The following is a 57,671-nucleotide window of genomic DNA, read 5'->3' as shown; positions in this document are numbered from 1 at the left end:
TCGATGGTGAACTTGGCATCGCTGTAGGTGATACCGCCGGCGTTGCCCTTGACCTCGCGCAGTGTGTAGGTGTGCTTGCCGGGCTTGTCGTACTTCACGGCGTTCATCGTGATCTTGCCTTCGGCATTGTTGGTGCCGGTGGCGACGACCTTGGCGTCCTCGCCCTCGCCCTCGACGAGCTCGAATCTGAACTCGCCAGCCTTGAGGCCGCGGCCGTCCAGAACCTTGGTCGCGGTGATCTGGTCGGTGACGCGCGTCTCGACGGGCGTCACGCTATAGGTATTGGTGAACGTAAATGCCGCATCGCCATCCGGCTTGCGGGACACCCTCAGAGTACCCTCGCCGTCATCAGTCACGGTGAAGGAAACCGTACGCGAAGTCTCGGCGTCGTTGGTCACGCCAGCGACCTCACCGGACTCGGTCACGGTGTAGGTAAAGGTGCGCTCGCGCTTCTCGGGCTTCTCGCCCAGAGCCTTGTTAAGGTCGTCGAGCGTAAAGGTGATCTTGCCAAAGTCGACCTTGCCCTTGGCATCATTGGTCACGCTCGCGTTCGCGGGCATGGGTGCGCCCTCTTCACCGGTCACGGTAAAGGTGAACTTGCCGGCAATGTCAGCCGGGGTCAAGCCATCAGGAACCTGCAGATTCTTCTTGCCCACAAGCGATGCCTCGACAGGCGCGGCAGTGTAGGTGTTCACAAACTCGTTGCCGGCATCGCCGTAGACAGCCGCCGCCGTCAGGGTACCATCGCCGTTGTCGACAACGGTTACACATGCGTCAATTGCCGACACGGTGGCGCTCACGCCCGCAGGCAGCTTTCCGGTCTGCTCGGCAGCAATGTAGCGAATGGTCCACGTGGGCTTGTCGGAGCTAGCATCAACCGACGCCTTGCCCTCCTCGACCAGCTTGGCAAGCGACTCGGTCGTGTACGTCAGCGGCCCGAACTCAACCTTGCCACCCTTGTTGGTTGCATCCAGCAGAACCTCGTCGTGCCCCGCATAGCTCAGCGCAAACTTAAATTCGTCATCGGCCATCGGGCGCCCCGTGAGCGTCTTGGTTGCCTCAAGAGTCAGCGGGGTTTCCGTCTTGGCGCTATAGGTGTTCTTGAACTCGGTCTTGCCCGAGATCTTTTCAACGTCAGCCTTAAGCCCACCCGTAGCCTTAACCGCCACGGTCACCTTGAACGTGGCAACGTTCTCGCTGTAGGTGATGCCACCGGCGCCGCCCTTGACCTCGCGGACCTCATAGGTGTACTCGCCCGGCTTGTTGCAGGTGATCTCGCCGAAGTCGATAGCTGCCTTGCCATTGTCGTCCAGGTCGTCATTGGTCACGGTCGCGGTCGCGTGTGCGGGCATCGGGGCGTCATTCTCGGACGTTGCGGAGAGTTCAAACTTAAACTCGTCCGCATCCGTCCAATCGCGGCCCTCGAGCACCTTGGTCAGGCCAAAGCTGGCCTTGGTATCCACCGTTGTCGGCGTCACGTTAAAGCTGATCTTGCCGTTGTTGCCCAGGTAGGAATTGACATGCGTCGCGGTCGCCTTGGCGGACACGTTGTTCCACTTGGGGTTAAGAACGTCGGTCGCGGTACCAGTGTTGTTGCCGCCCACACTCTCCTTGGTGGTGTGGAGCTCGTCGATAAAGGCTAGGCGCGCGGTTCCCACGCTAAACGAAAGGCTGCCGTCCTCGTCAGCAACAATAGCGCCGTCAAACTTCGCAGCGTCGCCGCCGATAAACTCGATGACGGCAGAGGCGGGCTTGGCCTCATCGTTTTCGCCCTGCTCCTCAAACTCATCCTTGTAGTAATAGGTGCCGGTATCTGCCAGCGAATTCTTTGCAGGCTGCGTGCAGTCCTTGTCCGTGTAAATTGGGGTCTGTTTCTGGAAGTAGTAGTAGCGGTTGGTGTCGGCCGGCTCAAAGGTCGCAACCGTATTACCCAACGCGCCGGTCTCCCACTTGTTCGCGTAGAAGTTCACGGTCTTGGTGCCATCGTCGGCAACGGTCGTATTCTTTTCGATGTAAGCCTTGAGCCCCGTGACCTCCTCAGGCGTAAATAGGTTGTCGAGCGCAACACTCTTCACGCTCGAAGCATACTTCACCTGGATGGGCTTAACGTTGTCGACCGAAAGCTTGCCGTCTACGGTCTTAAAGTGACTCAGCGGAATCAACGACGCAGGAATATTGACCGTTACGATATCGCCCTTCTGGGGATTGTCATCGCCGGCACGCTGCACGGTAATGAGCAGGTCTTTTGCCTTGCCGGTGAACTCGTAGGTGTCGGTATTGGTTTCTTTATTGACCGTCTTGCTCGCCTTGGTAAACGGCGTGCCGTTAATGACGACTTCGGTAAATCCATCAACCTGCATAAAGTCGCCCAGCTCGTCGGTAAACGTGATGTAGCCGGACTTGGTCTCGTCGTAGCCCTTATGGATTTCGGTCGGATAAGGCGCCTCCGATGTGATGGCCTGCGAAATGTCGTCGAAGACCTTCTTGAGCTCTTCGGCATTGGTCGCCGACTTGTAGTAGTCGGAGTTTTCCGCACGCGTTCCGTGAGTATTCCATTTCGTGGCATTGGGGTAGTTGCTCGAAACGGCCTGCATGAACTTGTTCTCTTGGCTTGTCTTCGAATCTTGGACGCTGGCTTTGGGGTCCGCGCCATCAAAGATGCCGATAGTATAAACGGTAGCCTTGCTGTCCTTCATGCTCTTGGCGGCCGTTACGGCAGCGTTGGCGACATCCGGATTGAACTCGCTGAAGCTTGTCGGCGTGCCGTCGGTAAAGAACACAACAATCTTCTTGGCGTCCACGCGACCAGAAGTGATGCCCTCTGCCAGCTGCAGGCCATTGTCGGCGCGCGTTGCACCAGCGGGTGTAATCTGGGCAATCCTATCCTTAAGAGCTTTCACGTTGCCGCCGGAGCAATCGGTCAGGCCTTTCATTACCTGCGTGTAATTGTAGGTGTGTTCTCCGTCACGATACGTCCCGTTGCCGATATTGTCGGACTTCTTGCCCGCGAACTTAACGATTGCAACCTTATGCTGCCTATCCACGCCCTCGATACCCTCGTTTTGTTTGGCAATGGTGTCGATGAAGCTGCTGGCAGCGCTCTCCAGTGCATCGATACGCTTGGTGGAATCTCCACCGCCCATCTCACCATCCATCGAGCCAGAGGCATCCAGCACCATCACGATGTCGAGCGGCGTAGTAACCGTCACGGTTGAATTGGACGTCGAGGACATGGCCGAAAGCGTAGTCAGAAAATCCGACTCCTCGTTTTTCTCGGTTGCCTTGACCGTCTTGTCGGTCCAGATTCGGCCGACGTGTTGGGTCGATACTTTATTGCCGCTATGGCCAGCCGCCCAGATTTCCCAGCGGCCGCTGGTATCGGGGTCGACGACCTTTCCGGTCATTGTCGGTCCATCCATTCCGGTGCTGGACCTGGCGTTGGCCTCGGGCGGCATGGCAAATGCCGCAGCCGGCAATACCAGCACTACGGCCAGCATCACCGCCAAGAGACCCCTCGTGTACTTACCCATCGCGTCTCCCTTCTCGCAGACTCAGGCCTTGCATCAGCCTCAAGTTACGGAATGAGACACAATTTGAGCAGGTGACACACGTTCCAGATTCGGTTTTGAGCGTGAGACAAATGTCTCACCATAGTTGAGACACGAGCGTTTTCGCAGGAAAACGGGTGCGACTCAAGATGGACGGGGCAAAAGAACCCGTTTTCCTCCGTCCCCGGGGGATCAATTGGTGGTGCTCGCCACGAAACTGGCCTATCTACTATGTTTAACCCGATGCCCCTGACCACAACCGCGTTTCATGAAAAACCGCAGGCGTTCTACCTGCGGTTTCGTTTTCGCGCTTTTTGGCATGGTTGAGGGTAGCGGCTTAAACGTAGTAGATGGGCCCATTTCGTGGCAGACGGGTCGCGCGGCAGCCCTCGCAAGGCCAAAATGATCCGTTTTCCTTCGTCCGCGGGAGATCAAGCGCTGTTACTGATATGGTGGCATTTCAAAACTATGCCAGATTACGGAGCTAAAGTCGGGGCCCTCATCCATACCCTCTATTTTTGAAAAAAGCGAGCTGTCTACCTGCGGTTTTATCTTCGTGGTTTTCGATATGGTTGGGGATTCGCAATTCAGCCCCGTAATCCGGCATAGTTTTTGTTCGCAGAGGCTTAGCCGCGCGTTCACGCGCGGGGCCGGCGGGGCATTTTTGCCCCACCGGCCCCTATTCCAGCTCTATTCCAGTGCTACTCCGGCTTGGTTTCTACCGTGGGAGTCTTGTCCGCCGCAACCGGGGTGCGGGTGGTGTCCATACTCAGACAGTGCTTAGGGCAGCTTTCGATGCACTCGCCGCACACCACACAAGCATACGGATCGATCGACCAGGTACCACCCTTGCGATCGACTGTGAGCGCGCTCGCCGGGCAGCGACGCGCGCACATGCCGCAGCAGATGCACACGTCCATATCGTTGACGATATGCCCGCGCAGGCGCTCGGGCGCCGCCAGCTCCTCCTGCGGATAGCACACCGTGACCGGCTGCTTGACCATAGAGCCCAAGGCCGTCTTGGCAAATGTCATCAAACTCATGCCGCGCCTACCTTTCCGTGCAACTAATGCAGGGGTCGATGGTCAGGATAATCATGGGCACGTTGGCAATGAGCACGCCCTGCAGTGCATGCGTCAGGCCCGCCAGGTTTTGCGACGTCGGCGTGCGCACGCGGAAACGGTCCAAATTCTTGGTGCCGTTACCGCGCACATAGTAGTACGCCTCGCCGCGCGGTTGCTCAATCACAACCTCGCCGCGTGCGCCATCGGCCGGCGTAAGCTTGGTGCGCCCGCCGATGCCGTCATGCGGAATCTTGCCCACAAGCTCCTTAATGATGTCCATGGCCTGCGTGACCTCGGCGCAACGCACCTGGCAGCGGGCATAGCAGTCGCCATCGGTAGCAACGACGGGCTCAAACGCAGCCAGGTCCGCATAGGCACCGTCGCCAAACATGCGCACGTCGTAATCCACGCCCGAGGCGCGCCCAAACGGACCGACCATCGAAAGCTCCAGCGCGTCTTTCTTGCTGATCACGCCCACGCCATGCAGGCGCTCGCCGCAGCTGTTGTCGTCCATAAACGTATGCACCAGGGCCTCGTAGTCGGGGCGCATGGCATCGAGCGTCTGGACAATGCCCGCCAGCTCGGAGTCCTCAATGTCATGCTTAAGGCCGCCGATCTCGTTAATCGACAGAATCACGCGACCGCCACACGTGCTCTCAAAGATCTTGAGAATCTGCTCGCGCAGGGTCCACGAACGATAGAACAGCGCCTCGAAGCCAAAGGCATCGGCGAGCAGGCCCAGCCACAGCAGGTGCGAGTGAATGCGCGAAAGCTCGTGCAAAATGGTACGGATATACTGCACGCGGCCAGGCACCTCGATATCGAGCATGCGCTCGCAGGCGCTGGCATAGCCGCAGCTGTGACCCACGGCGCAAATGCCGCAGATGCGCTCGGCGATGTAGCCAAACTGGTGCATGTCACGCTTTTCGGTGAGCTTCTCGAGTCCGCGGTGCACAAAGCCGATCTGAGGAATAGCCTCGATAACGCGGTCGTCCTCGAGCACCAGGTCCAGGTGAAGCGGCTCGGGCAGCACCGGGTGCTGCGGGCCAAACGGAATAACGGAGCGATGTGCCATGGACCTTACGCCTCCTTTTTTTGCTTATCGCGGGCGGCTTTGGCGGCAAGCGCCGCGCGAACCTTGGCCGCTTTCTCGGGATCCATGGCGGCGAGCTTTGCCTCCATCTCGGCAGCCTTGAGCGCGGCCTTGGCGGCAGCCTCGTCATGCTGAGCATCGGAGCCGGCAGCCGCAGCGGGCTGAGCGACGGCAGCGCCCGCAGCATCGCCAGCGCCCTCCCCCGCAGCGGCCGCGGCAGCGGCGGCCTTCTCGGCCGCGGCCTTGCGCGCCTTGGCCTCGGCAGCGGCACGGACCTTCATGGCCTTCTCGCGCGCAGCCTTAACCTCGGGCGTGATGACGCTCATGGGATCGGCAGTCGAGACCTGGTAGAAAAAGCCCTTAAAGTCAATCTGCATGTCGGTAATGGCAAGCCCAACCAGGTCGTGTGCCTCATTTTCAAACGGGAACACCGCAGGGTAGTACGAGCTGATGGATGGAATCTCCTGGTACTGGTCGATGCCCTCAACCACCAGGTTCTCAATCGCATAGCTGCCGTCCTGCGCGATCTGCTCCTGGGCAGCACGAACGTTGATGAACGTATAGACCAAGCGATACGTGCCGTCGTCCACATTGCGCTCGGCGTGCATCTGCACAAAGCGGGCACCGGAACCCTTGAGCGCCTGGACATGCGACAGCAGCGCATCGAGCTCGACGGTGGTATAGATTGCCTTTTGCATTACTCGGCCCCCCTTGCAGCGGCGGACGCGGCGGGCGTCCCAGCAGGTGCGTCGCCAGCGGCGGGCGCGTCGCCGGCCTCAGCCGCGGCCACAAATCCGTCCTCGCCCAGCTCAACGCCGCCATCCCAGGTAGCAGCACCGCCCACGGTAAGCGGGTCGCCGCCGGCGCGCATCACAGCCTCCTTCTGGTCCAGGATGCCGCACGCCTCCACGATGGCGTCGATCACCGTCTCGGGGCGAATGGCGCATCCGGGCGCGTACACGTCCACGGGAATTGCGCGGTCCACGCCACCGATCACGTTGTACGCATCGCGGAACACGCCGCCCGAGCACGCGCAGATGCCGCACGCCACCACGCACTTGGGCTCGAGCATCTGGTTGTAGATCTGGCGCACGACGGGCAAGTTCTGGGCGTTGACCGACCCCGTCACCAAAAAGATGTCCGCATGTTTGGGGTTGCCGGTGTTGACCACGCCAAAGCGCTCCGCATCGAACAGCGGCGTGAGCGAGGCCAGCACCTCGATATCGCATCCGTTGCAGCTCGAACCGTCGTAATGAATAACCCACGGCGAACGCGACATTTTATGATCCATGGATGCCGCCTCCTAAATAAACACGTCGACGAGGATGGGCATAAGGTTGAGCAGGCCAAACACCAGCGCCACACCCCAGCCGAGCTTAAAGCAGCTGCGCCAGGTGCTACGGGCGAAGGTGTTATCGATCAGTACCTCGGCAAAATACGTCATGACCATAACGACCAGGGCGACGACCCAGCTCACCGGGTTGTCCCAAACAAAGAACATGCCCACCCACATCAAAAACAGCACGGTCTCGCACCAGTGCATAAGGGTCATCTTGGCCAGCGTGCCGCCGCTCATCTCGGTGGCGACGCCCTGGACGATCTCCTGATGCGCGTGATGCGAGTACGAAAGGTCAAACGGCGACTTGCGCAGTTTGATGGTAAGCACCGCGAGCAGTGCGAGGAAGATGGGCGCGCTGTACACGATGATGGGGGCCGACTGCCCCGTCACGGCGATGGAATCGAAGCTGTCGGTGGCAAGGTACAGGCCCACACTCATCAGCAAAACGGCGGGCTCGTAACTCATGACCTGCAGCAGCTCGCGGTCGGCTCCGACCTGGGCAAACGGGCTTTGCGTCGAGGCGGACGCCAGCACCACAAAGATCGCAGCGAGGGTAACCATAAAGGCGCATAACAGTGTGTTGGAACCCGACACAAAGATGCCGCCGCCCACCACGGTAAAGATGAGCGCGCACGCCATGTAGGTATCGTCCACGGTGTTTACGCTGGCAGGGGCTTTGCGCAGGAGCTTGGCTACATCGTAGAACGGTTGCAGCAGACGCGGTCCCACGCGGCCCTGCATGCGAGCGGACAGCTTGCGGTCGATGCCGTCGATCAGGCCACCAACCAAAGGCGCCAGCAGGGCAAACGCCACGGTGCCTATAAAGATGCCCACGACGCCCGAGCCTTCGAAATACTTGCCGCGCAGCACCGAGGGCTCGCCCATGGCAAGCGTATCGGGACCAATCCATACGCAGCATAGCAGCGCGAACAGAATGATGCTGCAGCACACGATGCTGCCCGCGGGGCCAATGCGATTCTCGCCAAGGGCATCCTCCAGGTACCAATTGCGCTTTTCGGCCTTCACCTCGTGTCCCATCGAGCCGCGGAAATGACGGTAATTGTCGGTTCCCACGCCCGAAAGATATACGTTTACGTGCGGTTTGTTGCTCACGCGGAATGAAGTCAGCAGCACCACGGCGATAAAAGCCACGATAACCACCATTAGATACATGGCATCCTTGCCAATAACATACGGCACGCGGCCAAACACCATGGCCAAGTAAGGCGACACCAGACCGCTCGAGATAATCGGGAACGCTACACAGCACAGAATCAGCAGCGCGGCGATAGTGTTGAGCGCTATCCATTCGGTCTTATGGACATTGCCCTCCACGTTTTCGGCCGTAGAATCCACGCCCGAGAGCTTGGCGAGCCACTTGCCCCAGAAGAAGAACGTCGCGGCCGAGCCAAAGGCCAGCACCATGATCATGAGCACATTGCCGGTCTGCGCAAACGCCACCAGGGCGCCCCACTTAGACACGAGCATGCCAAACGGCGCCACGAACATGCCCATGATGCCCAGCATCATCAGGCGCGTCAGGTGCGGCATGCGACTGAACATGCCGTCCATGTCCTCGATATTGCGGCTGCCGATATGATGCTCGGCCGTGCCCACGCACAGGAACAGCAGCGACTTTGCCACCGTATGGAACAAGATCAAGAAGATGGCGGCCCACACGGCCTCGGGCGCGCCGACACCCAGGCAGGCACTGATGAGGCCCAGGTTGGAAATGGTGGAGTACGCGAGCACACGCTTGGCATTGCTCTGCGAGATGGCCATGAGGGCGGCGAGCAAAAACGTGATGGCGCCCACGCTCGTGACCATAAAGCCGGTCACAGGATAGGTGGCGTACAGCGGGCTCAGCTTGACCATCAAAAACACGCCGGCCTTGACCATGGTGGACGAGTGCAGCAGGGCGCTCGTGGGCGTGGGGGCGACCATGGCGCCGAGCAGCCAGGTGTGGAACGGCATCTGTGCGGCCTTGGTAAGCGCGGCGATCGACAGCAAGACGACCGGCAGCACCAGCAGCGCGGATTGCGCGGTTCCGGCGCCGGAAAGCTCGATCATGCCCGAGATGGTCAGCGGTACGCCGTTGACGTGCAGGAACATAAGGCCCGCCAAAAACGCGATGCCGCCCAGCATGTTGAGGATAATCTGGGTAAAGGCGTTTTTGATGGCCTCGGGCGTGCGCGTATAGCCAATCATAAGAAACGAGCACACGGTGGTGATTTCCCAGCCGCAGAACAGCCACTCCAGGTTGTCGCTCGTCACGATGACGAACATGGCCGAAAGGAACAGGAACATAAGCGCCAGGAACTGCGGGCGTCGGTCGGGCGCGGTCTGCCCACGCAGCGCGGCCTCGTGCTCATCGTGCGCCTGGAAGTCCTTCATGTAGCCCAGGGCATACACGCAGATCAGGCTGCCGACAATGCCAACGGCGAGCACCATGATCACGCTCATATAGTCCAGGTAGAGCGGCGTGGCGGTGACGACCTCGGCCGTGGGCAGCGTCATGGCAGCGAAGGCAACCGAACCCACCAGCTGCACCACGCCGAGCACACCGGTAAGCGCGTTCCTATATTTGAACGCGTTGTACAGGATGACGGCGCACAGAATTACGTCGATGACGGAGCTGATGATCGAGAGCACATGCGAGGTGCCGGGGGCAACCTCAAAGCCCTGCGGACCCGTGCCAAAAAATAAGACGGCAACTACAACGGTCACCGCCATAATAATGCCGGAGCCTACAAGCCCTACCGCATCGCGGGCTCGGTCACTGCGCGCGAGCAGCATGCCCATCGCCGGTACCAGCGGAAACAGGGTAAGGAAATACAGTAGCGTCATACCATCACTCCCCCATGCAAAAACGCTGCAATTATTTAACGTTATAGCTCAAATTGGGGGTTCAGGCGGCAGGTTTTCGGTCAGCTGGGGAGTTTTAGGCGTATGGGGTAAGGGCATGTCCGCTTTGGAGCAGAGAGGCGACGCTCCCCCTATCGTAGCGGCGGGCGCACGGGCCACTGCGCGCGGTTTATTGACCACTTTGAAGGATGTCCCGATAGACTCGCGGCGGTCCAAAAAGTTGGCGCGGCAAGAAAAATGCGCCCCTGCGGACGCACCATCCCGTTCGCTATTCCGCCTTTTTAACGCGCGGTTTACGACCCCGCGGCTTATCGACCAAGGCGGCCTCGCCACCGTCGCGATACTGTCGGCACCAAGCTTTAACCGAAGACTCGCTGGGGATCTTGTGCTTGACCATGACCTCACGCACCGTCAGACCATGTTCCAAGCGGTCCTTAACCACGGCAAGCTTAACGTCAAACGAATATGTGTGGTGATGAGAGCCCGCATTGAGAACGGCGTCGGCGCCGCCCACGGCATACGCACGGGCCCACTGACGGGCTGTGGCCTGGGGGATGCCAAGCTCTGCGGCGAGCGCGCGATGGCCGACCCCTTCTTGGAGGATCTCGACAGCGCGCTGCCTAATCTCGGGCGCATGCGTGCGAGTCCTTGTTGTTTCTGACATACCTGCCACTTCTACTTCTTAGCCTTAAACGTTAAATTGCTTTCTTACGTGCAAGTTAGATAGTAGCATTTTACTGTTTGCTCAAAGCAGTTAATTAAAATAGACGCGGCGCTATCTGGGAATTTGACACCAATTTACGACATTTCTTTATTGATTATTTACGCTGGTAACTAGCTCGCAGCTAATCGTCATTCGCTTGCCAGCAAAATTGGCATCTCTTTATGTCCTTTGGAATAGAGGATATGGTTATTAACCCCTCCTCCAATAATTTTGAGCAGTCTGCAAGGCAGTAGACGCCTCACTCCCCATGATTAGCGCGCATTGTCGTCCACCGGGGCAAAACAAAAAGGGCGGGACCTGCTGCGCTTGCAGGCCCCGCCCCGATTGACACCCGATGGGACGCGGCCGGGCGAGACAGATCCGTGCTACCGCCCCACCTGGCCGCGATGTTCAACTACAGCTCGTTGGCCGCGTGATATGCCGTGCGAATGGCGTTCGCAATGTCGGCGGTGCGCTCGCCCGAGCAGTCGCCCACACAGGTCACGGGCACCGTAACGCCATCCAAGTCAAACGCGTTGGCCTTGGAACCGACAGCCATCACCACGTAATCGCAGGCGATCTTCACCGGCTCCTCGGCGCCGTCATCGGCAGTGCGCACGGCCTCCACGCCCTCGTCGGTAATGGCGGTCAGACGGGTCTTAACATGCTGCTCCACGTTGTGCTCTGCAAAGTCGCTCATAATCAGCGGCAGAATGGTCTCGGACTCGCCTGCGGCAATCTTGTCGAGCATCTCCACGATCGCCACTTCGCAGCCGTGCTGCAGCAGGTACTCGGCAGTCTCGGTGCCCACCAGGCCACCGCCAATGACGGCGACGCGGCCCGTAAGCTCCACCTTGCCGGCCAGCACGTCCCAGCTCGAGACGACCTTCTTAGAATCGGCACCCGGAACGGGGATGACCACGTCGTGCGCGCCCACAGCCACAATCGCGGCGTCGGCGGCGTTGAGGTCCTCAGTGGTAGCGACGTGGTTGAGCTCAACCTTCACGCCCAGGCCGGGCAGAATCTTCTCGTAATACTCGACCGAGCGCATGATTTCGTCCTTGCGCGGAGGCGCGGCCGCCAGCACAATCTGGCCGCCCAGATGATCGCTCGCCTCGTAGACGGTCACGTCGTAGCCGCGCTTGGCCGCCACGCGTGCGGCCTCCAGACCGGCAATACCGCCGCCCACAACGGCGATCTTCTTGTCGCCCTCGCCCGGCTTAATGGCGATGGTAGCCTCGTCGCCGTTCTCGGCATTGAGCACACACGAGATGTACTTGCGGTTTTGAATCGCATCGACGCAGCCCTTGTTGCAGTTGAGGCACTCGCGGATGGGTTCGTCCGTGGCGGCCTTCAGCGCAATGTCGGGGTCGCACATGAGCGAGCGGCCATAGGCGATGATATCGGCCGCGCCGTCTTCCAGGATCTTCTCGCCGGCCTCGACCGAGACAACACGGCCCACAGTTGCCACCGGCACGGAGACCAGGGCCTTGACGCGCTCGGCCACGGGCAGCGTCCAGTTGTAGGGCATGGCGCCCATGGACGGAATGGTGTCGCCCATATTGCCGGTGTGGTTGGCTTGTGCAACCTGGATCATATCGATGCCCGCGCCCTCGAGCAGCTTGGCGAACTCGCAGGCCTCATCGGGCTGCAGGCCGCCCTTGCCACGCGGCGTGCCGTCGGGGTTCTCCATGATCACGGGGAGCTTATACTCCACCATCAGCTGCGGCGCGGCTTCCTTGATGGCAGCGACGACCTCCAGCGCGTAGCGAACGCGGTTCTCAAACGAGCCACCGTACTCGTCGGTTCGCTTGTTGAGGATCGCGGAGCACAGCGAACCCACCAGGCGGTCGCCGTGGACCTCGATGGCATCGATGCCGGCCTGCTGCGCGCGAGCGGCCGAGGCGGCGATGGCCTCCTTGATCTGGGTGAGCTGCTCTACGCTCGCCTCGTTCACAAAGTGCTGCATATCGTGGTGCAGCTTGGCATATGCCTGCTTGCGGATCTCGTTGGACTCGGCCATCTTGGCGGCAAAGGCCTCCTCGTCGCCGGCGGCCTTGGCCTCCTGCGCAGCTTTGGCCGCAGCCATGGAGCCCATGACCATGCGACCGACACCGGGCACGTCGTACTCGGGGTGGAACAGCTGCAGCGCGACCTTGGCACCGTGCTTGTGGACGGCGTCGGCCAGTGCCTTAAACGTGGGGATCTGGGCGTCGGTTGCCAGCTTGGGCGTGGGGCTTGCGGTCATGACGGGAGCGACGTCGCCGATGACGATGTAGCCCACGCCGCCACAGGCCAGGCGCTCGTAAAAAGCCAGGCTGCGCTCGCCGATGGAACCGTCGCGCTCCTCATAGCCGGTGGTCAGCGGCGGGAACATAATGCGGTTCTTGAGCTCAAGGGGGCCAACCGTAATGGGCTGGAGCAGCTTGGACGCAGGTGCGGTCATGGACATTCCTCTCTTGTAGGCGCGGCGGCGATGATGCCGCGTAGTTGTTTAGAGGATATGGCATGGGGGTACAGCGGCACAACGAAAATCGGCGAATATCAGGTGGAGGCAGGCGGATGGGGCGGGGCGGCCCGTCGGTTTGTCTCAATCTGTAACAGCTACCCAGCAAAACCGGGTCTTACTGTTACAGATCGAGATATTCCTCTCGACCCATCCTCAATAATCTAAATCTGTAACAGCTAGACCCACTTTTGACCCCTACCTGTTACAGATCAAGACAAACGGCAGCGTTCCGTCGGAAAATCTCGATTTGTAACACCTACAGGCCAAAAACGACCCCAGATGTTACAGATCGAGACGAACAAACTCGGTCCGACCAAACATCTCAATCTGTAACATCTAGACCGACTTTTGACCCCTACCTGTTACAGATCAAGACAAACCAATCTAGCCTGCCGAAAGATCTAAATCTGTAACAGTTACTCGGCAAAAACCGTCCCTCGTGTTACAGATTTAGACAAACGGGACCCAACCCACCGGCATATCTCGATCTGTAACACCTAGCCGCCCAAATCGGGTCTAGATGTTACAGATTGAGATTTTGTTTGAGAGGCCGAGAATTGGACCGAGAACACGGTCCCGGAATAACAAAAAAGCTCGCCGGCTAGGCCGACGAGCTGCAAGTTGGACGATGGGGTCGTACGCCCCGTCCTGCCTATAGAACCTCGGCACCGTCTTGGCGATTTCCTCGGTCATCAGCTGCTGCATGTCTTCCTCCGTTCCGGGCAACCTGCCCTCAACATCTCGCCCCTGTGGGCAAAGCCGAATGGCGACGCCGCGCGTCGTCGTCGGCTTTGCTCCCTGCAAAGCCGCACCGGAGCGAAGACGGGTCAAGGGAGGTCCATGACGACCTCCACCAACCGGAGCGGAGCGGAGGTTTGTGTGGGGTCTCATGGGCCCCCTTGACGCGGCGTAGCGGAGGTGCCACCCGGCCGTGAAGCCGTGGCCATACGGCGGCGTATGCCGCCTATCGGCAACAAAAAGGCCCGCCTTCGGCGGACCTAAAAGGAAATGACCGTCTTCAAGGTAAAACGAGGATCCCAACACGCGAACCGGGTGCAGGCTATCAAACCGGGTTCTTGATCTCCGCCGAATCGAAGGCCCAGACCCACCAGCGGCTCAATTCAAGGCGATCATGGCCGATCGCCCTCTCAAGGTACAGGATTGTCTCCCATCGACCGAACCTGACCGCATACTGCTGATTACTGCTTCCGTTCAACACGGGGCCAGGAGGAGAGACTTTCAGGATCTCGTCGATTGGAAACCGCCTGCCGTCGGGCCAATCGACCGCGAACGGACGAACCTCGCCCGAGCTCGTCACCATCACCATGACATCGACATACTGCTTATGGGCGCGGCGGTCATGGTCGGGACCCACCGAGCGAACGGTGCATTCACCTGTAAAAACCGCTTGCGCCGAGCTCATATATGAACCGCCGCCATGCCGGAACCCTTGGCCACGAACCATCTGCCGCCCTCCCACCAGATGGTTTTGCGCTGTTTCGCGATGCAGACGCCGACCTCGACACAAAGGTTGCCGAAGATCGCGCGACCATATTCCCGCCTGTCATAAATAGACTCGACTGTCCACGACCGGCCGTCGGGCCAGTGGATCACCCGGGGATCCGCCGGCCCATGGTTGAAATTGACGGACCCCTTGGTATCAACGTCGATATAGATACGACGCTCCTCTACCGGTATCCCACACGTCCCGGCCAGCGAATGCTTCTTGAACAATACGACCCCCATAGTACGAACATATGTTCGATACTATAGACCAATATTTCTACCGTTGAGGAGCATTTTCATGACCGAGCTCGAACAAAATCGGATCTTCGATATCAGCTACGAGATGAGGGGGCTCGCGGCAACGCTCGTCGCCGCCTCACGCGGCGATATCCAAGACCCAGAGAGAGTCATCGAATTCGCCGCAGGCCAAGTTGACCGCCTTGCCGGAAATCTTGTCGATTGCATCACGGATAACGACGCCACAGCGACCGCACAAGGATAGACCTGGCCCCGATATTCAATAGAAAACGCCCCGGCAATTTACTGCTGGGGCGTTTTTTAGAGCTCAATCTCCGCGATTATTTTTTTCATCTCGAGGGCCCATCCGAGCTGTTCCTCGATGTACCCCGGCCATGCGTCCTGGTGGCCCTTGATGGGGTGGCCCGCCTTGTAGAAGCGCAGCCCCGAGGCCTTTTTCGCATCGAAGGTCACCGCCGTCAGCCCGAGGTGATCCTCGAAGACCCCGCTGTTGGCGATGGCGCGGTGCCCGATCTCCTTGTCGTCGTCCACGTACAGCTCGATGCCCGTGCGGCCCTTGTGCGTATCGATGAGCAGGGCGAGATGGTATGCCGAGACCCCCAGGCGGAGCGTCGACCAATGGTCCTTGCTGGGCTTCTGCGGGCTGAACTCCTTGAGGAGCTCCGGATGGCCGCCCGCCACCTCGCGGTAGGCCGTCCAGTACGCCAGCTTGACCTTTTCGGTTTCGCTGAGCCCTTCGGAGAGCTTCACGGCCTTGGTCCACTCGTTCGGCTGCTCGACCACGCCGAAGCGCGGGGCGGGCAGGGAGTCCCCGATCTTCCAGAGCTCGACCTCAACCAGGAAGAACCCGAAGTCACTGTCGGTGTGCTGGTTGAGCCACTCGATGGCCTGGCGGTGCTCGTCGCGGGCGCGCGCCACGACCCAGATGACGACCTCTGCGCCCTTGCCGGCGGCGTACGTGATCACCTTGCCGAGGTGGTCGTGGTTGGTGTCCTCGAGCTGGTTCTCGATGATCACCTTGCGGCCCGTACCGGACTCCTGTGCGTAGATGTCCACGTTGAACGATCCGACCGAGGACTCAGTCTCTATGAGCTCGAGCTCGATTCCGACCGCCATCCCGAGGGTTGCGAGGTTCTGCTCCTCGGCCAGCCACTTGGTGAAGTCGTGGGCCTCATGCGGCCACACCTCGCGCAGGGGAACCTTCTGGATGGTGTCCAGGTTATAGGTCTTCATCCGCCGCCCTCTCGACCGATAATCCAGTGCCGTTGTAGAGCCTCTCGCCGTCAAACGAACGCAGCAGGAGCCCACGACGTTCGTCGACGTCCTTCAGCTCGCACGGATACACGAATAGCAAAATGTTTTGCCGGTACTTGTAGTCAGCGTAGACATCCGGATCGCCTAATCGCGTAGGTATGGACACGATATCGTCCGCCATACGCTCACTTGACCCCACGTATATTCCGAGATAGTCGCTGAAGTTCTTATCGTGGTCATGCCTGCGGTATGTCGCGATGAGATAGCAGCCGGGCATATCGTAGCCGTTGAACGCAGTCTCGGAGGCTTTGCCCTGCTGGCAGATGAACTCGTGCAGGGGCATCACCGTCGACGCGCCTTCAAATATTGATTGCCTGGCGGCATCGATCTTCTTGCGAGCCTCCGCGGCGGCCCTTGAGTCCTGGAACGCCTTCGTGGCATCACCCAACGCGCCGGCTGCCGCGCCGACGCCTTCCGCCGCCGCACCAAATCCCTTGCCGATGCCGTCGGCAACAGCACGCGCGCCGCTGGTCGCCCCGTCGGCAGCGCTTTTCACGGCTCCATCGACATCGAAACCGAGCTGCTTTGCCCCATCGACAACCCCGGCGGCGGCGGCCAAAACCCCCGCCGCAAGATTCACCGTGTCTTTTACGGTTTTCAAATTGACGGCCATATCGAGCCTTCCCTTCTATTCCACCTTGCCAAATCGGTTCATGACCTCAAGTAGCTCGCCCGTCGTGACGATTTTTGCCTGCGAGTTGCCGTTGAAAACTGCGTCGAGCTTGCTTCGACCCACGTTATCGCCTATTACGAGGTACTTCGTGCTCTGCGCGGGTTTGCCATCGGTCGCCTTCATCCCGCATTCCTTAAGTGCGGTAAGGATCTCATCGCGTTTGTAGCCCGGGGTAACGCCGGATACCTTCACCTTGAGTCCGACCGGATCAGCAATTTCGCCCGGATTGCCTCTATGGCCCGCCTCCTCGGCTTTCGCCAGAACCTCTTCGATGGTTTCTTGCGACCCGTTCACCAGTCCCAAGCCCGTGAAAACACGCTTGCAACCATGATGGGAGGAGGCATTCAGAGCCCAAACGGCGGGCTCGAGCGCGCCGAACTCGCCGACCAGTCCATTGAAAATCCCAAGGCATGCCTCGGCGTCGCTCATGGCATCGTGGTGGCTATCAAGATGCACGCCGTAATGCTCGCAGAGGTCGACAAGCGCTCCGGGCAGACCCTTCTGCTTCGCCACCAGCATCGTATCGATCACTTCGATCTCGGGCATTTCGATGTCGTAGGCAGCCAGACTCTTCTTGATGTGGTGAATGTCGGCGCCGTTAGCGTTATGCGCGACCAGGATATAGTCTCGCAGCAAATCCGCCAGACCGGCATCCTCCCAGAAGCGGACAAAGGTCGGCATGTCGTCCAGTGAGTCCCAATCGATTTCCAGATGAGACCTGCTCCACCAACCAATCTCGCTCTCAGGATTGATCAACCGGCAAACCGGGTCGCCCACGCAGTTTCCCTCAAGATCCGTGAGGATGTAGGCGACCTGGCATATCCTCTGCTGGGGATTCGCCGTCTCGCTGTCCCAGAAGATATATCCCTTTTTCGCCATACGGCTTCCTTTCCCTTAAAACGAACTGTTCGACCCGCGATGAAGCATTATCAGGAGCTGTTCGTTAACTCTGCGGCGATAATGTCGCTGTCCGTGAAGACGAAACTGATGAGCTCATCTTCCAAAGGCGCGCGCTCTTGCTCCTCCTCGGCCTCCTCGAATGTCATCGGCATCTCGCGGTCTCCCGAAAACTCATGGCAGATAGCATAGAGACGCGAGGGCCTATCGGCCCATTTATCAGCTGGTCGGCCAAAGGCGTCATACGGCCGCAGTCCGCCCCCGGCATCGCGCCAGACGATTGCCGGACCGACCGGAAAAACGGAGTCCAAGGCGGACCTGGCGGTCCATTCCGTCGAACCGCAGGGCTCGTCCCTATCGGTACAGGTGTAGACAACACCGTGGTACGCAAGCGAATACTCGTTCTCATGATCGTATCGCCGCAGCCAGTCGGATGCCCAGGGGTATTGCTTCTCATCGATCCCCGACCAATCAGAGACAATTGCCTCCCACGGAAACCTCTCCCCGTCGGGCAGCACGCACTCGGTCTCGGTGGAGGCATCGAGGTCGGACATAACGCACGCTATGCCGTCAAGCGCCGCATCGTCGACAATTGGCTCACCGTTTTGCTTGCGGTAAGTGAATCCGGGGTCCCCCTCAGCCATTACTTCACCTTCCATGCTGCAGGCCAGTCGGCAGGTTGGGCCTTCTCGTTCAAGGCGGGCAGCTCGTTAACGATAGCGATCGTCTCCATCGACACAGTCACGACGCGCTCGACAAGATCGACGATATAGCGCGGATCGTCGCTGTAGTCGTTGGGATCGTTGATGATGCCCGAGGCCTTGTCCTTGCGGACCTGATAGCGATCCATGAGCCAGCCGATGGCCGAGCGTCCATTGACGACGTACTCGTATGCCTCAAGTGGGATGCCGCGCAGCGTCATGTTCTCGGCAACCTTGAGGACGGTCATGTCCTGACCCTTGGGGTGTTCCTCATCCTTCTTGTGCGGGCCGAATTTCATTTTGACCGTTCGACCCGGGTTCACCGAATCGCCGTCCTCGACGATCGATGCCCATGGGTCAATCGTCTCGTAATCGAGATGAAGATGGGCGAGCTTTCGTCCCGCCTCCGAGAATCGAGCGAAATCTTCGGCAAGGGGGATGCGCGGCAGCTCCTTCTTGAGATTCGACTCGAAACGCTTGCGGTACTCGGGAGAGTGCAAGATGCCGTAAACGTAATAGAAGATATCCGTCTTGTTGAGCTCGATGCCGCCGTCCTTCTTGTAGCGCTTCGGGAATACGTGCGGGTAGGCTTTGCGAAAGACCTTAAGAGCCTCATCCGTGATGGCATCATGGCGTGAATAGGTCTTCTCGGTATGGCTCGCACCGCTGCCAAATAGAGATGTCTGTCCACCGGGGGCTATATAGTCGTTTTCGTCAAAGAGGGTCGTGCCCACCCGCTCCTCTTCGTACCAGTAGAGAGGAAAACACTGGGCATGGTGATTCAGCTCAAGATCTGGCAATATGTCAGAAATAAACGGTCCACGTTCACCAAACAGAATCACAAGATTGTCGAAGCAATGAGAGTGATTTTGCTGGTAGGTCATTGCGCCGCCTTTTCCAGGCATATCCCCCCTGGCAGTCTTTCGATCCACAGAGATAGATATGGGTTTGCTGGTAGGTCCTTGCGACCGCTCGCCTTCGGCGAGCGGGAAAAGGCGGGTTTGCTGGTAGGTCATTGCGGTCAGCTGCTTGCAATAGTAAACCCACTGCTTGCAGAACGGACGATACATACCGGCAACGACATGTCTGTCGTCATAAACTGCCCGCCGTCCGCGCCTCACATCTTCAAGTTGATTCCGATTCCAGCTGATAACCGTCGGTTCATAGGTTACGAAATCCTCAGGCTTTACCCCATTGCCTTCTCTGGCATACCTGTCAACCTCATAGTCAAGCCTATCTATCAAGCCTTTCATATTTGAACGAACAACCGAACCAGAATAATTCCAAGCCCATGAGTCACGACCAGTCGCAATTCCCAAGGAAAAGGTCTTGAAGAGGCCGCATGGCTCCTTCATTTTGTTGATAGCCATAGGGGCGAACAAGTCGAAGGATTTATCCCTCTTGTCGAACCAGTCACCGTGTTCGTCCGGGATAATCTCGCGCCAAGCAACGTTACCGTCAACGGCGGCGAGTTTGATTGTCTCCAGCTTCTCCTCGCGAGATTTATAATCTTCGACACCAAAGTAATGAATAGTCGCCGAATGCGTTTCAGCCTTCTTTTTCACCAACATGGTCACGGCGACAGGCGTCCTAGACCCTTGGCCGAAAACCTTGCCGCCCTCTTTTCGCGACTCCTCGCCCATGGTCCGCTGGTTACCGCGAAGATCGAAGATGAAAATATCATCGAACTCCTTAAGGAAGCAACGACGGATACCAGCCATCGCCTGCCCCCTCAACCAGCCGGCATTGGAAACAAAGCAGACTATCCCCTGTTCTCCAATACGATCAGATGCCCATCTGAACGCACGGATGTACGAGTCGTACATCTGACGTTTGTTGCTCGCATTGGAGGCTTGGACATAAGTCTGCTCAAGTCGAGAATCAAGAGTCGGATAAGACTCGTTCGCATTGTCATCGTCGGCATTTTTCTGCCCAGAAGAATAGGGTGGATTACCCACGATCACCCGGATCGGGAGTGCATTCTGGATACGCACGCGATCCGTGTTGTCGTAGAACACCTCGTCGTCGAGCGTGTTCGACTCCTCGGTCATCTGGAACGTATCGGTGAGCACCGCGCCCTCGAACGGCTGATAGTCGCCGCCCATGCGGGCATGGTAGGCATACTCGATATTCACCGTCATGATGTAGTACGCGAGCAGCAAGATCTCGTTGGAGTGGATCTCGCGGATGTACTTGCGCTTGAGTTTCTCGTCGGGGATGAGGTCGCTCTCGATGAGGTGCGCCATGAACGAGCCCGTGCCCGCGAAGGGGTCCAGGATATGCACACGATCGTCGGCGAGCGACTGGCCGAACTCGCGCTTGAGAACGCGGTCGGTCTCGCGGAGGATGAAGTCGATGATCTCGGTCGGGGTGTAGACGACGCCCATCTTGTCCGAGGTCGCCTTGAACGCGACCTTGAAGAACTTCTCGTAGAGGTCGCGGATGAGCTGCTGACGCGCCGCATCCGACTGGATGGCGGCAGCGCGGCGGCGCACGCTCGCATACACGTCATCGAGGACCTCGGAATCCGATGCCTCCTCAATCTTATGCTCTTCGAGTACGCCCAGGAAACGTTCGATGGCGACGGACACGGGGTTCGACTTCGCAAACTCGAAGTCCCCGAATAGGGCGTCGAACACCGGGACGGTGATGATGTGCTGGGCGATCATCTCGACCGCGTCCTGCTCGGTGATGCTGGGGTTTAGCGAGTCCTGAAGGCCGTGCAGGAACGTCTTGAAGCTGCCGGACACTTCGTCGTTCTCGCGAACAAGTTTGCCGATGCGTTCGATGTGGCGCTGGGCGATCTTCGCCACGTCCTCGGCCCACTCATCCCAGTAGATGCGCGTGCCGCACTTCTTGACCAGCGTGGTCTTGACGGCCTTCTCCCAGCGCTCGACCGGGAAGAAGGTGAGCCTCATCTGCACGCCCTGCGTGATCTCCGCCGCCTTCTGGCTCTCCTCCTGCTGCTTGAGCTTGAGGTCGCCGGCGTCCCACCCCTTCTGGTTGGCCGATCCGGCAACCTTGTTCTTCTCGGCCTCCTGCTGGAGGGCGAGCGCGTTGACCTTGGCCTCGATTCGCTCGTCGTGCGAGCGGAGGGCCTGGAGAATGCTCCAGACGTTCGCGAACACCTTGCTGTCGTCGAGCGCCTCCTCCGGCGTCATGCCGGCGGGAACGAAAATGGGCAGGATGATGTAGCCAAAGTCCTTGCCCTCGGCGCGCCTCATGACGCGGCCGACGGCCTGGACGACGTCCACGGTCGAGTTCTTGGCATTGAAGAAGATGACGGCGTCGAGGTTGGGCACGTCGATGCCCTCGGCGAGGCAGCGTGCATTGGTGAGAATGCGGCACTCGTCCTCGGCGACGTCCCCTCCGAGCCAGGTGATGTTTCTCGTGCGCTGGTCGGACGGCATGTTGCCGTCGACATGGCGCAGCTCGCACTTGAGCGGGAGCTCCTCGTGCTCGTCTTCGGCAAACTTCTCGACGATTTGCGAGAAGGCCTCCGTGATGGTCTTCGATGCATTGATGGTCGAACAGAAGCCGACGGCGCGGTGTAGCGGCTTGCAATCGGTCACCATGGTCTCGACGTCATCGACGACGAGCATGCCACCGAGACCGGTCGCGTCGTCGGGCGCGCCCTCGCCGTGATCGACGAGGCCCTTCCAGCAGCCGATAATCTTGCCGATGTCCGAGGGCTCCAGGCTCATTGCGTTAACGCCCTGGTCGCTCTCCAGGGAGGGCAGGCGGTCCCCGATGGCATCCTCCTGGACGGTGAGGACAACGACCTTGTAGTCGGTAAGCAGCTTCTGCTCCACGGCCTCGCCGAACTTGATCTGGTAGGCGGTGGGGCCGTAGATGGACTCGTCGTCCATGGAGGCGATGGTGTAGTCCTCCTCGGCGCCCTTGCGCTTGGCGGTCTCGCCGTAGATGCGCGGGGTCGCCGTCATGTACAGGCGCTTCTTGGCGGCAACGTTCTCGTTGAAGTGGATCTTCATGAAGGCCGAAGCCTCCGTCTTGGAGACGCCGGGGAGTGCGTTGCCGGTCGTGCGGTGGGCCTCGTCGCACACGACGATATCGAACTCGGGCATGCCGAGCGCCTGCGCGTCGTGGATGACGCCGATAGATTGGTAGGTCGAGAAGATGACGACCAGGCCGTCGGGGTTTGAGCACCTGCAACGCCTGAACGAGCGGTACAGGCTCTCAGGATTCGTCGTTGCGGGATACTCGAATGAATCGAGCGTCATCGGGATGACGTCGTCCTTGCGTGACGCCTTCGAGTCCGAGCAGACGACGAGCGAGGACATGGGCACGCGGCTCTGGCCCATCCACTCACGCATGGACTGCCCAACGAGGGAGATCGACGGCGCGCAGAAGAGGATTGTGCCGGCGGCGGGGCCGACCCAATCCTCGACGAGGCGGAGGGACATGAGGGTCTTCCCCGTGCCGCACGCCATGATCGCCTTGCAGCGGTCAAACTCAGCCCACTTCTCCTCGATTGCCGCGACCGCGCGCTCCTGATGAGGGCGGAGGTCGTAGGTTACACGCTCGCCGGCGGGAACACCTTCGATAAACGGGGTCCAGTCGAGATTGGAGGCCGCCATCTTGGCGGTATCAATGTACATGGATCCGCTGGCGTCGATTTGCTTCTGGAGGTTCTTTCCCGGACCCTTCGCCGTCGTCATGACCATCAGGGAGTCGACGCCGTCGATAAATGCCGCATGGGCGAAGAACGAGTCGCAGATGCCCTTGGGAAGGTCCTTCTCGCCGTCATAGCACTTGCATTGGATTGCCCACCATTCCCCCGCCTCGGCGGTCTGGGCCATGAGGTCGATTCCGTTGTCTTGGGTGTCGTGGACGGGGCAATCGTCCCATTCGAGTGCCTGGGCTATCGTCCCGACACGGGAGAAGAACAGCGCGTAGAAAGGGTCGTTCTTGAGATAGTAGACGCAGGCCGCCTCGTACTTGTCACCCTTCTCCTTGGTCGTTGCCGACCCGTTGACGATAGGGTCAAGGGCATCGTAGACGGTCTTCATATAGCGACTCCTTTGTTGTTATTCAGACGTCACTATTTTAGCTAAGGACCGCCAGAACTCTTTCTAATTGGAGTTTATCGGTCGACAAGTCAAGCCGACCGGCCCGCGATTATCAATGGTTTATATGCTTCACAAAATAAATTGCCACAGGATTCACCCGCAATTCACCCGCAAAGAAAACCAATAAAGAAAAAGCTCGGAAGCAATTATGCTTCCGAGCTGCAAGTTCTTGGTCGCGGGGGCAGGATTTGAACCTACGACCTCCGGGTTATGAGCCCGGCGAGCTACCAGACTGCTCCACCCCGCAATGTCTGGGCGCCTCATATGCGCAAGAAAGAATATTACTCGGGAGTTCGGTGGACGGCAAGGAAACTCTCGTAGAGCATAATTCCTTCATATTTAAAACCTCTCAGCCCATATCACCGTAAACGAATCGCAGCCGAGCGCCGTCGACAGCACGTATACAATGGTGCGCGTCCTTTTATGCCGAAACCGGGAGTAGACATGCTGCTCGCTATCGATATGGGAAACACGCAGACGGCCATGGGCCTGTTTGACGGAGACGAGCTGGTGCAGTCGTGGCGCATGCCCACTGACCGCTCCTATACCGCAGATGAGATCCATGTGCGCCTGATGGGTTTTTTTAAGATGTACGGCCTTTCGCTCGACGCGGTCGACGCTATCGCCTTTGCGGGCGTGGTGCCGCAGCTCTCGCGCGAATGGCATGCCGTGGCCGACCGCATTGCCGCAGACGCCATCGTCATTGGGCCGCAGACGGCCGCCGTGACCAAGCTGCGCGCGGCGCGTCCCCAGGCCGTAGGTGCCGATCGCGTCGCCAACGCCGTTGCGGCTGAGACTTTCTACGGCGCACCGGCGATCGTGGTGGACTTTGGCACCGCAACCAATATCGACGTCATCGATGAGGACGGTTATTACATTGGCGGAGCGATCGCGCCGGGCATCCGCATCTCCATGGATGCACTTGCCGCCCGCGCCGCCAAGCTCGCCAGCGTGCCGCTCGAGGCGCCCGAGCACGCCATCGGCCGCGATACCGAGGAGTGCATCAAGGTCGGCGCCGTGGTGGGCACCGCCGCTATGGCCGAAGGCCTGGTCGCGCGCATGAAGCGCGAGCTGGGCCGCGAGGATGCCACCGTTATCGCCACGGGAGGCCTCGCCGGCATCGTCGCCGATTCGACCGATGCCTTCGACGTGGTCGATGGACAGCTCACCATTAAGGGTATCTGCGAAATCTACCGCCGCATGCAGGAGCTGGGATAGGGCAGGAGCTTAAGTCGAGCACGAGCGCGAGCGGCGAACTAGGCAACGCATCGAGCCTATTCCTCAAAAACGAAAATTTTTCAGTTTTGAGGAACAGGCTCGATGCACGCTACGCCTCGCCGCACAGCCACCTCGCCAGGTCCACGATCTGCACTCCGTCGCGATCCGTGGCCTCGTGATGCGTGCGGGCGAGAATCATCTTGGGATACGCATCGCCAATGCTCAGCAGTGGCGAAATCTCGCGTTCAAATGTCTTATCCGAGCTGATGTCGTCGCTCACCTGAATGTAGAGCTTCTCGCTTCGCTTGATTGCTACAAAGTCTATTTCCTTTTTATAGAGCACGCCGACGTATACCTCGTATCCGCGGCGCAGCAGCTCGATTGCCACTATGTTCTCGTATACGCGCCCCCAATCCATATCACGTGTACCGAGCAGCGCGTATTTGAACGCGTGGTCCGCCAGGTAATACTTCTCGCCGCTCTTAAGGTATTTCTTGCCGCGAATGTCGTATCGGCGAACTTTATAGAAGGCAAACGCATCGCACAGGTACCCCATGTACGCACCGACCGTCTTGTTCGTAATCTTTAGCCCATCCGCATTTAATGCATCGGTAATGTTGCGTGCCGACGTAATGTTGGAAACGTTGTCCATCATGTAATCGGCAATGCGCAGCAGCGCCGATTCGTTTCTCACGTTATGCCGTTGCACGATATCTCTCACAATGAGCGTCTTAAAGACGTTGGAGAGATATTGATAGCGCTGCTCCTGCAGTGGATAAGGGTAAGAGCCAGACATACCGCCGGTTCTCGCATACTCATCGAAGCCACGGTCGACCTCGCCCTCGTCGCCATAGAGACGATACTCCTCAAACGAGAATGGGAAAACCTCGATCTCGAACGTGCGCCCCGTAAAGAGCGTCGACAGATCGCTCGACAGCAAAAAGGCATTCGATCCGGTAATGAAGATGTCATAATGCTCGGATGCGTGAAGACTGTTGATCGCACGCTCAAAACCGTCGCACATCTGAACCTCATCGATAAGCAGAACGTTTTGTTTGCCGGGCACCCGATGATCTTTTACATAAGCGAGCAACGCGTGATACTCGAGCAGGTTCTCGAACTCATCGAGGTTGTAATTTATATGGATGACATTCGAATTAGGCAGATTTGCCTCCACGTAATCGCGGAGGGCCTCGAGCAATTTTGATTTACCGCTGCGGCGGATGCCCGTGATGACCTTGATATCCGGCACGCCAATAAGACTCGTCAACGTGTCCATATATGACGCTCTATTGATGAGTTTCATCGGGGCCTCCTCGCGGTCTTTTATCTCTATTCCTCAAAAACGAGAATTTTTCAGTTTTGAGGAATAGGCTCTATAGCGAATATACCTCGCGAAAGGCCGAGCTGCCTTAATCCTATTCCTCAAAAACGAAAATTTTTCAGTTTTGAGGAATAGGGCCGCGATGCCACCCTGTAGTCGCGCAAAGACCCTCCCCGGCAGAGGCCGAGGAGGGTCTTGTTGTCATCATTATCTTTGAGCGCGGACATCTCGCGTTACAGCCCGCGAATCCGTACGGCCTCGGGCGGAAACTCCTGCTCGCCGGCATCGGTCTTGATGGTCGCGCGACCCCAGATGTCCAGGCCCGCAAACACACCGACCGCAAGCGGCAAGCCGTTGGGCGACACCGCCGCAACCTGGCGGCCCAGCAGCGGCACCATGTCGAAGTACTCGCCCAGCACGGGAGCCAGCGGGCCGGCGGCGCCCTGCGGCGTGTTGGCGACAACCGCCCAGGCGTCCACGCGGGCCAGCACGGCGGTAGTCAGCGCTTCGACCAGCGCTTCGTCAGCCACGTCCACACCGAGCTCGCTCAGCGCCGAACGCTCAATATCCACCGTCACGGCACCGAACATACCCGCGGCACCGGCGCCACCGTTGACGGCGACGCGTGCAAACGACGTCTCAAACGCGGGCGCGCCGCACACGATATCGCTCGGCCACTGGATACCCACCTTGCCGGCAAGGCCCAGCCCCGGTGCTGCAGCCGTTCCCGCGAGCGCGTCCATCATGCCCATCGCCGCCACAAACGGCAGGCCATGGAAGGCGTGCATATTCACATCCGGGCGCACGACCAGCGAAAACGTCAACGACCCCTCGTCCACGCTCCACGCGCACCAGCCCGCGGACACGCCCTCGCGGCCCGCGTCACGTGCCGCGTCAAGCTCGGCACCAGCGGCTACAGCGTTCATCTCAATCATCTACATACGCCCCAATTCGCCCACGATATGGCCCACGCGATCCTCGGGCTCCTTGACCTCGACGCCGTTGTAGCGGAAGAACCGCGCCGGGTCGTGCATCAGGTCCTCGAGCGGCACCAGCACAAAGTCGCGTTCGCCAATGAGCGGATGCGGCAGGCGCAGCTTCTTGCCGCCGTGGATCTCGCCATCCATCCACAGCAGGTCCAGATCGATGGTGCGTGGGCCGTTGACCTTGGCCTTCTTGGATCGGTCGCGCCCCAGCTCGGCCTCGATCTTCATAAGCTCGTCGAGCAGCACCAGCGGCGCCAGCTCGGTCTTGATCTCGATGACAGCGTTGGCAAACGCGTCCTGGCGCGTCTCGTAGGCCGGCTCGCTCTCGTAGATGCGCGAGCAGTTGGACACACAGGTGAGCGGAATCTCGGCGATCATGTCGCGCGCGGCGCGGATGTTGTCGCAACGGTGCCCCAGGTTGGAGCCCACGGCCACAAACGCGCGACGCGGCTGCGGCTTGGCAACAGCCCAGTAGCCGTTCAGGAACTGCGCAAAGCCGGTGACATCGTGCACGCGCACGATGTTGGCGCCGGCCTGGATAGCGCCCAGGCACACGCCAAAGGTGGCGGCATCGCGCTCGGCGGCCTCGGTCACGCCCGAGACGGCGCCCACAAAGCGCTTGCGCGACACGGCGCACATGAGCGGATAGCCCAGCGACGCCATCTTGGCGGTCTCGCGCTGGATGACGATGTCTTCGTTGGCCGTCTTGCCAAAGCCCGGGCCGGGATCGATGCAGATGCGGTCGCGCGACACGCCGGCATGAATGAGCGTGCGGGCCTGGTCGGACAGGAAGCCCATGACGCGGCGCATGATGGGCGCCGAATCGGGCAGGGTGAAGCGGCGGAGCTGCGAGGTGGGCACGTAGGCCTCCTCTCGGCGAGCACTACGGCGCATCATGGCGGCCAGGTGGTCGCTGGGCTCTGATGTGGCCTCGGTGGGTGCGGGCGTGGCCTCGGGCGCGGGCGCGACGGTCTCGGCGGCAGCAGCCTGCTTGGCAGCCGGCGTCTCCTGCCCCGGCTCGGTTGCAGACTCGGGCGCGGGCTCCGGCTCGCCAAACGGCAGCGAGGGCTGCACCACGCCGCCCGGGAGCTTGCTCTCCACCTTAAGCTCGCCCAGCAACTTGCCGCGACGGCGGCGAGCCGGCTTCTCGGCCTCGCGCGCGGCCTCGGCAGCCGCCTCGCGCGCCTTCTCGGCAACAAACGCCGCGGCAGAGGTATCGAGCTGCACCGTCGCGTGCGTGCGCGCGGGCGCGGCGACCTCGCCGGCGTGCATCACGATGACGCCGCAGGTGCTCGTCTTAACAAACTCGACCATCTTGGGGTCGGTGAAGCCGGTCACGTCGTTGACGATCGAGGCACCGCAGCGCACGGCTGCCTTGGCAACCGCCACATGACGCGTGTCGATCGAGACGATGGCGCCCTCTTTGGCAAGCGCACGCACCACGGGCAGCACGCGACGCGCTTCCTCATCGGGATTGACCGGGGTAAAGCCGGGGCGCCACGTCGACGTGGACTCGCCGCCCACGTCGATGATGTCGGCGCCGGCATCGAGCATCGCCAGGCCGTACTCGATAGCGGCATCCTGGTCAAAGTGCTCACCGCCGTCGCTAAAAGAATCGGGCGTCACGTTGAGGACGCCCATGATGCGCGGACGGTCAAAGCTGAGCTCGTACTTTCCGCACCGCCATGTCTTGCTGTCGTTCGCCATGAACATCCTCCTAAAATGCCCGCGCCGCCACGCTCGGGCGCAGGCGGCGGGGTCGCTTTGCAATTAGTCTTTCTATTGTATCCGCGCGCGCGGGCTAGAACGCAAACGCGGCAGCGATGTCGCAAGAAATCAGCAGGTCGGCATTTGCATCCTGATCGGTGGGAGCAAGATTGCATATGGCCAGCGTATCGCCGGTAAAGTATCGCGTAAGGCCCGCCGCCGGATACACCACGAGCGAGGTCCCGCCCACAATGAGGGCATCGGCCGCGGCAATGGCGGCAACGGCGTCGGTCAGCACATGCTCGTCGAGCGGCTCCTCGTAGAGCACCACATCGGGCTTAATGCGCCCGCCGCACGCGGGGCACACGGGCACACCCGCGGCGTCCTCGTGCCCGCGGGCGCAAATCCACTCGGCGCTATAGACCGCGCCGCACGACTGGCAAATGTTGCGATGGACCGATCCGTGCAGCTCGAACACGCGCTGCGAGCCTGCCATCTGATGCAGACCGTCGATATTTTGCGTCACCACGGCATTTAGTTTGCCGGCACGCTCCAGCTCGGCCAGCTTGGTGTGGCAGCGGTTGGGCTTGGCGCCAAGTGAGATCATCTTGGTGCGGTAGAAGTCGAAGAACTCGGCCGGATGCGCCTCGTAAAAGCTATGAGAGAGCATGGTCTCGGGAGGGTAGGCAAACTGTTGGTGATATAGGCCGTCCACGCTGCGGAAATCGGGAATGCCACTCGCCGTGGAAACACCGGCGCCGCCAAAGAAGACCACACGCTTGTGAGTACCAAACAGCTCCGCCAGTGCGGCGGAGGCCCGCTTGGGATCCGATATCGCCTGCGTCATATGAGTCCTCCGTCCTTGTTGGTCGGGCAGCGTCGGGCGACATCCCAGCATGCGGCCTTTGAGTCAGCACGCGCGGAGCCCACCACCGCCCCTTTTGCGCTAATCTTAAGCCTGCAAACCCCGTCGAAAGGACACCATGCCTCAGACTTACACTTTCGCCTCGTGGAACGTCAACGGTCTGCGCGCCGTGCTCAAAAAGGACCCGAGCTTTATCCAGATCGCACAGGAGCTCAATGTCGATATCCTGGCGCTGCAAGAGACCAAGCTGCAGGAGGGCCAGGCCGATATCGACCTGCCCGGTTATCACCAAACCTGGAGCTACGCCGAACGTAAAGGCTATTCGGGTACTGCGGTCTTTAGCCGCCAGGAACCGCTGCGCGTGCTGCGCGCCGATGCGCTGCTGCCTTACGCCGGCGAGGGCGCGGCAGCCGAGCTCGTGGCGCAGGCCGCGACCGAGGGCCGCGTCTGCGCGCTCGAGTTCGACAAGTTTTGGTTTGTGGACGTCTATACGCCCAACGCCCAAAATGAGCTCGCGCGCATCGATGTGCGCATGGCCTGGGACGATGCCTATCGCGGCTTTTTGAGCGCACTTGAGCGCGAGACCGGCAAGCCCGTGGTGACCTGCGGCGACTTTAACGTGGCGCACGAGGAGATCGACCTTAAGAACCCCAAGTCTAACCGTGGCAACGCCGGCTTTTCGGACGAGGAGCGCGGCAAGTTTACCGAGCTGCTCACCGCCGGCTTCACCGATACCTGGCGCGCGGCAAACCCCGACGTCGAGGGCGTCTACAGCTGGTGGAGCTACCGTTTTAATGCACGCAAGAACAACGCCGGCTGGCGCATCGACTACTTCCTGGTAAGCAATTCAATCGCCGGCAACGTGCGCGACACCGGCATCCGCGGCGACATCTTTGGCAGCGACCACTGCCCCGTCACCCTCACCCTAGAGCTCTAGCCCCAGCCGACCCCTCGGGGACGAAGCAAAACGGATCGTTTTCACCTCGCGAGGGAATCCACGCGGCACACCCGCCACGAAACTGCCCCATCTACTACGTTTAAGCCACTACCCTCAACCACGGCGAACAACGCAAAAAGAAAACCGCAGGTAGAAAGCCTGCGGTTTTTCATAAAACGCGGTCATGGTCGAGGGTATCAAGCTAAACGTAGTAGATGGGCCAGTTTCGTGGCAAGCGCCGTCAACTGATTCCCTGGGGACGTCTGGGGGCGGAAGAAAACGGATCGATTTGGCTCTCTGAGGACCACGACGCCCATCATATCAGCCGGCCATTTTAAAACTATGCCGGTTTACGGGGCTGAATCGCAAATCCCCAACCAAACGCAATTCAAGCAAAATAAAACCGCAGGTAGACGGATCGTCTATTTTCGGAAAAAGCCGGTATGGTCTACCTGTGCCAATCTAGCCCCGTAAACCGGCATAGTATTAAAATGGCACTTCAACAGTATTGATTCTCGCCCCGGCGCAACCGCCACTACAGCCCGTATTTCACGACGACACGGTTAATGCGACGACACCAAGGTTTGTAGAGAGCGGCCAAGAACACGCAGGTCGCAAGGCCGTGTGTGATATCGAACGGTACCGCCGTGGCAAGACGCGCCACGGCGCCCGCCCACGTGAGCGGTTGCACAAAACCGATGATGTCGTAGGCGTTAATCACGGCGCCATAGAGCAGGCCCGACGCAAAGCCGTACGCCATCAGCGCCGGCATGCGCACGGTTCCATCGGCACGGTCGAACGCACCCGCATGCGCCAGCGCACCGCCAACGTATCCCACGAGCCCCCAGGCATACATCTGCCACGGCGTCCACATGCCCTGTCCAAAAAAGAAATTGCTGGTCAGTGCCGCCAGCGCGCCAACCATAAAACCATTGCAGCGACCAAGCGTCGCCCCCGCGATAATGGCGATGGCGCTCACGGGTTTAAAGTCGGGAATGGGGCCAAACAAGATACGCCCCGCCGCGGCCAACGCCGCCAGAACCAGCGTGGGCATAATCTGGCGCAGGCCCGGTCGCGACGCCTCGTAGCCCGCAAAGAACAGCGCGATCACCAGCGCCACCACGACAAGCATGGCAAGCGCCGCCTGCTCAACGCCTGCCAGCAACGCCGCGGCCATTACCGCTGGCACCGCCAGCAGCAGTGGGATCTCCAGTTTTGCGAGTATGCGCAGGACGCGATAATCCGCCATCCCATCACGCCCTATAAAACACATTGTCGGCAAAAAAGTCGGCGGGCGGCTCCATGCAGGCAATCTCACCGTCGAACATCATGGCAATGTCATCGGCAACCTGCTCGGCAAAATCCAGATCGTGCGTTGCCATGATGACAGTACCGCCGGCCTCCGCATGGTCGCGCAGGGCGCGGGCGATGATGCGACGGCTGGCCAGGTCCAGACCCTTGGTGGGCTCATCGAGCAATAGCAGCTCGGGGCCGATCAACAGCAGCTTTGCCAACGCAAGCAGCTGGCGCTGCCCGCCCGAAAGATCGTACGGATGGCGCCCATCCAAGCCGGACAATCCCAGACTCGTCGCGCGCTCTCGCGCCATAGCCTCGTCATATCCGCAGGTCGAAGCCCACTCCATCAGCTCCTCGCGCACCGTCTCGGCAACCAGCAGCGCCTTGGGATTCTGAGGCAGCAGTGCCGCCGAAGCCGCCCCGCGCTCCATATGCCCACGCTGCAACTTGACCGTCTTGGCCAGCACCGAAAGCATTGTCGACTTACCGCAGCCGTTACCGCCCACAACAGCATGCACCGCGCCTGCCGAAAACGACGCATCGAGCCCGCGCAGCACCCAGCCGGACGCTCGATCGTAGCGAAACCAGCCCCCTGCCAGGGTGGTAGCCGACCCAGCGTGCATTTTTGGGAGTATTCGGCATCCACCGGCGCACGACGGCGCCCCCGAGTCGTCTTGCGACAGGATTTGCGCCTCAAATTCAGCCGATTTGTCCGATTTCGGTCTTTTTTTTGCGCCCGGAGCGCCCACGCGCGGGTCCAAATAGCCCGGCCGGCCACTGGCGCTGCTGAAAACTCCGTTTTTTGCACGCCACGAGCCACCCCACCCTGGGACCTCGCCAGAAAACAGCTCTTCGCGATGCCCCAAGGAGGCGATGTCAGCGACCTCGCATACGCGCCCGCCCTCAATCCGATACGCGCACGTCGCGTATTCGAGCATCGGGCGCGGCTGGTGCGTTGCCACAACAACCGTGCAGCCCAGCTCGCGATTCACGCGAAACAGCGCATGCAGAAAATTTTTCTCGGCAACGGGATCCAGTTGGGACGTGGGCTCGTCGAGCAGCAGCACGCGAGGGCGCAACGCCAGCACGGCTGCCAGCGACAGCAGCTGCTTGCGTCCGCCCGAAAGCGTATCGGTATCGCGGTGGAGCCAATCCTCCACCCCAAGGAAATAACTGGTCTCGGCCACGCGACGACGCATCTCGTCGCGCGACATGCCTAAGTTTTCCAGGCCAAACGCCATCTCGTGCCACACGGTTTCGCACACAATCTGGTTCTCGGGGTCCTGAAACACATAGCCCACGCGCTCCGCGGACGCGCGAACGTCCATGTCGGCAACGCTTTCGCCCAGCATGCGCAGCTCGCCGGAGCATTCGCCCGCCGGCGAAATCTCGGGCTTGAGCAACGAGAGTAATGTCGACTTGCCCGACCCGGTACCGCCAACGAGCAGTGCAAACGCCCCTTGGGGAACAGACCAGTCGAGCCCGTCGAGCACCGGCGCCTCGGCCCCGGGGTAGGCAAAGCGCAGGCCCCGCACTTCAATCGCCGGCGCATCCAAGCCGCACGCCACGCCCGCCATTTTGCTCCCGTCCAACCGAGCCATCAGTCATACCTCTTCTCGTCAATCGCATGCACCACGCAGGGCAGCGCCATCCAGGTCGCGTATACAACATAGCCAGGCCACGGCGCCGGCACCGAAAGCTGCGGGTAAAACGAATACTGCATCGTCGCGGTCCACGCCACTGCCGCCGTGGCCACGCCAAACAGCGCAAGCCCAACCAGCGCGGCAACGTCGCCGCGCGCCAGTCGATACCGCGCGTACGTCGTGCGACGCGCCGCGGCGCCCCACCCACGGGAGCGCATGGCGTCCGCACGCTCCAGCGAATCTTCCATGCCCCAGCCCATCAACACGCTCGATGCCCGTAGGCGCGAACGCACGGGGTCGGCCTGCGCGCGGCCCGGCACATCAATCGCATCCTGCACCGCCAGCACCGTGCGACCGCGACGCAAAAACTGCGGGATAAGCCGCATACACATCGAGATCATGAGCGCGATCACCGGCGCGGTGTTACCCAAAAGCGCAAGCACCCTGTCGTAGCTAAGCATGGACGCCGCGGCCTCAAACCACAGCACGCTCGCCACAAACAGCCCGCCCATGCACAGGCCGTATACCATGCTCTCCAGATACACCGCACGCATGCCAATACGGAACAGTTCCGTCGAGCCCGAAGCGCTAAATAACGGGTTGAGCACCGCGATAATCAAAATCACCGGCAGCTGCCAGCGAAGCGCCCCCAACGTGCGTGCGACGCCGCGCGTCGCAAACCCATACGCCAGCCCGCCCGCAAGCGACAGCGCAAGCAGCACCGGTTGCATCGAGAACATGGTGAGCCCCAGCGTCAGCACCATGTAGAGCGCCGGCACCGCCGGATGCGACATCGAGAATGCCGCGACGGGCTCGTTGCCCGATTCCTCTCGCATGATATCCACGGACACCCCCATCCCCTCGCTCAAACGCCAACGCCGCAGTGCCGCTGCCATGCACAACCAGCGCAAACGTCACGCCGGCGGCACCGACATCGGCCGCCATGCACCAATCGTTACGCGCTCATCATATGCCTGCGGTATCATATTGCTCCGTGTATCGTTTCCAAACTCACGTGTCTATAACGTAACAGGAGATCACATGGACGCAACCGCAATTATCCTCGCCGCCGGCGAGGGCACCCGCATGAAGTCGAACCACTGCAAGGTTTCGCACAAGATCCTGGGCAAGCCCATGGTCCAGTGGATCGTCGACGCCACCATCAAGGCCGGCTGCAGCCGCGTCGTGGTCGTCATCGGCAGCCACGCCGACGAGATGCGCGCCCTTATCGACGGCGCCTACGCCAACAGCGCCACCAAGGTCGAGTGCGTCGAACAGACCGAGCGCCTGGGCACCGGCCATGCCGTAAAGGTCGCGCTCGAGGCATGCGGCATCATGCAAGGCCCCGTCGTCGTGCTCAACGGCGACCTGCCGCTCATCACCGCCGACACCGTCGCCAAGTTCGCAAAGACCGTCGCTACCGGCGAGCTCGCCTGCACCGTCATGACCATGACCCCGCCCGATCCCTTTGGCTACGGCCGCATCAAGCTGGGCGCCGACGGTCAGATCGAGCGCATCATCGAGCAGAAGGACTGCACGCCCGAGCAGGCCGCCACGCTGCTCGAGTGCAACGCCGGCTGCTACGCCTTCGACGGCGCGCAGCTCGCCGCCCACATCAGCGAGATCGGCAACGACAACGCGCAGTCCGAGTACTACCTGCCCGACATGCTCGAGATTCTCAAGGGCCACGGCCAGGCAGTCTCCATCTTCCACTGCGACGACTACCGCGACGGCCTGGGCGTCAACAGCCGCATCCAGCTCGCGCAACTCACCGCTATCGCGCGCGACCGCATCAACGAGCACTGGATGGCCGAGGGCGTTACCTTCATCGACCCCACGCAGGCCTGGATCGGCCCCGACGCCGTCATCGGCCGCGACACCGTCGTGTGGCCGCAGACGCACCTGATCGGCCGCGTCACCGTGGGCGAGGAGTGCCAGCTCGGCCCCAACAGCCGCCTCACCGACACCACCGTTGGCAGCGGCTGCACCATCGATGAGACCATCGCCATCGAGGCTGTCATCGAGAACGGCGTCGACTGCGGCCCGCGCGCCTACCTGCGCCCGGGCACCCACATGCTCGATGGCTCCAAGGCCGGCACACACGTGGAGATCAAGAAGTCCACGATCGGCGAGGGCTCCAAGGTGCCGCACCTGTCCTACATCGGCGACACCACCATGGGTTCCGGCGTCAACGTGGGCGCGGGCTCCATCACCTGCAACTACGACGGCGTGCACAAGCACAAGACCGTCATCGGCAAGGATGCCTTCATCGGTTCCGATACCATGATGGTCGCGCCTGCCCAGATCGGCGACGGCGCACTCGTGGCCGCCGGCTCCGTCATCACCGAGCCGGTCCCGGCTGACGCACTCGGCCTGGGCCGCGCCCGTCAGGTAAATATTGAGGGCTGGGCCGCCGATTATCGCCGCCGTCTGCACGAGGACGACGAGGTATAACGTTTTACCAAGCATCTAAGGAGCCGTTCCCATGGGGATGGCTCCTTTTTCTATGCTGACCTGCGCGACCGGATGAGTGGTCGGTTCGTGTCCGTTGACGGTAAAGACGTTATCAAGACCCGATAAACCCCGCCGCGCGGTTACAATGCAACAAGGCATCTATATGGCATTCGATATATAAAGGAGAAGGGTAATGCCGATTAATGATCCCGAGAAGTCGGAGAATATGCGCAAGTCCATCCGCGTGTATTCCGGTTCCTCCAACCGTCCCCTCGCTCAGAAGATCGCTGAGTACCTTGGGGTCGAGCTTTCGGGCCTTACGCTAAAGCAGTTCGCCAACGGTGAGATTTACGCCCGCTACGACGAGACCGTCCGCGGCGCCGACGTCTTCCTGATTCAGTCCGTGGCCGGCGGCAACGTCAACGACATGCTCATGGAGCTGCTCATCGCCACCGACGCTGCCAAGCGCGCATCCGCCCGCTCCATCACCGCCGTCATCACCCACTACGGCTATGCCCGCCAGGACCGCAAGGCCGGCCCGCGCGAGCCCATCACCGCCCGCCTCGTCGCCAACCTGCTCGAGCGCGCTGGCGTCAACCGCATCATCACCCTCGACCTGCATCAGGGCCAGATTCAGGGCTTCTTCGATATCCCGGTTAACCACCTGTCTGCACTGCCGCTGTTTGGCCAGTACTACAACGACATGCACTTCGATACCGACAACCTGGTTGTCGTCTCCCCCGACGTGGGCCGCGCCAAAGCTGCCAAGAAGCTCTCCGACATGCTCGGCTGCAGCCTCGCCATCGCCCACAAGGGCCGTCCGCGCCACAACGCCGCCGAGGTCATGGGCATCATCGGTGACATCAAGGGCAAGACCTGCATCATCAATGACGACATGATCGACACCGCTGGCACCCTGTGCGCCAACGTCAAGGAGCTCAAGGCCATGGGTGCCGGCGACATCTACGTGTGCGCCACCCACGGCATCTTCTCGGGCCCGGCCATCGAGCGCCTGAACGACGCCCCCATCGTCGAGTGCCTCGTCACCGATGCCATCCCCGTCGAGGTTGGCGGCAAGATCAAGACCATCTCGGTCGCCGAGGAGTTCGCCGAGGCCATCTCTGCCGTTTACCACGAGGAGCCCGTCTCCACGCTCGTCGGCGGCGACTTCGCGCTGTAATCCAGCGCGCATCGCATCATCTTTGGTGTTTTTGAAGGGTCGGAGGCTCGCTTCCGACCCTTTTTTCTGCCCCTCGATAACCCGTCTTGGACAGTTAGTTCAGATTTGTATTAATTTGGGCATTCGTTTGGGCCATTTAATGTATCGAAAGCTCTCTTGCCGGCATAATTCCACTCGATTCCTCCACCTATGGATCTCTTCACCATGCCATTGGCCCCATTTTGCCCACCGAGTCCTTCAACAACGGCAATACACCCCGGTCACCTTGTACAAATCTGAACTAACTGTCCAGCACCCATCTCAGTAGATGCCTCCAAGGCCAACCCATCACTCCATTCTCCACTTTTCCAAGGCATTCCGTATGATGTCGTTACCGCCCGCGGCGCGCGACGCCCCTTTGAGCGAAAAGAACGGCACGGCCATATCATTTCGCCAACGGCTTAGTACCTTATAGCTATGACAACCGTAATTTCACACCTCTCCGCCCTCCGCGCAATTCGCCGCGCTCGACGGGCGTACTCCGCCCTTCCCTGGGACGCCATCGATGACGAGCAACAGACACAAGCCCTCGTAGGTTGCGTTCCCAACAAGGACGCCATAGACTTTGCGGCCCTTGCAATACTTGACGCCTGGAGCGAAGACGACTCCGAGCGTCTAGACCTCTTTGTTGCGAGCGGCAGCAACAGACGACCCGACGGACGGCTCCTCCAGCACACCATCACCGCCCCTCTCCCCCAGGGCGCGATCATGCACATCGAAGCCGACATCTACGCAACGTCTCCCGCCATGACGGCCATGCTTTGTTCCAAAAATGAATCGGTTGCCAAAACCTTGATGCTTCTCATGGAACTGCTCGGAACCTACTCACTTCCGCCCGAAGCAACTTACCCCATCGCCTACGACGACACGTGGCCCGAGGCCAACAGCTTCGATGCGATGGACGATCTCGATTGCCAGGGCGATCAACCGACACCCGAAAAGCAATCCGAAACCCGCTACGAACAGGCACACTACAAATGCGAGCCCGCCACAACCATCGAAGAGCTCGAGGCAGTCGCACGGTTTGCCAAAAGTAGTTCCTACGCCTCGTTTCGCACAGCTATCAAACTCGCCCGGGCCGGATCCGCATCCCCAGCGGAATCATTGATGTTCGCCGTCCTGGGCGCACCCATGCGCTTTGGCGGATTCGGGTGTTGCAGCCTGCCCATGGGAGGCCTGCTGCTCAACTATCGAGTCGATTTCGACACCCTTGCGGTCAACATGTCCTCGGGCATCCCCTACGCCATCTGCGACTTATATTGCCCAGCCGCCGGAGTCGACAACGAATACAACGGAATTGGACATGAGCTTCAAAACGCTCGCATCCACGATGGCAATCGCAACAATGGCCTTAAGGCCATGGGTATCCACGTCCTGGTTATCAATCGTGACCAAATGAAGGACCTTGTTGCACTCGAAGCCTTCGCCCAGACGATGCATCGACTTGCGGGAGTTCGATTCCGCTACCGCATCAAGGGTTATCGCAAGCGTCAGGCCGCCTGGCTCAACACCCTGCGGGCCGGAATCGGCCTCGCGCCGGTCTAAAAGACTTTTACCCAGTGTTACCGAGCATGGCTGGACAGTTAGTTCAGATTTGTATAAACAGACGGCTCATTTCGAGGTGGTTTGCCGCCATCCCGGCGCCAATCACCTCATTTGAAGACTCAAAAGATCTGAAATAGCACAAATTGTGCTCCCCAAAGCGCCGTGACAGTTCCGTGGCCCCGATTTTGGCAGTCAAAGATCTCTTGGTTTATACAAATCTGAACTAACTGTCCATCCCGGCTTCTGACGACTGTCCAAACGCCCTCATGCGGCCTCAATCACCCTCCATTTGACAGCAGCAACGGGGTCGCTCACCATAGCAGGCGACAAATCGATGAAAGGAAGCACATGGCAGCTGCACAGCCGCTTAAGATTCGCATGGTTGCCGGACTTGGCAACCCTGGCGATGAGTATGCCGAGACCCGCCACAACGCAGGCTTCAAGGCGATCGACGAGCTGGCGCGTCAGGCCGGCGTCACGTACTGGAAAAACCAGGCCGGCGCCGAGGTCGCGCTCATCAACATCAACGATCCAGAGGAAGAGGGCGGCAAGCGCCAGATTGTGCTGGTCAAGCCGCAGTCGTACATGAACACCTCGGGCGGCCCCATCTCCAAGCTTTGCCGCGAGTACGAAATCAAGGCCGAGGAGCTGCTCGTAATCCACGATGAGCTCGACATTCCCGCCGGCGACGTGCGCGTCAAGGTGGGCGGCGGCCACGCCGGCCACAACGGCCTGCGCTCCATCATCGACAAGATGGGCAGCCGCGACTTTAGCCGCATCCGCACCGGCATCGGCAACCCTCCCGGCAAGATGGCTGTCGCCGACTACGTGCTCAAGCAGCTGCGCGCCCGCGAGGCCGAGGACTTCCAGGACACCTGTGCCCGCGCCGCCGACGCCGCCGGCCTGGCGATTGTGCACGGCGTAATCTATGCCCGCGACCACGTCAACGGCTCCGCCTCTGCCAACGGCAAGCACTAAAACCTACCAAAAAGGGATGTTTATTTTGGCAGGTTTTATATGCGAAAACGCCGCAGCGGCCGCATCGCAATAAACCCTGTGCCGCCATACATACCCAACACCCCAAAAGGGGCCGGCCTCACCGATATGCAAGGCCGGCCCCTTTTTTCGTTTTATCTGATAAAACCCGCCAAAATAAACCTGCCTCTTTGTGCTAGATCACTTTCCCCGCCTGCCAAAGATACACGTAAGCAACATGTCCATGAGGGTATAATTTACACCGTATGTCTGCACAACGCCTGTGCGCGTACGGTTTTATTCGGGCTGCCGTCCATTTCCGTGGAGGCACGGTTCGGTTGCCCTAACAAGAGAGGGGTTCTATGTATAAGATCCTGGAGAAGACGCAGTTCTCGGAGAAGGTGTTCAAGTTCCGCATCGAGGCGCCTGCAATCGCCAAGCATGCGCACGCTGGACAGTTCCTCATGGTTCGCGCCAACGAGACGGGCGAGCGTGTCCCGTTTACCCTGGCCGGCTGGAACGGTGACGAGGGCTGGGTCGAGTTCATCTTCATGGTGATCGGCAAGACCACCGAGATGCTTTCCACCTACGAGGCCGGCGAGTCGCTGCGCGACGTCGTGGGCCCGCTGGGCGTTCCCACCGAGATGGCCGAGGGCCCCTGCGCCGTCATTGGCGGCGGCGTCGGCCTGGCAATTGCCTTCCCGGTCGCCAAGCACCTGGTCGAGACCGGTCACGAGGTGCACGCCATCATGGGCGCTCGCACCAAGGACCTCCTGCTCATGGAGGACCAGTTCCGCGAGCTCCTCGACGAGGACCACATCCACATCACCACCGACGACGGTTCCTACGGCGAGCAGGGCGTTGTCACCGCTCCGCTGGAGCGCCTGCTGCAGGACAAGGCCGTGAGCCAGGTCTTCTGCGTCGGCCCCGTTCCGATGATGAAGTTCTCGACCCTCACCGCCCAGAAGTACGACACCCCCATCACCGCGTCGCTCAACCCCATCATGGTTGACGGCACCGGTATGTGCGGCTGCTGCCGCGTCGAGGTGGGCGGCGTGACCAAGTTTGCTTGCGTCGACGGCCCCGACTTCGATGCCACCCTGGTCGACTGGGATGACCTTCGTGCCCGCCAGGCCGCTTATCGTTCCGAAGAGGGCGAGTCCCTCAAGGCCTATGAGGAAAAGAGCTGCGCATGCCACTAGTTAACGGTCGTTTCGTTGCCGATATGAAGTCGCCCCGCACCCCCGATAACGAGGAGCCGGCCGCCGAGCGCGCCTGCGACTTCCGCCCCGTCGACAAGGGCTTCACCGAGGAGATGGCGCTGGCCGAGGCCGAGCGCTGCCTCAACTGCAAGAAGCCGTTCTGTGTTGAGGGCTGCCCCGTCAACATCAACATCCCCCGCTTTATCGAGCAGATCCGCGAGAAGGACTTTGGCGGCGCCCTCGATACCATCCGCGAGGACTCCATGCTTCCCGCCATCTGCGGTCGCGTCTGCCCGCAGGAGAACCAGTGCGAGGGCAAGTGCATCCGTGGTAAGAAGTCCGAGCCCGTGGCCATCGGCCAGCTCGAGCGCTTCCTGGGTGACCGCCCCGAGCTCGCCTCCACGCCCAAGATGGCTCCCAAGAACGGCAAGAAGGTCGCCGTCGTCGGCTCCGGCCCGTCCGGCATCACCTGCGCCGGCGAGCTCGCCCGCAACGGCTTTGACGTTACCGTCTTTGAGGCCTTCTTCACCGGCGGCGGTGTGCTGGTCTACGGCATCCCCGAGTTCCGTCTGCCCAAGGCGGTCGTCAAGCGCGAGATTGACGGTCTGGAGGACATGGGCGTCAAGTTTGAGTACAACTCCGTCGTGGGCAACATGGCCACGGCCGATGAGCTGTTCGAGCAGGGCTTCGACGCCATCTACGTGGCGACCGGCGCTGGCCTGCCCAAGTTCCTCAACGTCCCCGGCGAGAACCTGCCCAACGTCTTCTTCGCTAACGAGTACCTCACCCGCGTGAACCTGATGAAGGCCAACAAGTTCCCCGAGTACGACACCCCCACCAAGCACGGCAAGAACGTCGTCGTCTTTGGCGGCGGCAACGTGGCTATGGACGCCGTCCGTACCGCCAAGCGCCTGGGCGCCGAGCACGCCATCATCGCCTACCGTCGTACCGAGGACGAGATGCCCTGCCGCCGCGCCGAGCTGCACCATGCCAAGGCCGAAGGCGTCGAGGTTCTGCCGCTCGTCTCCCCGCTCGAGTTTGTCGCTGGCGAGGACGGCTCCGTGTGCGCCGTCAAGGTCCAGAAGATGGAGCTCGGCGAGCCTGACGAGTCCGGCCGTCGTCGCCCGGTGCCCATCGAGGGCGCCATCGAGGAGATTCCCTGCGACGTCGCGATCTCGGCTATCGGCACCAACGCCAACCCCTTCGCTGCCAAGATCGGCGGCAAGATGGAGCTCAACAAGTGGGGCTACATCGTTGCCGATGAGGAGACCGGCCAGACCACCGATCCCCGCATCTGGGCCGGCGGCGACATCGTCACCGGTGCCGCTACGGTCATTCTGGCGATGGGCGCCGGCAAGAAGGCCGCCGCTTCCATCACCAAGAGCCTGCTGGGTGAGTAATCACCTACAGCGCTAGCTACCAAACGGCAAAGTCCCCGTCGGGCACACGCCCGGCGGGGACTTTTTCTATGCCGGCCGCCCGACCATCACAAAGGTGCCCGTCCCCTTTGTGATGGCTTTTGATCGGCTAGCCTTCGAGCTGCGCCACCTTGTAGCGGTAGGCAGCGGCTATGACGTCTTTGCAGCCCTCGCGGCCCAGCTTGGCGCGGTTGACGACGATATCCTTGCCGCTCGTCATCTTCCACTTTCCGGCGCTGTAGCGCTTATAGAACGCCTCGCGTGCCTTCTGCTGCTGCTTGACCAGCTTGGCGCCCTTCTTTTTGTTGAGCCCACGCTTCTTGCGCACGATCTCGACGCGGTCCTCAAAGGGTGCGGTCACCAACACGGCAATGTGATTAGGGTTGTTACGCAGCAGGTAATCGGACAGGCGACCCTCGATAATGCAGCTCTCGGTCTCACCCAGATCCAAAATCACCTGGCTCATCTTTTGGAACAACTTGTCCGAGTACGAACGCGCATCGTAGCGGTCGGGCAGAAACGCCATGTTCTCCACGGCCAGACGCTCGTCATAGGCGGCCATCTTATCGAGCGACTCACCCGCGCGCATCGACGCACGCACCAGCAGCTCGTTGTCGTACAGCGGAATTCCCAACTCGTTGGCAAGCATGCGGCCAATCTCGTGGCCCTCGGCGCCAAAGTCGCGCGCGATGGTAATGACCACAGGATTCTTCTTGTTCTCCAGATCGCTCATCGCGATTCCTTTCTCTATGTGACAAAGGGACAGTCCCTTTGTCACATTCATTTTGCCCCCACCTTCGTCCTGGTTTCCCAAGTGCGGCAGATTGCCCCGAAAGAGGAGCGCCGCGTACTAAATGTACGCAAGCGACGATTGAGGGGCAAGGTGCCGTGCTTGGGGAAGCAGGACTATGCGGCCACGATGCGGCGCTGATATGCCCTCACCAGCAGCGAGATACCAAAGTTGAGCACAAAGTACATCGCAAACACCAGGCCGTAGAGCATAAGCACCTGCGACAGGTCGATCGCGTGGGCCATCACGACGTTTGCCGTGTACATGAGCTCGGCCACGTTAATGCCCGAAAGATACGAACTGTCCTTGATGACGGTCGTGCACTGGCTAAACAGCGCCGGAATGATCGTCTTAAACGTCTGCGGCAGAATGATATAGCGCATGGTGGCAAAGAAGCCAAAGCCCTGGCTCTGCGCCGCCTCAAACTGGCCGCGTGGAATCGAGTTGAGGCCGCCACGCACAATCTCGGCCATAACAGCGCTGGTAAACAGCGTAAAGGCGATGGTCGAAATCACAATGTCCAAACCCTGCACCGTAAAGTAGATAAACAGGATCCACAGCAAGTTTGGCGTGCAACGGAACAGCTCGATATAGGCGCTCACCAAAATACGGAATGGACGGGGCGCGTAGCTTTTAACGAGCGCCAGCACCGTGCCAAAGATGAGCGAGAAAAAGATCGACAGCGCCGAGATCTCGATCGTCTTAACAAAGCCGCCCCAAATGTAGAGCAGGTTGGTCGCGTTGAAGATTTCCATGCGCTAGGCCTCCTCTACGTTGTCGAGCCCCAGCTCGGCCAGGCTCATGCCGCGCGGGCGCTCCTTGGAGCGGCGCTCGAGCCACTGCACCAGCATGGCGAGCGGAAAGCAGATGATGAAATACATAAGGCAGCAGACGATGTATCCCTGCAGGTAACCGTACAGACTCACAAAGTTGTCGGAACGGTACATAAGGTCGCCGCCGGCCACAAGCGCCAGCACCGACGTGTTTTTGACCAGGTTGAGTGCCTGGTTACACAGCGGCGGCAGAATGATCTTGAACGTCTGGGGCAGCACGATGTAGCAGTATGCCTGCGCACGGGTGAAGCCCTGGCTCTGGGCCGCCTCCATCTGGCCACGCGGAACGGCCTCGATACCGGTACGGATGACCTCCGAAATGTAGGCAGCGTGATACAGGCCCACACCCAAGAAGCCCAGTACAAACGGCGCGATACGCACCGGCTGGTCGGCACCGGTTATGGCCTGCAAAAACTGCGGACCGGCCATGTACATAAAGAGCACCTGCACGGGCAGCGGGGTGTTCTGGTAAAACTCCACGTACACGCGGCTTATGGCGCGCAGAACGCGAGAACGAGTGGTAGAGAACACGCCCAGCAGCGTGCCCAACACCAGCGACAGCAGCAGGCCGGCAACGACCACCTGCATCGTCACGCCAAAGCCCTCCCAGAAGGGCCCCATGTTTTGGAATGTCGTCGACCAGCGGTCGGCGTCAAACAATCCTTCGAGCATTTGATTCCTTCCTTGGACGATGCGCCTATACAAGACCCCAGGTCTTAACCTCTTGGTCGAGCCAGCCGTCGGCCAGGCGATCGCATATCACCTGATCGACCACGGCCGAAAGATCGCAGCCCTTCTTGGTCGCCACGCCGTAGCCCTGCTCGCCAAACTTGACCTCGGGTTGCAGCAGCTCAACGGTCTCGTTCATGTAACCGGCCAGCGTGGAGCGGTCCATGGCAAAGACGTCGATGTTGCCGGCATCGAGCGAACTCTTGATGATGGGGTAGCCGCTAAAGGCCCTAAACTCGGGATCGCAGCTAAAGCCGTTGTCCTTGATCATCTGCTCGATCAGGCCCTGCGTGGTTGCACCCTGGCTCACGCCAATGACTTTGCCGTCCAGGTCCTCAATCGAGGTAAAGCCCGAACGTTTCTTGACCATGAGTCCCACGTAGTCGGTGCGGTACGGCGTCGAGAAATCCCAGCTCTTCTTGCGCTCGTCGGTGATGGTGTAGGTCGCCGCGACCACGTCGAGCTGGCCGTTATCGATCAGCGGGCCGCGCGTCTTGGGCGTTACGTCAGTAAACTCGACAAGCTCCTGGGCACGGGCCTCCTTGTAGCTCACGCCAAAGACGGCAGCGGCGATCTGGTAGCACAAATCGACCTCCATGCCCTCAAAGCGGCCCTTGGCGGTGTCGTAATAGCCGTAGCCGGGAACGTCCTTCTTAACGCCGGCATTCAGATGGCCACGCGACTTGATGGCCGCAAGCTTAGACCCCTTGTCGGAGTCCTCGCCGCCGGTGGAGTTGCCGCAACCGGTAAGCGCGGTCCCCGTCAGCGCGAGCATACCGGCGCCCGCCAGCTGCAAAAAGTGGCGGCGCGACACGGCCGCCCTCGTCATATCCGTCATGTCCATCACCGCGCCTAGTGCAGAATCTTGGACAGAAACTCGCGGCAGCGCGGGTTCTCGGGGTTATCGAAGAAGTGCTCGGGTGTGCCCTCCTCCAGGATGCGGCCGTCCTCCATAAAGATGACGCGGTCGGCCACCTGGCGCGCAAAGCCCATCTCGTGCGTCACGCAGATCATGGTGATATCCTCCTGCGCGAGCTCAATCATAACGTCCAGGACTTCCTGGACCATCTCGGGGTCGAGTGCCGAGGTCGGCTCGTCAAACAGGATGATGGGCTGCTTGGTGCACAGGGCACGGGCAATGGCGATGCGCTGCTGCTGACCGCCCGAGAGGTTCTGCGGATACTCGCCGGCCTTATGCGCCATGCCGACGCGCTTGAGCGCGGCGATGGCGATCTCGGTCGCCTCCTCCTTACTCTTCTTTTGCAGCTTGATGGGCGCGAGCGTCAGGTTGCCCAGCACCGTCATGTTGGGATATAGGTTGAACTGCTGAAACACCATGGAGCTGTACTTACGAGCCATCTCCAGATGATTCTTCTTGGTGAGCGGCGTACCGTCGATGATGACCTCGCCCGACGTGGGCTCCTCCAGATAATCGACGCAACGGATGAGCGTGGACTTGCCCGAGCCGGAAGGCCCGATCATTACGAGCTTCTCGCCGCGCTTGACGGTGAGGTTGATATCTTTGAGCACATGCAGGTCGCCAAAGTACTTGTTGAGATGCTTGATCTCGATCATGTCTGCCATGAATATCCCTTCCCTGTGCTTACACGAATTGCTCTATTTTACGGAAAGAACCACGTTTCCGCAGCCCACACTGCATTCCCGTAAAGAACCCGCAACCTTTAACCCACTCATTGGGGACCACTCATTGGGGACAGGCTTAAATGAGTACCCAGCCCAGCAAAAAGGGGCGCGACCATGACGGCCGCGCCCCTCAAGACCCGAAAATAATACAACCGCCCTTGTTGAGCATAAGTCAGCGAAAACCCGTACACGCGAGCAAGGTGACGTGAAATGAAAGGGCGCAGACCTCATGGTCGCGCCCTTGAAATTGAACGTCAGATTGCCGCGTGTACGGGTTTGCAGCGTCGAGCCGTTACGCGGTTTGGTAAAACCGCGTAACAAATTACGCGAGTTTGCCGCCGACGATCTTTGCCGCGGCCGGTTTATCGAAGTTGCCGCCGGTGGCCTTGCCGAGCGCCCCCATAACCTGGCCCATCTGCTTCTTGGACGTGGCGCCCAGCTCGGCGATGACCTGCTCAATCAGAGCCTCGAGCTCCTCGCCCGAAACCTGGGCGGGCAGTAGGCTCTCCAGAATCTTGACCTGCTCGGTCAGGTTGTCGGTACGATCTTGATCGGTACCGGCTTTGATGGACATCTCCAACGTCTCGCTTGTCTGCTTAATCAGACGCTTGATCATGCTGTTGACGTCTTCCTCGGTCACGTCGCGGCGCTCGTTGACCTCGATGTTCTTAACCTCGGCCTTGACCTGGCGAATGATAGACAGGCGAACCTTGTCCTTGGCCTTCATGGCGGCAATCATTTCCTGCTGCAGCTCTTCGTTGGTCATCTGCAAATCCTCCTCAATAGTGTGGGCGGCACTCGCACGAGCACCGCCCCTTGATTACTCAGTCGTCGACGAATCGTCGGTCGAGCTCTTGGTGACGCCCTTCAGGCTTACGTTATAGGGCACGTCCTTGGGCATGGGGTTGACGGTAATGTCGGCATCCTTCGTGTACTTCTCCAGCCACTCGTTGTATGCCGTGCCCGATGCCTGGGTCTTCACCACATTGGAAACGTACTTCTTAATAGCCTTGGGCACCTGATTGATGTCATCGACCTGGCCATCGACATGGAAGTAGTCGGTGCACTTGATGATGTGGTAGCCATACGTCGACTCGACCACATCGCTCACATCGCCCTTGTTAAGGCCCTCGAGCGCCGTCTGGTAGCTGTCGACAAAGGTAGTGAGCTTATCCCAGCCCACGTCACCCTTCTTCTCCTTGGAACCGGTGTCGTCGGAATACTGCTTCACGGCATCCTCAAAGCTCAGCTCGCCGGAGTTGATCTTATCCAGGCACTCCTGCGCCTTGGCCTTGGCGGCGGCCTTGTCCTCGTCCGAAGCGTCGGAATCAACCTTGATCAGGATGTTCGACGAGCGGCGGGCATCGTTGTAGTTAGACAGGTTCTCGTTAATGTAATCGACAATCTCGCTGTCCTTGGGCTTGCTGGTGGGAGCAACGGTATCCTTAAGCTTCTGCTGCGCCAGGCTCTCCTTGAGCGAGTCCTTGTAGGTGTCCTCGGTATAGCCGTAGGTCTTAAGGGTCTCCTTAAAGGTCTTGGCGCCGCCCGCGCTCTTGCAGGCGTCCTTCCAAGCCTTCTCTACTTCCTCGTCCGAAACCGTCACGCCGTTCTCCTTCTGCGCCTGCTGGAGCAGAATCTGCTGCGTATAGGAATCGATGAGCTGTTTGCGGTACTTCTTGGGCGTCAGGTCGTTATTGACCAGGTACTGCGCCCAATCCTTGTCCTTGGTGTAGCCATAGGACGTGCGCATGCTCATGATCTGCTTGGTTACGGTGTCCTCGGTGAGATTGGTTCCGTTGACGGTAGCAGCCACACCGCCGGTCAGTTTGTAACCCGAGTTATTGTTCTCGGTCTGCGACATCAAACCGGAGCACGCCATGGCCGAGACGGAAAGCAGCATTGCCAGCACGCCGATAACCACCAGAACGATCTTGACGGTCTTGGACACATAGGTCTTGCGCTGCTTCTTGCGAGAGCTGGAGGCGGCGCGGGACCGTTGCTCGGGCGTCGGTGCGGCCTCTGGGTTCTTTTTCTTGTTTGCCATAGTTGGCCTTTCGCATCACGAATCGAACAAACGTCATTGTGTCACAACGCAGCCCCGCGGCACACCTGGTGCATGGGAGACAGGTCAATCTGCACCATTTTGGTGCAAAGGGGACAGCTCCGACAGCTGGGGACGTTCCTTTTCTGCCGGCAGTTAGGGACAGTCCCCAAATGCCGGCCCTAGAAGTGGCGGCGGATGGCGTCGACCATGCCCTGGGACGAAGTCTGGCCGAGCACGTCGGCTGCGGCGTCAGCATCCATAAAGATATTCATAAGCGCTTGCAGAGCCTCGACCTGGCCGCCCGGCTCGGCAATACCCAGATTGATGATGATCTGCGCCGGCACGGGGGCACCCATGCCCGCCATAGCATTGAACGTCACGGGCGCGGAGGGCTTAATCACCGCGATATAGGGCTTAGCCACAAACCCCGGATCGGTATGCGGAATGGCAATATTGGCCACCGGCATGGCGAGGCCCGTGGGATAGATGTCCTCGCGCGTACGGACGGCATCGAGCCAACCGGACGCAATGTAGCCGCGCGGAGCAAGCTCGCCCTCGAGTCGCGCAAACACCTCATCCGGCGTCGCGCACTCCCAATCAAAAAACACCAGCTCAGGCGCGAATAGCATCTCGGCGTTATCCGCCATACCATCCTCCAAAGTTGCATGAGGTTCACAATGCCCCATATGATAGCGAAACCAGACAGGCAAGGTTAGCCGAGGATCCCAATCATCTCGAGTGCGCGGGCAGGCGTCAAGCACACCTCGGGCATCGCCTCCAGCATGCGCCGATCGCTCGTGACCACGTAGTCAACATCTGCCGTCTCGCCCGAAGCGATGATAAGGTTGTCTTCGAGATCCGGCATGCGCTTGCCAAGCATGCGCGCCATCTCGCACTCCGCCAACGAAAGCGGAGAGGCAGTTGCCACCTGCATCATGTGCTCGATGCAGGCCCATGACGCCGAGGCAAACGAAACGTTAATCCCATTCGCATTCCGCCGGGCCAGACGCCGAGGCAGGATATAGAACACATCCTTTACCGTCGTGGGCGCGTACAGAAGGTCAATCTTTCCCGCCTCGGCCAGTTCAACTAATCTCTTCGCTTCGTCGAACGCCCCCTCTTGCAGGTAATAATCGAGCCAAACGTTCGTATCCACCAAGAGATGCTTTGCCTCAATCATCGGCAATTCGCCTCGGTGTCGGCAATCATCGCGTCATACATATCATCTCGTACGGCATCCCAGTCTTCCGCAGATGATTCAGCTGGCGCAAAATCCGAAGCACGTAGCCCCAACGAAGAAAAAGCCAGGCCACATCCCTGCTCGGCCAGACTCTCCGCACGGGGTGCCTCGCACTTATCCGTCACCATGAATCCCGGCAACGCTTGATGCTCGACAAGATAAGCCCAAAGCGCACGAACGGCATCGCTCGGCCCCAATCCATTGCGAGCCAGGACCGCATCGCCACCAGCTTTGAGCATAGGATCGATTCGCGTATTGAGCTGCACCGTCGCTGTACCCATAGCGGCTCCTCTCTACTTGCTAGCAGTATAGCAAACATAAAAGGCCACGCAAAAGGGCCCCGCCCACACACGGACGAGGCCCTATCGGATTTCTTGGAATGGGAATGGTGCCCGTCACGTTATCCAAAGCCCAAAATCAAAGAGGTGTATTAAGCTGATTGGGGCACATGTGATTCCATATGCCCCAATCAGCTTTTTTGATAGTTTACATTGCAAGGAAAACCAGGCGAATCCTTTTACGCACGACGGCGCGCCGGATCAATTGCCACCTTACCGCTCTCCAGCACGTGGACGCGGCCGTCAGCGAGCATCTGCACGACTTCGGGATACAGCACGTGCTCGATCGCGTGAATGTGCTCCTCGAGTGTGTCGACGTCCCAGCCTTCCTCAACGGCCAGCGCGCGCTGGGCGATGATGGGACCGTTGTCGTAGATCTCGTTGGCAAAATGCACGGTCACACCGGTCACCTTGACGCCGCGCGTAAAGGCATCGTCGATCGCATGCGCACCGGTAAAGCTCGGCAGCAGCGCCGGATGCAGATTGACAACGCGGTTGGGGAACGCCGCCAGCAGCGGCGTATGCACCATGCGCATGTAGCCAGCCATGACCACATACTCGCAGCCGCGCTCGAGAAGCTCGTGCGCAATAATCTCGTCGGCGGCGATAGGGTCGGCGTAGACATCCTTGGAGAGCGTCAGCGTCTGGATACCCGCACGCTCTGCACGCTGCAGGCCCTTGGCCGAAGGACGGCTCGACACCACGAGCTCGATCGAAGCATTGAGCTTGCCGGCGGCGATCAGGTCGATCAACGCCTGTAGGTTGGTGCCCGAACCGCTGATGAGCACGCCGATCTTGAGCGGCTCGGTGGTATCGGTGCCGGTCGGACGGGTGTAGGGCACAAAACCCAGGCCCTCGGCGGCAGCCATCTGCTCGTTAGCGCTCATCGGAGTACACGACCTTACCGGAGCCCTCGACGCATTCGCCCACGCGGAACGGCTTCTCGCCCAGCGCGACCAGGGCATCGGTTACCGCGGCCTCGTCTTCGGGAGCGACAATCAGGCACAGGCCGACGCCCATGTTGAAGGTCTTGCATGCCTCGTTGGGCGTAAGCTCGGCCTGGCGCGAAACATAGGTGATGACGGGCGGAATGTCCCAGCCCATCTCGGCGCCATTGCGGGTGACCACGGCGTCGACGTCGTCGGCCAGCGCACGGTTAAGGTTCTCGGTGATGCCGCCGCCGGTGATATGGGCGATGGCGTGCACCGGAGCGCCGCCGCGGAGCAGCTCAAGAATCGGCTTGACGTAGATGCGCGTGGGAGCCAGCAGAGCGTCTGCCAGTGATGCGCCGCCGAGTTCCTCGATCGGACGGCTCAGCTCCTCGGCCTTAGCGGCGGCCTCGGGCGTACCAGGCTTGATGCCGTCAACGCCGATGACCTTACGCACGAGCGAGTAGCCGTTGGAGTGCACGCCGGTGGAGGGAAGGCCCAGAATCACGTCGCCGGGGCGGACGTTGGCGGGGTCGAGCATCTTGGGACGGTCGACGACACCCACGGTAAAGCCGGCGAGGTCGTAGTCGGCGGGAGCCATGACGCCCGGGTGCTCGGCCATCTCGCCGCCCACGAGCGCGCAGCCCGCGAGCTTGCAGCCGTCTGCCACGCCCTTGATGATCTTTGCCATGTGCTCGGCCTCGATGTGGCCGATGGCAACATAGTCCAAAAAGAAGAGCGGCTCGGCGCCCGAAGCCAAAATGTCGTTGACGCACATGGCGACCAGGTCCTGGCCCACCGTCTCGTGACGGTCCATGATCTGGGCGAGGACGAGCTTGGTGCCCACGCCGTCGGTACCGCTGATCAGGATCGGGTCTTCCATATCCTTAAGCGCGGCGGCCGAGAACAGGCCGCCAAAGCCACCGATGCCGCCGATAACCTCGGGACGGTTGGTATCCTTAACCATTTGCTTAATAGCGTCGACGGCGCGGCCGCCCTCGGCGGTGTCGACGCCGGCATCCTCATACGTCACATGCTTGCTGTCGCTCATCTGAGCCTTCCTCTCCCACTACCGTTTGACACACAGACGCCAAACAGTGCCCATAGTTGCCCTCAAGTTGGCGCACACGGTAACAACGCGCGCCGCCAAATCAACAAAACAGCAGGTAAAACCTACCAAAATAAACCTGTCCCTAAATGGCAGGTTTTAGGCCTCGCCGTGCTTCTCTTCCCAGCTGCGGTCATCGTATTTCTCGACCACGGCGTCGTCGCCAAAGTGCAGCGGCTTATCCAGGTTGCGGGGCTTAAAGCCCTCCATAAACTTGTCGCGGCCAAAGCTCTCGGGAATCGCCACGGGATAACGGCCGGTAAAGCACGCATCGCAGTAGCCGCCCTTGGGCATGACCTTCAGCAGGCCCTCGACCGAAAGGAAGGCCAGCGAATCGGCGCCAATGTACTCGCAGATCTCATCGACCGTCTTGTTAGCGCTGATGAGCTGCGACTGCACGTCGGTATCGATGCCGTAGAAGCACGGCCAGATGACCTCGGGCGAGTTGATGCGGATGTGAATCTCCTTGGCACCGGCGTTGCGCAGCATCTTGACGAGCTGCACCATGGTGGTGCCGCGAACGATGGAGTCGTCGATGACGACCAGGCGCTTGCCCTCGATATTGTCGCGCAGTGGATTGAGCTTCATGCGCACGCCCATGGCACGCAGCTCCTGCGTGGGCTCGATAAACGTACGGCCCACATAGCGATTCTTGATGAGGCCCTCGCCAAAGGGAATGCCGCTCTCGCGCGAATAACCCTCCGCAGGCGGCAGACCGGAGTCGGGCACGCCGATGACCAGGTCGGCATCGACGGGCTCCTCGTGTGCCAGCTGACGACCCATGTCGTAACGGCAGGCGTAGACGCTCTTGCCATTCATGATGGAGTCGGGGCGGGCAAAGTAGACCTGCTCAAAGATGCAGTTAGCGGGCTCTTTGGCAGCGGGCACACCCTGCTCGGATACCAGGCCCTCGGCACTGATGCGCAAGATCTCGCCGGGGCGGACATCACGGACATACTCGGCGCCCACGATATCGAGTGCACATGTCTCGGAGGCAACGACCCAGCCGCCAGCGCGCGTGACATGAGCGGCAGCGTCGACCCTCGCGGCGTCGTCTTGCGACGGTAGCTGCGAAACGGATGCGGCGTCGGCCTGGTCCAGGCCCTCGTCCACGAGCTTGCCCAGCACCAGCGGACGAATGCCATGCGGGTCGCGGAAAGCGTAGAGTGCCTGCTCGTTGATGAGCGTCATGGCGTAGCCGCCGCGCACGAGCTCCATGGTCTTGCGAATGCCCTCGCGCAGGTGGCCCGTACACTGGGTAAAGTAGCCAATGAGCTTGGTCGCGACCTCGGAATCCGAATTGGAGAGGAACGGCACGCCGAGCTCGATCAGCTGGCGGCGCAGCTCGTCAGTGTTAACCAGGGTGCCGTTGTGCGCAAGCGCGATGATGACGCTGTTGATGGTGGAAAGATGCGGCTGCGAGGCTTCCCAGCTCTTGGCGCCGGCGGTGCCATAGCGCACGTGGCCCACAGCCAACTGGCCGGAGAGCGTCGACAGGTCGGCGTTGGAGAACACGCGATCGAGCAGTCCCAGGTCTTTGCGAACCATAACCGTGCCGCCATCGCCCACGGCGATTCCCGCCGATTCCTGGCCGCGATGCTGCAGCGCACGCAGACCAAAGTACGTCAGTCGAGCCACGTCGCGATCGGGTGCCCACACACCAAAGATGCCGCATTCCTCATGCAGCTGGTCGGAGTCCGGATCATACGTCGACATGGTCGTCAGCCGTCCCGTAGCACGCTCGGCCGCGCGGATGGTTTCTTGAGACATGGCATCCCCTCAGAGCCTCGTTATTTGGCGTTACTTGCCCTATTATACGCACGGCAAGACAAGCACTCCCGCGCATGAACAGCGGTTTTTAAAAGCCCACCGAGCTTATAATCCGTTTTGCGGCCAAACATTTTATCGGGCAACCCGCCCTCGGGGCCAAAGGTCCCGTATGTTTCCGTCGCGACGCGTCTCGCCCACCGTTAGGGCTTACATTGCTGCAATTGGGCCATTCGTCCTGTCTTTAAGCAGGTCGGCGGCGTATCCTTGTAACCTACAACAAAACGAGAAAGGTTCCGTATGGATCGAAACGAACTCGACCCCAGCGTCCCCAGCGCCACGGAGGTCAAGAAGATTCCCCTCATCATTAAGGTGTACGCCGTCCTGTGCATCCTGTCCGGCGTAGGCACGCTCCCTTCGGTCGGCGCCTTTATGTGGCAGGTCATCACCGCGCTCATCAACGGCAACGCCGCCGCCAAGCTCGGCGACAACACGCTCGTCGCGGTCGGCCTTATCGTCGCCGGCATCATGCTCTCGGCGGCGAGCGCGGTCATCTTGATCATCTTTGGCCTGGACCTCATCAAGAACCAGCGCCGCAACGCCGCGCGCCTGTCCTATATCCTTATCGCACTTACCGTCGTTGAGCTTTTGGTCGACGTGATGCTCCAGGGTATCGGGCCGTTCTTGCTGCGCCCCGCCATCCAGCTCGGCATCCTCGTCGCGCTTTCGGCCACTGTTGACCCAACGCTTCGTCAGGAGCGCGAACTGCAGCGCCGCTTGCAGGAGATGCTCGATCGCGACGCCGCCGCCGAGGGCATGCTCGGCCGCGATGAGACCGGCGAGGGCTACATCAAGCTCAACTACTTCAACCTGTTTTGGGTATTCTTTGTCTGCTGCGTGCTCGGTCTGATCCTGGAGGACATCTGGCACATGACGGTCGACGATCCAGGCGTCTACCAGAACCGCGCCGGCATGCTATTTGGCCCCTTCAGCCCCATCTACGGATTTGGCGCCGTACTCATGACCATGGTGCTCAACCGCTTCTACAAAAAGAACCCCATCATTATCTTTTTGGTGAGCGCCCTGCTTGGCGCAAGCTTTGAGGTCTTTGTGGGCTGGTTTATGCAGACCTCGTTCGGTGTGGTCTCGTGGAACTACTCGCACATGAAGCTCTTTGGCATGCCCGATCCGCTCGCCGTGCTTACGGGCGGTCGCACCTGCACGGGCTTCGCCTGCCTGTGGGGTCTGGGCGGACTCATCTGGATCAAGCTGCTGCTGCCCAGATTGCTCAAGCTCATTAACATGATTCCCTGGAAGAATCGCTACTCAGCCACCGTCATCTTTACCATCATCATGCTGGTCGACGGCGTCATGACGCTGCAATCGCTCGACTACTGGTACCAGCGTGTCAACGGCACGGCCAGCGATATTCCCGTTGCGCAGTTCTACGGAAAGTACTTCGATAACGAGTATATGGAAAATCGCTTCCAGAGCATGACCATGAGCCCCAAGGACGCCACACGCGTGTAGCGAGCGCCGGCACAAAACAGCCCCAACACACCAAAGCCCGCTGGCAGATCTACACGAGCTGCCAGCGGGCTTTTGCTATAGACGTACACGGGTTGCCGGCTAGGCGTTACGCTTCGCGCTCGACCTCGCTCACGCACTCGTTCTTGATAGTGCCGACGAGCGCCTGCAGGGCATCGACCACATGCGGGCGAATGTCTCCGCCAATGAGCACGAGCATGATGTCGTCGCCCACGGCAAGCTCGCCGCTCGCCAGCCATACGCGCACATAGCCGATGCCGGGCATCGCGCGCGTCGCCTCGATGGCAGCCTGCACCTTGCTGGCGTCGTAGCCAAACACCACGCCGCCCACCTTGTGGCCCGGCGCCACGCCATCGGTCTCGACACCGCGCGCCTCGGACTTGGGTGTCGCACGCACCACGCCATTGTGCGTCAGGTACATGCCACACGCCGGCGCCGAAGCGTCGGCCTTGGCTTCGCGCAGCCACGCATCGACCGAAGGCATCAATTTGCCGCTTTCAAGCATCATTTCTCCTTTTTCCGCCGTCGAGTAGCTAATTTGGGACGGGGCTCTTTTAGCTACCCCCGTCACCTAACCCAGCAAAATCATTCTGCATATCCGGGGTAGCTAAAAGAGCCCCGTCCCAAATTAGCTACTCTCGAACCACTTATTCCTCGACCGGCGTGAGTACCATGACTGCGCGCGTATTGCTAAATGACAGTGAGCGGCAGGTCACAAGTGTTACGACCTTGGTTGCCGAAGCGGCACGATCGGTGGCATCGCTCGCCACGGCAGAGGCACCGTCGAGCATCTCGGACAGATAATTCGTCAGCCCGTCGTCGCCCTCAAAGTTGGTCGCGCGCGCCTTGGAGTACGTATCCTCAACCACCTTGGTCGCCAGCGGTCTCAGCTTATACGTGCCATCGCGCGTGATGTAGTACACGTACTCGATGCTGTCGAACGTCGCCTGGTCGGTGGTGTCCGAGATCACATTAAACATCGATCCGTCGTTCATATGGTGGCCGTAGATTGTCGTCTGCTGGTCCACCATGCCCGGCGCGACATCTTCGAAGTCCAAGAAAATCGCACCCGATGCATTGGACGTACCGTCAAACAGCGTGTTGAGGTATTTAGAGTTGTCCTTGGCCTGCACCACGGGATAGTTGATGTTGGTATCCGGCACATAAATCCATCCCACGATCTCGGGATTTGCCTTAGCAAGAGCGTCAAAATCGACAATCGGCACACCGCTCGCATCCTTATCGCTCACGTACTGCTTCTCGATCTTTTGGTACGAATCGCTCGCCTGCTTGTAGCCAATCTGTGCATTGATAAAGATGGCGGCAGCGGCAACGATCAGACCGACACCGATAATGATGAGCAGGATGGGAAAAACGGAACTGCGCTTTTTGCGCGGCGGTTCGGTGTAATCCGACAGCGCGGCATGCGATGAAGACCGGGGTGGCTTCTTAGCTGCGCTATAAGACGAGGGACGATACGCCGCCGGCGTGTCCTGGCGGCGGTGCGTCGCCGGCGTCACAGGACGCGCCGCTCGCGGCTGCTGAGGAGAGGATGTCCGACCCTGCTGCGCCGCATGGGTAGCACCCGGCTTCGACGGATCGGGAACTTGAGAAGCCTTGAATCGTTTTCCCTGATAATCGGACATGGCTCTCCTTATACTGCGATGAAACGGCGGAACGCTTAGGCGTCAGCCATCTCCTGCTTCATCTTCTCGATAATTGCGCGATACTCGGGATCGCAAGCACCCAGAATCTGCGTGGCGTAGATGGCGGCGTTCTTGGCGCCGTTGATGGCAACGCATGCCACAGGCACGCCCGAAGGCATCTGCACCATAGACAGCAGCGAATCCATGCCGCCCAGATCACTCGTCTTCATAGGCACGCCGATAACCGGCAGCGGCGTAAAGGCAGCCACGACACCGCCCAGATGCGCGGCCTTGCCGGCTGCGGCGATAATCACCTTGATGCCACGGTCGGCGGCAGTCGAAGCCCACTCGTGGACCTTCGCCGGCGTACGGTGCGCGCTGGCAATCACGAGCTCATAGGGCACACCGAGCGCCTCGAGCTCGGCGGTGCAGCCTTCCATAACGCCCAGATCGGACTTGGAACCCATGATGATCCCGACAACCGGCTTTTGATCTGCCATAAACAAAGACCTCCTGTTGAGAGCGGTGACGCGGCCAATCCGCGACCCTTAACTACTGAGAGTAGTATAGCTGCTCCCGTCCCTGCGGTCTTTGTGGCGGGGGGGGGGGGGGGGGGGGGGGGGGGGGGGGGGGGGGGGGGGGGGGGGGGGGGGGGGGGGGGGGGGGGGGGGGGGGGGGGGGGGGGGGGGGGGGGGGGGGGGGGGGG

48 protein-coding genes and 1 tRNA gene (1 of these 49 running past the window's edge) are annotated in these 57,671 nt (G+C 60.2%); 10 read left to right on the top strand and 39 right to left on the bottom strand.

The window, feature by feature from the left end:
• The 10 genes from ACTNBB_RS04085 to ACTNBB_RS04040 form a co-directional block, all read right to left on the bottom strand.
• On the bottom strand, nt 1-3,530 hold the 5' portion of the coding sequence (locus tag ACTNBB_RS04085; protein WP_441071029.1) for a Spy0128 family protein. It extends 2,797 nt beyond the left edge of the window; the window shows 3,530 of its 6,327 coding nt (coding positions 1-3,530); its start codon is at nt 3,528-3,530; its stop codon lies beyond the left edge, outside the window.
• Between the two features lie 719 nt (nt 3,531-4,249).
• Nucleotides 4,250-4,591 (bottom strand): 4Fe-4S dicluster domain-containing protein, encoded by a 342-nt coding sequence (locus ACTNBB_RS04080; protein ID WP_441056424.1) that lies wholly within the window; start codon nt 4,589-4,591, stop codon nt 4,250-4,252.
• Nucleotides 4,592-4,598: 7 nt separating this feature from the next.
• Nucleotides 4,599-5,687 (bottom strand): hydrogenase large subunit, encoded by a 1,089-nt coding sequence (locus tag ACTNBB_RS04075; protein ID WP_441056423.1) that lies wholly within the window; start codon nt 5,685-5,687, stop codon nt 4,599-4,601.
• Nucleotides 5,688-5,692: 5 nt separating this feature from the next.
• The gene (locus ACTNBB_RS04070) at nt 5,693-6,403 is read right to left on the bottom strand and encodes an NADH-quinone oxidoreductase subunit C (RefSeq protein ID WP_441056422.1); all 711 of its coding nucleotides are present in this window, start codon (nt 6,401-6,403) and stop codon (nt 5,693-5,695) included.
• Entirely contained in the window at nt 6,403-6,996 is a 594-nt protein-coding gene (locus tag ACTNBB_RS04065) for an NADH-quinone oxidoreductase subunit B family protein (RefSeq protein ID WP_427795592.1), read from the bottom strand. The genes ACTNBB_RS04070 and ACTNBB_RS04065 overlap by 1 nt, the downstream gene beginning before the upstream one ends.
• A 12-nt stretch (nt 6,997-7,008) precedes the next feature.
• On the bottom strand, nt 7,009-9,891 hold the full coding sequence (locus ACTNBB_RS04060; protein ID WP_441056421.1) for a proton-conducting transporter transmembrane domain-containing protein: 2,883 nt from the start codon (nt 9,889-9,891) through the stop codon (nt 7,009-7,011).
• Between the two features lie 286 nt (nt 9,892-10,177).
• Entirely contained in the window at nt 10,178-10,573 is a 396-nt protein-coding gene (locus tag ACTNBB_RS04055; protein ID WP_229770663.1) for a helix-turn-helix domain-containing protein, read from the bottom strand.
• A 454-nt stretch (nt 10,574-11,027) separates the two neighbouring features.
• Nucleotides 11,028-13,058 (bottom strand): bilirubin reductase, long form, encoded by a 2,031-nt coding sequence (gene bilR / locus ACTNBB_RS04050; RefSeq protein WP_441056420.1) that lies wholly within the window; start codon nt 13,056-13,058, stop codon nt 11,028-11,030.
• Nucleotides 13,059-14,184: 1,126 nt separating this feature from the next.
• Nucleotides 14,185-14,544 carry a hypothetical protein gene (locus ACTNBB_RS04045; RefSeq protein WP_441056419.1) on the bottom strand — a complete coding sequence of 120 codons (360 nt, stop codon included), beginning with the start codon at nt 14,542-14,544 and terminating at the stop codon, nt 14,185-14,187.
• Nucleotides 14,541-14,855, bottom strand: a complete 315-nt coding sequence (locus ACTNBB_RS04040) for a hypothetical protein (protein ID WP_373267835.1) — start codon at nt 14,853-14,855, stop codon at nt 14,541-14,543. The genes ACTNBB_RS04045 and ACTNBB_RS04040 overlap by 4 nt, the downstream gene beginning before the upstream one ends.
• A gap of 70 nt (nt 14,856-14,925) precedes the next feature.
• Here ACTNBB_RS04040 and ACTNBB_RS04035 point away from each other — a divergent pair, with 70 nt between their 5' ends.
• Nucleotides 14,926-15,129 (top strand): hypothetical protein, encoded by a 204-nt coding sequence (locus ACTNBB_RS04035; RefSeq protein WP_441056418.1) that lies wholly within the window; start codon nt 14,926-14,928, stop codon nt 15,127-15,129.
• Nucleotides 15,130-15,185: 56 nt separating this feature from the next.
• On the opposite strand, the gene ACTNBB_RS04030 is transcribed toward ACTNBB_RS04035, so the two are convergent.
• The 6 genes from ACTNBB_RS04030 to ACTNBB_RS04005 form a co-directional block, all read right to left on the bottom strand.
• Nucleotides 15,186-16,118: a DUF4268 domain-containing protein gene (locus ACTNBB_RS04030; RefSeq protein WP_441056417.1), complete on the bottom strand. Its 933-nt coding sequence runs from the start codon at nt 16,116-16,118 to the stop codon at nt 15,186-15,188.
• The gene (locus ACTNBB_RS04025) at nt 16,105-16,812 is read right to left on the bottom strand and encodes a hypothetical protein (protein WP_441056416.1); all 708 of its coding nucleotides are present in this window, start codon (nt 16,810-16,812) and stop codon (nt 16,105-16,107) included. Before ACTNBB_RS04025 ends, ACTNBB_RS04030 begins: the two co-directional genes overlap by 14 nt.
• 15 nt (nt 16,813-16,827) lie before the next feature.
• Nucleotides 16,828-17,751 carry an exonuclease domain-containing protein gene (locus tag ACTNBB_RS04020; RefSeq protein ID WP_441056415.1) on the bottom strand — a complete coding sequence of 308 codons (924 nt, stop codon included), beginning with the start codon at nt 17,749-17,751 and terminating at the stop codon, nt 16,828-16,830.
• A gap of 50 nt (nt 17,752-17,801) precedes the next feature.
• Nucleotides 17,802-18,413 carry a hypothetical protein gene (locus ACTNBB_RS04015; protein ID WP_441056414.1) on the bottom strand — a complete coding sequence of 204 codons (612 nt, stop codon included), beginning with the start codon at nt 18,411-18,413 and terminating at the stop codon, nt 17,802-17,804.
• The gene (locus ACTNBB_RS04010) at nt 18,413-23,500 is read right to left on the bottom strand and encodes a type ISP restriction/modification enzyme (RefSeq protein ID WP_441056413.1); all 5,088 of its coding nucleotides are present in this window, start codon (nt 23,498-23,500) and stop codon (nt 18,413-18,415) included. Before ACTNBB_RS04010 ends, ACTNBB_RS04015 begins: the two co-directional genes overlap by 1 nt.
• A gap of 230 nt (nt 23,501-23,730) precedes the next feature.
• A tRNA-Met gene (locus ACTNBB_RS04005) sits at nt 23,731-23,807 on the bottom strand.
• Nucleotides 23,808-24,004: 197 nt separating this feature from the next.
• Between ACTNBB_RS04005 and ACTNBB_RS04000 the strand changes: the two genes are divergently transcribed.
• Nucleotides 24,005-24,778: a type III pantothenate kinase gene (locus ACTNBB_RS04000; protein WP_427718022.1), complete on the top strand. Its 774-nt coding sequence runs from the start codon at nt 24,005-24,007 to the stop codon at nt 24,776-24,778.
• A 109-nt stretch (nt 24,779-24,887) separates the two neighbouring features.
• On the opposite strand, the gene ACTNBB_RS03995 is transcribed toward ACTNBB_RS04000, so the two are convergent.
• From ACTNBB_RS03995 to ACTNBB_RS03980, 4 genes are all read right to left on the bottom strand, one after another.
• On the bottom strand, nt 24,888-26,084 hold the full coding sequence (locus ACTNBB_RS03995; protein ID WP_441056412.1) for an ATP-binding protein: 1,197 nt from the start codon (nt 26,082-26,084) through the stop codon (nt 24,888-24,890).
• 251 nt (nt 26,085-26,335) lie between these two features.
• Nucleotides 26,336-27,037 carry a hypothetical protein gene (locus ACTNBB_RS03990; protein ID WP_441056411.1) on the bottom strand — a complete coding sequence of 234 codons (702 nt, stop codon included), beginning with the start codon at nt 27,035-27,037 and terminating at the stop codon, nt 26,336-26,338.
• Nucleotides 27,038-28,795, bottom strand: a complete 1,758-nt coding sequence (folK, locus tag ACTNBB_RS03985; protein WP_441056410.1) for a 2-amino-4-hydroxy-6-hydroxymethyldihydropteridine diphosphokinase — start codon at nt 28,793-28,795, stop codon at nt 27,038-27,040.
• Nucleotides 28,796-28,889: 94 nt separating this feature from the next.
• Complete coding sequence (locus tag ACTNBB_RS03980; protein ID WP_441056409.1) at nt 28,890-29,642, bottom strand: NAD-dependent protein deacylase; 753 nt, start codon at nt 29,640-29,642, stop codon at nt 28,890-28,892.
• A 136-nt stretch (nt 29,643-29,778) separates the two neighbouring features.
• Between ACTNBB_RS03980 and ACTNBB_RS03975 the strand changes: the two genes are divergently transcribed.
• Entirely contained in the window at nt 29,779-30,597 is an 819-nt protein-coding gene (locus ACTNBB_RS03975; protein ID WP_441056408.1) for an exodeoxyribonuclease III, read from the top strand.
• Between the two features lie 535 nt (nt 30,598-31,132).
• Here ACTNBB_RS03975 and ACTNBB_RS03970 read toward each other — a convergent pair.
• The 3 genes from ACTNBB_RS03970 to ACTNBB_RS03960 are packed head-to-tail and all read right to left on the bottom strand — an operon-like array spanning nt 31,133 to nt 34,372.
• Nucleotides 31,133-31,846, bottom strand: a complete 714-nt coding sequence (locus ACTNBB_RS03970; protein WP_441056407.1) for a DUF6580 family putative transport protein — start codon at nt 31,844-31,846, stop codon at nt 31,133-31,135.
• A gap of 4 nt (nt 31,847-31,850) precedes the next feature.
• A complete protein-coding gene (locus ACTNBB_RS03965) occupies nt 31,851-33,494 on the bottom strand; it encodes an ABC transporter ATP-binding protein (protein WP_441056406.1) in 1,644 nt (547 codons plus the stop codon).
• Nucleotides 33,494-34,372 (bottom strand): energy-coupling factor transporter transmembrane component T, encoded by an 879-nt coding sequence (locus ACTNBB_RS03960; RefSeq protein WP_441056436.1) that lies wholly within the window; start codon nt 34,370-34,372, stop codon nt 33,494-33,496. The genes ACTNBB_RS03965 and ACTNBB_RS03960 overlap by 1 nt, the downstream gene beginning before the upstream one ends.
• Before the next feature lie 205 nt (nt 34,373-34,577).
• Here ACTNBB_RS03960 and glmU point away from each other — a divergent pair, with 205 nt between their 5' ends.
• The 6 genes from glmU to gltA all read left to right on the top strand — a co-directional run bounded on the left by glmU (nt 34,578) and on the right by gltA (nt 42,331).
• Nucleotides 34,578-35,990 (top strand): bifunctional UDP-N-acetylglucosamine diphosphorylase/glucosamine-1-phosphate N-acetyltransferase GlmU, encoded by a 1,413-nt coding sequence (glmU, locus tag ACTNBB_RS03955; protein WP_441056405.1) that lies wholly within the window; start codon nt 34,578-34,580, stop codon nt 35,988-35,990.
• Nucleotides 35,991-36,183: 193 nt separating this feature from the next.
• Nucleotides 36,184-37,170, top strand: coding sequence for a ribose-phosphate diphosphokinase (locus ACTNBB_RS03950; RefSeq protein ID WP_154516678.1), 987 nt, complete (start codon nt 36,184-36,186; stop codon nt 37,168-37,170).
• A 456-nt stretch (nt 37,171-37,626) separates the two neighbouring features.
• Nucleotides 37,627-38,754, top strand: a complete 1,128-nt coding sequence (locus tag ACTNBB_RS03945) for a hypothetical protein (protein WP_441056404.1) — start codon at nt 37,627-37,629, stop codon at nt 38,752-38,754.
• Nucleotides 38,755-39,102: 348 nt separating this feature from the next.
• Complete coding sequence (pth, locus tag ACTNBB_RS03940; RefSeq protein ID WP_441056403.1) at nt 39,103-39,732, top strand: aminoacyl-tRNA hydrolase; 630 nt, start codon at nt 39,103-39,105, stop codon at nt 39,730-39,732.
• Between the two features lie 359 nt (nt 39,733-40,091).
• Complete coding sequence (locus ACTNBB_RS03935; protein ID WP_006235793.1) at nt 40,092-40,931, top strand: sulfide/dihydroorotate dehydrogenase-like FAD/NAD-binding protein; 840 nt, start codon at nt 40,092-40,094, stop codon at nt 40,929-40,931.
• Nucleotides 40,922-42,331, top strand: a complete 1,410-nt coding sequence (gltA, locus tag ACTNBB_RS03930) for an NADPH-dependent glutamate synthase (RefSeq protein ID WP_427728860.1) — start codon at nt 40,922-40,924, stop codon at nt 42,329-42,331. The genes ACTNBB_RS03935 and gltA overlap by 10 nt, the downstream gene beginning before the upstream one ends.
• Before the next feature lie 127 nt (nt 42,332-42,458).
• On the opposite strand, the gene ACTNBB_RS03925 is transcribed toward gltA, so the two are convergent.
• From ACTNBB_RS03925 to ACTNBB_RS03865, 13 genes are all read right to left on the bottom strand, one after another.
• Nucleotides 42,459-43,082: an AAA family ATPase gene (locus ACTNBB_RS03925; RefSeq protein WP_427717988.1), complete on the bottom strand. Its 624-nt coding sequence runs from the start codon at nt 43,080-43,082 to the stop codon at nt 42,459-42,461.
• A gap of 173 nt (nt 43,083-43,255) precedes the next feature.
• On the bottom strand, nt 43,256-43,894 hold the full coding sequence (locus tag ACTNBB_RS03920) for an amino acid ABC transporter permease (RefSeq protein ID WP_055285379.1): 639 nt from the start codon (nt 43,892-43,894) through the stop codon (nt 43,256-43,258).
• Nucleotides 43,895-43,897: 3 nt separating this feature from the next.
• Entirely contained in the window at nt 43,898-44,644 is a 747-nt protein-coding gene (locus ACTNBB_RS03915) for an amino acid ABC transporter permease (RefSeq protein WP_441033137.1), read from the bottom strand.
• Between the two features lie 25 nt (nt 44,645-44,669).
• Nucleotides 44,670-45,545: a transporter substrate-binding domain-containing protein gene (locus ACTNBB_RS03910; protein WP_441056402.1), complete on the bottom strand. Its 876-nt coding sequence runs from the start codon at nt 45,543-45,545 to the stop codon at nt 44,670-44,672.
• An 8-nt stretch (nt 45,546-45,553) separates the two neighbouring features.
• Nucleotides 45,554-46,285, bottom strand: a complete 732-nt coding sequence (locus ACTNBB_RS03905) for an amino acid ABC transporter ATP-binding protein (RefSeq protein WP_055251548.1) — start codon at nt 46,283-46,285, stop codon at nt 45,554-45,556.
• A gap of 382 nt (nt 46,286-46,667) precedes the next feature.
• Nucleotides 46,668-47,111 (bottom strand): GatB/YqeY domain-containing protein, encoded by a 444-nt coding sequence (locus ACTNBB_RS03900; protein ID WP_427795123.1) that lies wholly within the window; start codon nt 47,109-47,111, stop codon nt 46,668-46,670.
• Between the two features lie 54 nt (nt 47,112-47,165).
• Complete coding sequence (locus ACTNBB_RS03895; RefSeq protein WP_441056401.1) at nt 47,166-48,389, bottom strand: peptidylprolyl isomerase; 1,224 nt, start codon at nt 48,387-48,389, stop codon at nt 47,166-47,168.
• Nucleotides 48,390-48,568: 179 nt separating this feature from the next.
• Nucleotides 48,569-49,036, bottom strand: coding sequence for a PTS sugar transporter subunit IIA (locus tag ACTNBB_RS03890; protein ID WP_441056400.1), 468 nt, complete (start codon nt 49,034-49,036; stop codon nt 48,569-48,571).
• A gap of 65 nt (nt 49,037-49,101) precedes the next feature.
• Entirely contained in the window at nt 49,102-49,569 is a 468-nt protein-coding gene (locus tag ACTNBB_RS03885) for a PIN domain-containing protein (protein ID WP_427793750.1), read from the bottom strand.
• On the bottom strand, nt 49,566-49,910 hold the full coding sequence (locus tag ACTNBB_RS03880) for a type II toxin-antitoxin system RelB/DinJ family antitoxin (protein WP_441056399.1): 345 nt from the start codon (nt 49,908-49,910) through the stop codon (nt 49,566-49,568). Before ACTNBB_RS03880 ends, ACTNBB_RS03885 begins: the two co-directional genes overlap by 4 nt.
• A gap of 236 nt (nt 49,911-50,146) precedes the next feature.
• Entirely contained in the window at nt 50,147-50,854 is a 708-nt protein-coding gene (gene purN, locus ACTNBB_RS03875) for a phosphoribosylglycinamide formyltransferase (RefSeq protein ID WP_441056398.1), read from the bottom strand.
• Nucleotides 50,844-51,947: a phosphoribosylformylglycinamidine cyclo-ligase gene (gene purM / locus ACTNBB_RS03870; RefSeq protein WP_441056397.1), complete on the bottom strand. Its 1,104-nt coding sequence runs from the start codon at nt 51,945-51,947 to the stop codon at nt 50,844-50,846. Before purM ends, purN begins: the two co-directional genes overlap by 11 nt.
• Before the next feature lie 156 nt (nt 51,948-52,103).
• Entirely contained in the window at nt 52,104-53,774 is a 1,671-nt protein-coding gene (locus ACTNBB_RS03865) for an amidophosphoribosyltransferase (RefSeq protein ID WP_441048755.1), read from the bottom strand.
• Between the two features lie 297 nt (nt 53,775-54,071).
• On the opposite strand from ACTNBB_RS03865, the gene ACTNBB_RS03860 reads away from it, so the two are divergent.
• The gene (locus tag ACTNBB_RS03860) at nt 54,072-55,301 is read left to right on the top strand and encodes a putative ABC transporter permease (RefSeq protein WP_441015242.1); all 1,230 of its coding nucleotides are present in this window, start codon (nt 54,072-54,074) and stop codon (nt 55,299-55,301) included.
• Nucleotides 55,302-55,407: 106 nt separating this feature from the next.
• Here ACTNBB_RS03860 and ACTNBB_RS03855 read toward each other — a convergent pair whose 3' ends face one another.
• The 3 genes from ACTNBB_RS03855 to purE form a co-directional block, all read right to left on the bottom strand.
• On the bottom strand, nt 55,408-55,824 hold the full coding sequence (locus tag ACTNBB_RS03855; RefSeq protein ID WP_154516726.1) for a molybdenum cofactor biosynthesis protein MoaE: 417 nt from the start codon (nt 55,822-55,824) through the stop codon (nt 55,408-55,410).
• A gap of 142 nt (nt 55,825-55,966) precedes the next feature.
• On the bottom strand, nt 55,967-56,965 hold the full coding sequence (locus ACTNBB_RS03850) for a sortase domain-containing protein (protein WP_441057972.1): 999 nt from the start codon (nt 56,963-56,965) through the stop codon (nt 55,967-55,969).
• A 35-nt stretch (nt 56,966-57,000) separates the two neighbouring features.
• Entirely contained in the window at nt 57,001-57,465 is a 465-nt protein-coding gene (gene purE / locus ACTNBB_RS03845; protein WP_154516732.1) for a 5-(carboxyamino)imidazole ribonucleotide mutase, read from the bottom strand.
• Nucleotides 57,466-57,671 lie beyond the last annotated feature (206 nt).

Source organism: Collinsella sp. HCP28S3_B9 (genome assembly GCF_052066095.1).
Classification (GTDB): domain Bacteria; phylum Actinomycetota; class Coriobacteriia; order Coriobacteriales; family Coriobacteriaceae; genus Collinsella.
Note: the sequence above shows the minus strand (reverse complement) of the source record. Positions and strands in the feature narration are given on the sequence as shown.

What these genes read in the sequence shown, in the direction of transcription:
- ACTNBB_RS03915 (WP_441033137.1), bottom strand. Translation starts at nt 44,644, where the DNA reads ATGCTCGAAGGATTGTTTGACGCCGACCGCTGGTCGACGACATTCCAA.
- ACTNBB_RS03900 (WP_427795123.1), bottom strand. Translation starts at nt 47,111, where the DNA reads ATGACCAACGAAGAGCTGCAGCAGGAAATGATTGCCGCCATGAAGGCC.
- ACTNBB_RS03980 (WP_441056409.1), bottom strand. Translation starts at nt 29,642, where the DNA reads ATGACGCAGGCGATATCGGATCCCAAGCGGGCCTCCGCCGCACTGGCG.
- ACTNBB_RS04065 (WP_427795592.1), bottom strand. Translation starts at nt 6,996, where the DNA reads ATGGATCATAAAATGTCGCGTTCGCCGTGGGTTATTCATTACGACGGT.
- ACTNBB_RS03950 (WP_154516678.1), top strand. Translation starts at nt 36,184, where the DNA reads ATGCCGATTAATGATCCCGAGAAGTCGGAGAATATGCGCAAGTCCATC.
- ACTNBB_RS03910 (WP_441056402.1), bottom strand. Translation starts at nt 45,545, where the DNA reads ATGGACATGACGGATATGACGAGGGCGGCCGTGTCGCGCCGCCACTTT.
- ACTNBB_RS04045 (WP_441056419.1), bottom strand. Translation starts at nt 14,544, where the DNA reads ATGAGCTCGGCGCAAGCGGTTTTTACAGGTGAATGCACCGTTCGCTCG.
- purE (WP_154516732.1), bottom strand. Translation starts at nt 57,465, where the DNA reads ATGGCAGATCAAAAGCCGGTTGTCGGGATCATCATGGGTTCCAAGTCC.
- purN (WP_441056398.1), bottom strand. Translation starts at nt 50,854, where the DNA reads ATGAGCGCTAACGAGCAGATGGCTGCCGCCGAGGGCCTGGGTTTTGTG.
- ACTNBB_RS03995 (WP_441056412.1), bottom strand. Translation starts at nt 26,084, where the DNA reads ATGAAACTCATCAATAGAGCGTCATATATGGACACGTTGACGAGTCTT.
- ACTNBB_RS03970 (WP_441056407.1), bottom strand. Translation starts at nt 31,846, where the DNA reads ATGGCGGATTATCGCGTCCTGCGCATACTCGCAAAACTGGAGATCCCA.
- gltA (WP_427728860.1), top strand. Translation starts at nt 40,922, where the DNA reads ATGCCACTAGTTAACGGTCGTTTCGTTGCCGATATGAAGTCGCCCCGC.
- ACTNBB_RS03920 (WP_055285379.1), bottom strand. Translation starts at nt 43,894, where the DNA reads ATGGAAATCTTCAACGCGACCAACCTGCTCTACATTTGGGGCGGCTTT.
- ACTNBB_RS03905 (WP_055251548.1), bottom strand. Translation starts at nt 46,285, where the DNA reads ATGGCAGACATGATCGAGATCAAGCATCTCAACAAGTACTTTGGCGAC.
- ACTNBB_RS03895 (WP_441056401.1), bottom strand. Translation starts at nt 48,389, where the DNA reads ATGGCAAACAAGAAAAAGAACCCAGAGGCCGCACCGACGCCCGAGCAA.
- ACTNBB_RS03960 (WP_441056436.1), bottom strand. Translation starts at nt 34,372, where the DNA reads ATGCGAGAGGAATCGGGCAACGAGCCCGTCGCGGCATTCTCGATGTCG.
- ACTNBB_RS04010 (WP_441056413.1), bottom strand. Translation starts at nt 23,500, where the DNA reads ATGAAGACCGTCTACGATGCCCTTGACCCTATCGTCAACGGGTCGGCA.
- ACTNBB_RS03860 (WP_441015242.1), top strand. Translation starts at nt 54,072, where the DNA reads ATGGATCGAAACGAACTCGACCCCAGCGTCCCCAGCGCCACGGAGGTC.
- bilR (WP_441056420.1), bottom strand. Translation starts at nt 13,058, where the DNA reads ATGACCGCACCTGCGTCCAAGCTGCTCCAGCCCATTACGGTTGGCCCC.
- ACTNBB_RS03990 (WP_441056411.1), bottom strand. Translation starts at nt 27,037, where the DNA reads ATGATTGAGATGAACGCTGTAGCCGCTGGTGCCGAGCTTGACGCGGCA.
- ACTNBB_RS04070 (WP_441056422.1), bottom strand. Translation starts at nt 6,403, where the DNA reads ATGCAAAAGGCAATCTATACCACCGTCGAGCTCGATGCGCTGCTGTCG.
- glmU (WP_441056405.1), top strand. Translation starts at nt 34,578, where the DNA reads ATGGACGCAACCGCAATTATCCTCGCCGCCGGCGAGGGCACCCGCATG.
- ACTNBB_RS04055 (WP_229770663.1), bottom strand. Translation starts at nt 10,573, where the DNA reads ATGTCAGAAACAACAAGGACTCGCACGCATGCGCCCGAGATTAGGCAG.
- ACTNBB_RS04015 (WP_441056414.1), bottom strand. Translation starts at nt 18,413, where the DNA reads ATGGCTGAGGGGGACCCCGGATTCACTTACCGCAAGCAAAACGGTGAG.
- ACTNBB_RS04035 (WP_441056418.1), top strand. Translation starts at nt 14,926, where the DNA reads ATGACCGAGCTCGAACAAAATCGGATCTTCGATATCAGCTACGAGATG.
- ACTNBB_RS04025 (WP_441056416.1), bottom strand. Translation starts at nt 16,812, where the DNA reads ATGGCCGTCAATTTGAAAACCGTAAAAGACACGGTGAATCTTGCGGCG.
- ACTNBB_RS04020 (WP_441056415.1), bottom strand. Translation starts at nt 17,751, where the DNA reads ATGGCGAAAAAGGGATATATCTTCTGGGACAGCGAGACGGCGAATCCC.
- purM (WP_441056397.1), bottom strand. Translation starts at nt 51,947, where the DNA reads ATGAGCGACAGCAAGCATGTGACGTATGAGGATGCCGGCGTCGACACC.
- ACTNBB_RS03935 (WP_006235793.1), top strand. Translation starts at nt 40,092, where the DNA reads ATGTATAAGATCCTGGAGAAGACGCAGTTCTCGGAGAAGGTGTTCAAG.
- ACTNBB_RS04075 (WP_441056423.1), bottom strand. Translation starts at nt 5,687, where the DNA reads ATGGCACATCGCTCCGTTATTCCGTTTGGCCCGCAGCACCCGGTGCTG.
- ACTNBB_RS03890 (WP_441056400.1), bottom strand. Translation starts at nt 49,036, where the DNA reads ATGGCGGATAACGCCGAGATGCTATTCGCGCCTGAGCTGGTGTTTTTT.
- ACTNBB_RS03850 (WP_441057972.1), bottom strand. Translation starts at nt 56,965, where the DNA reads ATGTCCGATTATCAGGGAAAACGATTCAAGGCTTCTCAAGTTCCCGAT.
- ACTNBB_RS03855 (WP_154516726.1), bottom strand. Translation starts at nt 55,824, where the DNA reads ATGCTTGAAAGCGGCAAATTGATGCCTTCGGTCGATGCGTGGCTGCGC.
- ACTNBB_RS04030 (WP_441056417.1), bottom strand. Translation starts at nt 16,118, where the DNA reads ATGAAGACCTATAACCTGGACACCATCCAGAAGGTTCCCCTGCGCGAG.
- ACTNBB_RS03865 (WP_441048755.1), bottom strand. Translation starts at nt 53,774, where the DNA reads ATGTCTCAAGAAACCATCCGCGCGGCCGAGCGTGCTACGGGACGGCTG.
- folK (WP_441056410.1), bottom strand. Translation starts at nt 28,795, where the DNA reads ATGGCGAACGACAGCAAGACATGGCGGTGCGGAAAGTACGAGCTCAGC.
- ACTNBB_RS03925 (WP_427717988.1), bottom strand. Translation starts at nt 43,082, where the DNA reads ATGAGCGATCTGGAGAACAAGAAGAATCCTGTGGTCATTACCATCGCG.
- ACTNBB_RS04000 (WP_427718022.1), top strand. Translation starts at nt 24,005, where the DNA reads ATGCTGCTCGCTATCGATATGGGAAACACGCAGACGGCCATGGGCCTG.
- ACTNBB_RS03880 (WP_441056399.1), bottom strand. Translation starts at nt 49,910, where the DNA reads ATGGGTACAGCGACGGTGCAGCTCAATACGCGAATCGATCCTATGCTC.
- ACTNBB_RS03965 (WP_441056406.1), bottom strand. Translation starts at nt 33,494, where the DNA reads ATGGCTCGGTTGGACGGGAGCAAAATGGCGGGCGTGGCGTGCGGCTTG.
- ACTNBB_RS03945 (WP_441056404.1), top strand. Translation starts at nt 37,627, where the DNA reads ATGACAACCGTAATTTCACACCTCTCCGCCCTCCGCGCAATTCGCCGC.
- ACTNBB_RS03885 (WP_427793750.1), bottom strand. Translation starts at nt 49,569, where the DNA reads ATGATTGAGGCAAAGCATCTCTTGGTGGATACGAACGTTTGGCTCGAT.
- ACTNBB_RS04060 (WP_441056421.1), bottom strand. Translation starts at nt 9,891, where the DNA reads ATGACGCTACTGTATTTCCTTACCCTGTTTCCGCTGGTACCGGCGATG.
- ACTNBB_RS04080 (WP_441056424.1), bottom strand. Translation starts at nt 4,591, where the DNA reads ATGAGTTTGATGACATTTGCCAAGACGGCCTTGGGCTCTATGGTCAAG.
- ACTNBB_RS03975 (WP_441056408.1), top strand. Translation starts at nt 29,779, where the DNA reads ATGCCTCAGACTTACACTTTCGCCTCGTGGAACGTCAACGGTCTGCGC.
- pth (WP_441056403.1), top strand. Translation starts at nt 39,103, where the DNA reads ATGGCAGCTGCACAGCCGCTTAAGATTCGCATGGTTGCCGGACTTGGC.